Here is a 57,671-nt window from a genome sequence, read left to right on the forward strand (position 1 = left end):
GCGGCACGGACACGATCGTTGGCTGCGTTGCGCACATATTGCGACGAATTGATCAGCGCGGTCGTACCGGAGGCATGCACCTCACCAGACAGCTGCTCGAAGGCGGCGCGTGCCTCCTGCGTACTGGTTTGCCAGACGACCGCATCATAGACCGGGTTGCCGCCGCCCAGTGCCTGGATCGCCGCGGCCGCGGCCTGCTGGTTGATTGTCGTGCCGACGGTCGGAAACGCCACCGCGTTGCGGGCAATGTCCAGATAGACATTCTTCGGATCGTAGGCCAGCCCAAGGTCGATGAAGGGCATGTTCTGGGCCAGCGAGGCGAACGAGCCGATGACACCGCCATCCGCGGTCAGGATGGTGTAGCGGTGGCCGGGTTCATAATTGCCCGGCGCCTTGGTCAGGTTCACGGCCGCGCCCGCGATCGAGGCGGTTCCGCTCGCGGCTAACCGGTCGGATGCTCCCGAAGGATCGATCTCCAGCTCATAGGTCGAGCCGCCGGCGAGGGTGAGATTGCCGGTCACGGAAAGCGTGCCGATCGAGTTGCCGGGAGAGACTGAGGCCCCGTTGGCCACCACGAGATCGCCGACGGTGCCTTTGCCGGCAAGAGTGGCGTTTGCAGCGACAAAGACACTTCCCGTCAGACGCGCGTTTGCGTGGCCGTCGTCGCCGACAACCAGGCCGCCGCCATTGACCAGTGTCGGGCCGGCATAGGTGTTCTGGCCGTTCAGGATCAGGATCCCTTTACCCGTCTTGACCAGGCCGCCGGTGCCTTCGATGGTCCCAGCGAAGGAGCTGTTGCTGGCCTGATTGACGCTGAGCGAGGCGCTGCCAAGATCCAGTATGCCGCCGCGGCCGGACAATGATGACATCGACAGATTGAAATCGTTGAGATCCAGCCTGCCTGCATTGACGGTGTAGCCGGTGCCACCGACGAAGGCACCTGCGGTTCCTGCCTTGAGGACGCCGCCTTCGACAACTGTTCCGCCTGTGTAGCTGTTGGTGCTGGCGAGCACGAGCGTTCCGGCGCCCCGCTTGGTCAGGCTGCCTTGTCCCGATATTGCCTGGTCGACGGCGACGGCATTGCCGGCATCGGCAATGTCTATCCAGCCGTTCTGTTCAAGTACGACGGAACGATTGAGGTCGTTCATCGCCTGGCCGGCTATCCGCAGGCCGCCATTGGCCAGCCGAAGCCTGGCCGCCGAGCCGCCGAGGGCGGCGTCCTCATCGACGATGACGGTTCCGCCGTCGGTCACCAGCGTTTCGCCGATGAAGGAATGATCGTCGATGCAGTATTCCTTGATCGCCTGGCTGAAGCGGGCATCCTTGCTACCGCAGTCGAGCAGCGTCTTCTTCTCGGCGAGCGTCAGACCGGTAAGGATCGGATTGCCGTCGGCGTCGGCGATCTGGCCGAGATAGATGTCGTTGCGGTTGTTGTTCCGCGTTAGGTAGAATTCCTTGTTGCGCCCCTCGAAGTTGTAGGCCTCGGAGCCCCATACAAGCCGGGTCTTGGCCGTGCCGCCTTCGTCATAGCTCTGAAGTTGCGGCCCGACCCAGCGCAGTTCCTGCGCGACCGGCTCATGGTCCGAAAACGAATTGCCGTTCGGCAGTTGCGCCTTCTTGGCCAGATTGCCCGAATATTCGCCGGTGTCGGCGATCTCGGTCCATTTGGCGAAGGGACGCGACATCATCACGTGGTCGATGGTGACGCGATCCCAGCTTTCCCAGGTGTTGGTCTTGTCCTCGCCGTCGCTCGTCCAGGTCGCGCGCCCGTCTCCGACGCGGCTCGGCTGGAACTGCTCCCGGTTCCGCTCCAGCTGGAAGAGCTGATATTGCTTCTTCAGCACATTCATCGTCACCGGCAGGTTGGCGGCAACCGGATAGGTTTCATCGGCGAAGTTCAGCCCCTTCGATGCCATGTCCTTGGCGACGATTTCTTCCCACTGCCGCCAGCTCATCTGCGAGATGCTGGTGATGCCGGGGAACTCCGATCGATGACTGTTGAAGTAGCTGGTGATCACATTGCGGTACTTTGCCTGGCCGTTGCCCTCGACGGTCCGCATGTCATTGAAATAGTTGGTGAATGCCGTCTTCTGGCCTTGCGGCACATATTGCTGGGCAAGGGTTTTCCAAAGTGCGCTCGCACTGGGGTCGACCACTGTGCGCGCAAACAGCGTCGCCTGCTGTTCGGCGCGGTGCAGACCGCGCTCGGAGACGTCGCCGGCGTTGAAATCGCCGAGGATCACGGTCGGGATCGCGGTTCCGGCAGCGGCGGTGTTGAGTTCCTTTGCCTGTTTCAGGCGATTGGTGGGCTCGTCATAGTAGTTCATGTGAACGCTGTTGACGACGGTGTCGGGAAAGCCGTTGCCTGGGCTGATGCGCACGACATCGCCAGGCAGATTGGCGAAGGGGACAGTGGAGAAGATGCTGCCATTGCCTTTGCCGCCTTCGTCGGGGTTCTTTTGAGCAGGGAGGAAACCGGGCTGCTTACGCGGCACGAGGTTCATCGCGTCGATCGTGTTCTGCGAAAAGGCATCGACGAGGTTCTGGCCGTTGGCAACCTTGTTGTTGTTGTTCAGTTCGGGAAGGACGAACACGTCCGGAGCGACGGTCCGGATCAGCTCTTTCATGGCATCGGCGAAGACGAACTTGCCCGCCGCTTTCTGGATCGGATCCCACATCTTGGAGTTTTGTCCGACATTCCAGATGTTGAACGCCATGAACTTGACGGAGTGGTTGTTGGCTTGGGCCAATGCAGGCGACCACGTTGCCGCGGTGGCCAGGGTGACGACGCTGGCCGCAAGGCCGAGGCGTGATATCGCGTTTCTGTTGCCTGCACGTGTGTTGCTACGCATGGACGATCCCCTCTGTCTAAAATGTTACTTTTCCAACATTAGTCTCCGGATATGTCAGTTTGACAACATTACACATCAGTCGTGTGGGTTTGACAACATTCCGATTTTGGATGTCTTGAGTTGTCTCCAATCGAGGCTCACAACACGGGCCGGGGAGTGGGGCACGAGATTCGGATGAGCGTTGAAACCGCAGCGGGTGAGGGAAGCGGCAAGAAGGAAAGCCGGCAGGCATTCCTTCTGCGCTATATCCAGCAGAACCACTACATTTCGATCGACGAGATCACGCGGCTGTTTTCCGTGACGACACAGACCGCCCGGCGCGATGTCATGGCGCTGGAGCAGATGGGGCGAGTCAGGCGGCTGCATGGCGGCGCTGCCACCATAACGGCGATCGACCCCATAGCGCTGCGGCAAAGGCGGACTGAAAACGCCGCGCAGAAGGCCAAGGTGGCAGCGATCGTCGCCGACCTTGTTCCCGATGGGGCAGCCGTTTTCATCGATACCGGAACGACCTGCGAAGCGGTGGCGCAGGCCCTGATGTCGCGGCGCGATTTGCGGGTCGTCACCTACAGCCTGCGCGTCGCGACCATCTTGAGCGAAAATTCCAGTTTCTCCATCGCCGTGCCCGGCGGGTTCGTCCGCCCTGTCGACGGTGGCGTGTTCCAGGAGGACACGGCCGACTATGTTCGCCGCTTCAAGTTCGACCTGGCCATCATTTCGGTCAGCGGCATCGATGACGACGGCGATATCTGCGACGACGACCACGCCGAGGTAGCGGTTGTTTCCGCGGCACTGGCGCAATCCGGGCGCAAGATCCTGGCTGTCGACTCGAGCAAGTTCGGCAGGCGCGCGCTGGTCAGGCTCGGTTCGTTGCGGGATGTCGATATCCTGGTCACCGACTCCCTGCCGCAGACCCCACTGCTCGGCAAGGTGCGCGCCAGCGGGGTCGAAGTTCATACCTGAAGCTGGGCTTTGGCCAGTGCCTGTCGAGTATCGAACCTTTCGTGATGCCCCACCACGGCAGGCGTCAAACGGCATTGCCGGCGGGAAGCAGCGGCCGGCACTGGCCAAACTCATGGTTGCTGTCGTGCGCAAAAGTGCATCCGCAACACGATGTGCGCCGCGCGATTCGTATCGTCGGCTAGGCGCGCAGGGTCTCGCCGCTCCCCTGGTCAAAAAGATGCAGGCGCTCTTCCGTCGCGGTCAGGATGACTTCGTCACCGACACAGATACGCGCCGCTGACGGAACGATCGCGGTCACTTCGCCGGAGCCGAACGGCACTGAAATCAACGCCTCATTGCCATGAAACTCGGCAAGCGCGACCCTGCCGGAAAGCGCGATCGCGGCATTCTTCCCGCCGCCGAGCGAGAAATCAGCGGGGCGGATCCCAAGCACGGCCCGCATACCGTCCTGTGGCCTGAATGCATGACCCGAAATCAGGAAGCTCTGCTTTGCAGCTTCCAGTCGCCAGCCGTTGTTGCTTTTCCGTGCCGTGACATCCAGGAAGTTCATGGCCGGCGTGCCGATGAAACCGGCGACGAACTGTGTTCTCGGGCGTTCGTAGATCTCTTCCGGGCTCGCCACCTGCTCGATCTGCCCCGACCGCATCAGCACGATGCGGTCCGCCAGGGTCATGGCTTCCAGCTGGTCATGCGTCACATACACCGTGGTCGTCTTCAGGCTCTGGTGCAGCTTTGCGATTTCCACGCGCATGTGGTTGCGCAGCTTGGCATCCAGATTGGACAGCGGCTCGTCGAACAGGAACACCTTAGGGGTCTTGATCATCGCCCTGGCTATCGCCACGCGCTGCTGCTGTCCGCCCGACAGTTCGGAGGGCTTGCGATCCAGGTAGGGGTCGAGGCCCAGCGTCGCCGAGACAGATCGCACGCGCTGCTCGATCTCGTTGAAGGGCACCTTCAGTCGCCTCAGTCCGAACGCGATGTTGTCGAAGATGGTCATGTGCGGGTAGAGCGCATAATTCTGGAAGACCATGGCGATGCCGCGCTCGCGCGGCTCCACCTCGTTGACGACGCGCCCGTCGATGCAGAGCTCGCCGCCGCTGATCTGCTCCAGCCCGGCGAGTATGCGCAGCAGGGTCGATTTTCCGCAGCCCGACGGCCCGAGGAACACGACGAATTCGTGGTCGTTGATCTCCAGGTTGAAGTCCCGGATGACGGAGGTTGAGCCGTATGCCTTGGCAATGTGGGAGCAGACGATGGCCGACATCGCTAGGTCCTCTCTTCGTTCATGCGGATCTGCAGTTTGACGTCGCCGGGCAGGCCGCGGGCAGCCCGTTCGAATGCGAGGATGCTTCGCCCGAAATCGAACGTGTCGGTTATCAGCGGTTTCAGGTCGACCTTGCCGGAGGCGATGAGCTGCAAGGCTCGTTCGAAAATGTTTGCGTAGCGGAACACGGTCTCGATCCGAACTTCCTTGGAAATCGCCGCCGGCACGTCGACCGCGACGGGATCGACGGGAAGCCCCACCAGGACGATCGTGCCCCCGGGCCGCACCGGCCGGAAAATGTCGCTGAAGGCCTTGGGGTTGCCGCTTGCCTCGAAGACGATGTCGACGCCCCATCCATCCGTCTCGGCCGAAACGACGTCGGCGAGCGTTGCGTGGTTCAGGTCGACAGGAACGATACCGGGGTAGCGTCCGGCGATCTCCAGTTTCGGTGCACTGAAGTCGCTGATGTAGACCTTGCTGCAACCGCCGGCCAGGGCCGCCAGCGCCACCATGATGCCGATCGGGCCGCAACCGATCACCGCGGCTATGTCGCCGGGAACGATACGGGCCCGCGATGCCGCCTGCATGCCGATGGCGAACGGCTCGACCATGGCGCCTTCCGCGAACGAGACCCGGTCGGGCAGTCTGTAGGTGAAGGCGGCCGGATGGACGACCTGCGGTCGCAACACGCCGTGAATGGGAGGCGTTGCCCAGAACGTGACGTCGGGATCGACGTTGTAGATGCCGAGCTTGCTTGCCCGTGATGATAGATTGGGCACGCCGGGCTCCATGCAGACCCGGTCCCCGACTTTCAGGTTGGCCACTTCGGCTCCGATCTCGAGGACGACACCGGCGGCTTCATGGCCGAGCACCATGGGGCCGTGGACGACATAGTCTCCGATCCGGCCGTGGGTGTAATAGTGTACGTCCGAGCCGCAGACGCCGACGGTGTGGATTGCGATCCGCACGTCCTGCGGACCGAGTTTCTCAGGCACGTCGATCTCACGGAGTGCGAGCTGGTTCATCTTTTCCAGGACGAGGGCTTTCATGGCAGAGCTTTCAGATCAGGATTTCTTGCGGAACGCGGAGTTCAGGAACCCGCTGAGCACGCCTAGGAACAGCAGCGGGGGCAGGGAAAGCAGCACGACGGACGCATTGAGGATGCCCCAGGGCACGTTCATGCCCTGCTGGGAAAGTTCCGAGGCGACGATCGGCAAGGTCTTGGCATTGCCGCTGGAGAGCATCAGCGCGATCAGGAACTCGTTCCAGACCAGCACGAAGCTGAAGGCGATCGCGCCGACCAGCGCGCGGGAGGCCACCGGCAGCGACACGCGGAAGAACACCGCATAAGGCCCGTAGCCATCGACGAAAGCCGCCTCCTCGATCTCCGGCGGAATGCGCTGGAATGCCGGGATCGCCAGCCACATCGTGACTGAAATGGTAAGCAGCGAGTAGGTGATGGTCAGCGCAAGCAGCGTATCGTAGAGGCCGAGCTGCAGCCAGATGACCATGAGCGGGATCGCCACTGCCACCGGCGGCAGGAAGCGCAGTGACAGCACGAAGAACTGGATATCGGCCGACCATCGGTTGGGATAGCGTGCGACGGCATAGGCCGCCGGCAACCCGAGCACGAGGCCGACGACGACCGCGCTCCCGCAGACGATGATCGAGTTCGTCAGCCCGGCCAGCACGCTGTTGCGTTCCAGGATGTAGGCGACATTGTCCAGGGTTGGCGTGAACAGGAGTTTCGGCACCCTGGTGATGATGTCGACATTGTTCTTGAGCGCGTTGAGCCCGGTCCATATCAGCGGAAACACGGCCAGGAATGCCGTGAACGCCAGCACCAGCCGTGCAAGCAGGCGTGCAGGGCTCATCGTTGCACCCGCTTCCACAGCACCGTGAAGGTGACGCTTGTGACGATCATCATGATCACCGCCATCGATGAGGCGTAGGACACCTTGCCGGCCTCGATGAAGCCCTGGGAAAACGCGTACATATCCAGTGTTTCGGTTGCCACGCCGGGGCCGCCACGCGTCATCACATAGATGAGGTCGAATGAGCGCAGCGACTCGATCATCTTGACGAACATCAGGCTGATCAGCGGTGCCTTGAGCATAGGCAGCGCGACATAGGCCTGGATCTGCCACGGTCGCGCATAGTCGAGGCGGGCCGCTTCCAGCGGTTGGGGAGGCAGGGTCTCGAGCAGTTTGAGCACGATGACCGAGAAGAACAGCCCCCATTGCCAGACATCGACGGCAGCCACGGCAAACAGCGCCGTCGAAGCATCCGAGAGCGGATCGAAGATCCGGCCTGTCAGCGCGCGATAGGGATAGGTGGCGATGCCATACAGCGGGTGGAAGGCGAATTTCCAGACGAACGCCGCCGATACCCTGGGCAGCAGCACGGGAACGATGAACAGGATGCATAGCAGGTTGCGGGTGCGCGCCGATGTGTTCTCGAACATCAGCACGCCAAGCCCGATGGCCACGACCATTGTGGCCACCACGGTGACGACTTCCCACTTGAACGAGACCCACAGCGAATTCAGGAACCGCGCGTCTGAAAACAGCGCCGTGAAGTTGGCGAACCAGACGAAGCTGTGCGTCGTCGAACTGAGCTCCCGGTTCTGCAGGGAAATCAGGATGGCGTAGACGGTCGGTACCATCGCCAGGATGAGCAGTATCACCATGGTGGGTGCCAGGAATGCGGTGGGTAGCGACGATCGCTTCAGCATCACTCGACCTCAGGATAATCGGATCAGGTCACGGTGCGGCCCCCGGCGGGGGAGGTTGCCAGGGCCGCACCGCAAGCGCGAGCGAGCTATTTCTTGATCAGCTCGTCCGCATATGCCTTGAGTTCATCGAGGCTGCCCTTGACGTCGGTGCGGGTGCCGTTGACCAGTTCCTCCAGCAGGATGCCCCAGCGATCACCGAGATCCGGCCAGCGGCGATCCTGCCAGAAGTTGACGGCAGTCACCTTTCCTGTGTCAGCCATCGCCTTGCCGAGATCGGCGCCATAGATGTCGGCGAACTCCTTGCTGGAGAGGATGCTGGTGCGGTTGAGCTCGCCGAACTGATGCTCGTCGAGCCGGCGTTTCTCGTTCTCCTTGGACGTTGCCCAGGCGATGAACAGTCCGGCGCACCGCTTGGAAGCCTCGTCCGCGTTGGCCTTGGCCGCGATGGCGAGGCCGTGGCCATAACCGCCGCCGGGCAGCGGCGATGGTGGCGGCAGGAAACCGACCTTGCCGATCACCTGCGAGTATTTCGGATCGGTAGCCATGCCAGCCAGCGGGGTGGATTCGACCAGCAGCGCCACCTGGCCGGCCAGGAAGGCACCGGTGGACTCGTCCCAGCTGCCGGTCTGGGTGCCCGGAGGCGAATATTTGAACAGTTTGAGGTAGGTGTCGGTGGCCTTCAGCGCCGCCTCGGAATCGAACACCGGTTTGTCGCCGTCGAACCAGGCGCCGCCATATGCCTTGAAATACGGCATCCAGCGCCAGACATTGGCGCCCGAGCCGCGTGCCCCGCGCAAGGCGATGCCGTAGACACCCTTGTCGGGATCATTGAGTTTCTCGACCGCGGCCAGGAGTTCGTCGAGTGTCTTCGGAGGCTGCACGCCGGCTGCTTCGAGCAGGTCCTTGCGATAGACCATCAGGTCGCCGCCGCCGGTGAGGGGAGCGAACCAGATCTTGTCGGCAACGGTCGCGACCTTCTGCCGGCCGGGATCGAAATCGGCATAGTCGTAGTCCGCGGGATAGTAGTCCGTAAGGGGCACGATCCAGCCGGATGATGAGAACAGCGCCACGTTGGCTTCATCGACGTAATAGACATTGTAGTTGCCGACGGTGGATGCATCGGCGCGCGACTTTGCCCGGCGGTCGTTCTCGTTGAGATAGTCGATCTGGAACGTGGTGCCGCTGAGGTTCTTGAATTCGTCTTCGTATTTTTCAAGAAGGGTCAGACCGTCGCGTGGCTGCGCCAGTACCTTGATGGGCTTTTCGCAGGATTTCTCCTGCGCGGCGACCACAGTTGAAGTCGCTGTCAGAAAAAGACAAGCGTATGCGATGCTCGAAGCGAGCTTTCTCGAAGCCATATTTTCCTCCCAGGCAGATTGTATTTGGATGATGCCGCCCTCGATGGCATCTCCACTTGGCGTCCCCCGAATTCGGGTGTGACGCCGATATGCATGCTAGCAGTTGCTGGCCGGGGCTCTAGCGCTCCTGCTGCATGATTCCTGTACTTTCATGCAAGATGGCCGCACGTTTGCAGCGTTTTTGCGTTGCACAATGGATCAAAAGTCCGTTTGCGCCCGGTTACACGTCGCGCTTCGAAAGGCGATGCGAAGCCATCTTGCGGTACTGGGAAGGCGTCATGTGATGCTGGCGCAAGAACGTCCGATTGAAGTTCGAGATGTTCAGGTAACCGACCTCGAAGCAGATCTCGGTGACGGGCATGTCCGACTGCGCCAGCAGCTGGGTGGCTTTCCAGATGCGCAGCTTGTTGATGTGATCGGTGAAGGTGTGGCCGCTGTTTCTCTTGAAGAAGCGGGAAAAGGAGCTCTCGCTCATTCCGGCCAGCGCGGCCATGTCGGGCAGGCGGATTTCGTGGCCGATATTGGCCAGGATGTGGGAGAACACCCGCTGCAGCGTGTCGGCCGAACCGTATTCGAGGTCGGGCGAGAACGTCTGTGACGACAGGACATGGTATTCGTGCGACCGTTGCAGCACGTCGAGCAGGCCGAGGAATGCGGAAAGCTTGGCGATGCCCGACAATGGTTCCATGTCATGGATCATCCTGGTGGCGCGCTCACGGGTGCCGGAATGGAAGCTGAGACCGCGCTCCGCTCTTTTCAGGAATTCCGCGCAGTTTCCCAGTTCCGGCAGCAGGGTGGCTGCGTCGCGCAGCTTGTCCGGGTGGAACTGGATGACGATATCCCGGCCTTCGATGAGCTCGCCCGGCTGCACCTGCGTGACCCAGTCGTGTGGAAGATTGCTGCCGACGACGGTCAGTTCGCCTGGGCCGAATTCGCCGATGTGATCACCGACCAGCAGCAGGCCCGACGCGTTGGTGATCAGATGGATCTCGATCTCGGGATGGAAGTTCCAGACATTCCGCACCCAGGGATAGTCATCCTTGCGCCAGAGGAAGGTTTCGTCGGCGCTTGTGAGCACGTATTCGAAAGAGGCCTGGCCGGCCAGTCGCATCGTCAGTTCCCGGTTCTCGTGGTTGGCTGCTGCTTGTGGTTCGGTGATGCGTCCTTTGAACACGAAAAGGACTGTCGTCGTTTTGTGCGGCCCTTGTCCAGCCCGCACCCGCGATTGCCGGGAAAGGGCAGCCAGACGGGCGTCGCGCAAATTCAATCAACGCTTGCTGTTAAAATATGAGTAATGTACTCATGAATCTTCGACAATCTCATCCCTGATGCCGAAGGATGGGGGCAGGTTTGAACTTCCGCCCGAAAATGCACGCCATGGTCCACGGTTTTGCCGTGGTCGACAATCTGAAATGGCGCGCCTGGGACGACGTGGTGGCCGATGTCTGGCGCGCCCAGTGCGCGCAGGACGCACAGGGCGACTATGTCTCTCCCGATCCGCGCCTGTTCGTCATGCTTGATCTGAACCCCGGAGGCGTCTTCGTGTTCGATCATCCGGGCGCGGGAACGGCCGGTCGTCATGACGCCGCCGAAACCATGAGCTACGTGCCGGCCGGCATGCCGATGAGTGGCCGTGGCGAGCGGCTGAGGCGGATCAAGCATCTCGATCTGCATTTTTCGGAAGCCGCCGTGACGCGGCGTTTCGGCCGGACCGTCGACCAGGCGCGCCTGTCGACGCCGCGTTTCCAGTTCAGTGATCCGCGGATGGGGCCGCTGGCCCGGGCCATCGCCGACGAATGCACCAACCCGGTCGCGATGCACGGCCTGTTCGGTGCCGGCCTGATCAATGCGCTGCTGGCACTGCTTTTCGACATCCGGGGCGAGGAGGGGCAGCGCAGGTCCGGCCTGTCGCGCAGCCAGCTGCGGCTGGTCACCGAGTTCATCGAAAACAACTGCTTCAGGCCGATCCGGCTCAGCGAGCTGGCCGATCTGGTGCAACTGTCGGAAACGCATCTGAGTCACGCTTTCAAGGCCTCGACCGGGCTGCCGCCGCATCGCTGGCAGATGAAGGCGCGTATCCGCAAGGTTCAGGAAAAACTGCGTCGCGAATCGCTGACCTTGAGCGAGGTGGCGCTGGCGGCGGGTTTTTCCGACCAGGCCCATTTCACGCGCGTATTCAAGGCGGTGGTGGGTCTGACGCCAGCCGAATGGCGCCGCAATGCCGCGCACCAGTGACCGCTGTTCAGGCCGCCTGTTTTTCAGTCAGGAATCGACAATTCACCGCAAGAAGGTCCAAGCCACCGCAAGATAAGATGAGTTATTAACTCAACTTAATAGCTCAACCGAATTGAAAGCCCTTTCCAGTGCGAAAGGCGAGGTGGCGTGGGAGTCTGCATGGCACGTATTCAACTTACATTGCTCGGCGCTTCGGGTTTGGCGGTTGTCGCCTCGTTGGGGCCGGTTCTTGCCCAGCAATCCACCCAGCTGGAAAAGATCGTGCTCCAGGGCGAGGGCGGCGAACAGACAGGGGGCCGTTCGGCTGCCGTCGGCAAGGTCAAGGGCGTCGTCGCCAAGGCCACCACGACCGGATCAAAGACTGCCACCGATATCAAGGAAATCCCGCAGTCGGTATCCGTAATCGGCCGGGAGGAGATCGACGAGCAGGGCGCGCAGAAGGCCGACGAGGCGCTGCGTTACACCGCAGGCGTGTTCGCGCAGCCCTTCGGGCCGGACAGCGACACCAACTGGATGTTCATCCGCGGCTTCCAGGCCACGGCGACCGGAACCTACATGGATGGCCTGCAGCTGTTCAGCCATGCCTTCGGCGGGTTCTATGTCGATCCGTTCAGCCTCGAGCGCATTGAGGTTCTGAAGGGGCCGGCCTCCGTGCTCTACGGCGGCTCGAATCCAGGCGGCGTCATCAACTATGTCAGCAAGCGTCCCGATTTCGAGACACGGCGTTATGTCGAGACAGGCATCAACGATGCCGGCAACGCCTATCTCGGTGTCGATCTCGGCGGCATTTCAGCCAACAATGTGCTGAGCTACCGGGTGCTCGGCAAGATTGCCGGCGGCAATACCTATTCCGATCTCCAGGACGGCTGGCGCGGCTTCATCTCGCCGAGCCTGACATGGAAGCCGGACGAGCAGACCAGCCTGACCATCCTGGCCAACTACAGCCATATCGACGAGACCCACAATGGCGGCTCCTTCCTGCCCTATCAGGGTACCGTCGTCGACCGCATCGTCGGCGGGATCAATTATGGCCGCATCCCGCGCGACGCCAACTACACCGAGCCGGATGTCGATACCTACCAGCGCCGGCAGGGCGCGCTGGGCTACGAGTTCGAGCATACCTTCGACAGCGACTGGACGATCCGCTCCAACGCCCGCTTCAACGCGGCAAACGTCAAGGAGGTCAGCATCTATCCGAATGGATGGGCGGGGCCGACCACGCTCGACCGCATCAATTTCGGTCATGACTCGGATGTCACTTCATTCCTGCTCGACAACCAGGTCGAGGGCATGTTCGATACCGGCGCTATCGAACATCGGCTGCTGGCGGGCATCGACTACAAATTCTATAACATCGACCAGGTGCAATCGTCGGCGCTGTTCGGCACGACGCCGCCCATCGACGCCTTCAATCCGGTCTACGGCGTCGGGCTGACGCCAAGGGTCAGCTATCTCAATCAGGATCTAAGCCAGCAGCAGCTGGGCCTCTATGTGCAGGACCAGCTGCGCTTCGGCGGCGGCTGGATCGCCACCCTAAACGGCCGTTACGACCGCGGCTGGCTGAGTGTGCATGACCGGCCGAACTTCTATGCGCCGACGCTGGACGCCACCCAGAAACGCAGCGACGGCTCTTTCTCGGGGCGCGCCGGTCTCGCCTATAAATTCGACAACGGGCTGACGCCCTATGCCAGCGTGGCTACCTTCTTCAATCCGCTCATCGGTACCAATGCCTCGGGCAAGCTGTTCGAGCCGGAAGATGGCATCCAGTACGAAGCCGGCATCAAATACGCGCCGACCTTCGTCGACGGCCTGTTCACGCTGTCGGTGTTCGACCTGACCCGGCGCAACGTGCAGTCCAACCTGACGCCTTTCACCTATGTCCAAACCGGCGAAGTGCGCTCGCGTGGCGTCGAACTGGAAGGCAAGGTCAATGTCACCGAGGATCTTAAGGTCACCGCGGCGCTGACCGCTTACAACATCGAGGTCACCAAGGACGAGGATCCGACCATCATCGGCAAGCGGCCTTTCATCGTGCCGGAGGTGATGGCCTCGGCCAAGGCCGACTACACTTTCCGCGGCGGCTGGTATGACGGCATTTCCGTCGGCGGCGGCCTGCGTTATGTCGGCTCGTCCTGGGCCGACAGCCAGAACACGCTGAAGGTTCCGGCCGCGACCCTGGTCGATCTGAAGCTCGGCTATGAGAAGGACAATTGGGGTATAGACCTCAATGTGACCAATGTGTTCGACAAGGCCTACGTGTCGAGCTGCCAGGGCGCCCTGGTCTGCAGCTACGGCGAGGGCCGCGCCTTCAAGCTGAAGGCGCATACAAGCTGGTAGTCGCCGGAGGCGACTGCCGCCGTTATGGGGAATGACGTCATGGATGCAGCAAACAATGCCGACCTGCATCTCTACGATGTCGACGGCGTCTCCTTTGCTGCCGGCGGACGCACCATCCTGTCCCCGCTCAGCATGACGCTTCAGCCCGGGCGTTTCTACGGCCTGGTCGGACCGAACGGGTCGGGCAAGAGCACGCTGCTGAAACTTCTGGCGCGCCAGCAGGATCCGGCCGCAGGCTCGATCCGGCTTTCAGGCAGGCCGCTGGAAACCTACGGCACCCGCGATTTCGCCCGCTGCGTCGCCTACATGCCGCAGTTCACGCCGCCGGCGGAAGGCATGAATGTGCGTGAACTGGCCAGCCTCGGCCGCTTTCCATGGCATGGTGCACTGGGTCGTTTCGGCGCCGATGACGAGGACAAGGTCACCCGCGCCCTGGCGCAGACGTCGCTCACCGCCCTTGCCGAACGCATGGTCGACAGCCTGTCGGGTGGAGAGAGGCAGCGCGCCTGGCTCGCCATGATGCTGGCGCAGGACACACGCTGCCTTCTGCTCGACGAGCCGACCTCGGCGCTCGACCTCGCGCATCAGGTTGAGATCCTGGCGCTGGTGCGCGAACTCAGCCGCAGGCAGGGTCTCGCCGTGGTTGCAGTGTTGCACGACATCAACATGGCGGCATCGTTCTGCGACGAGCTGATCGCACTGCGCGAAGGCCGGATCGTCGCACGCGGCACGCCCGAGCTGATCCTGGAGCCCGCGATGCTGGACAGCATCTATGGTTTGGCGATGGGCATAACCAGGCATCCGCAAACCGGTGCGCCGATCAGCTATGTCCTCTAGACGCGATGGCCAATCGGCAGGCGTGTCAGCTTTGCCCTGTCTCGACAGGCGAGCTTTCCTGGCCCTGGCCACCTCGGCCCTGTTGCCGCAACCGGCATCCGCGGCACAGCCGCGCATCGCCGTCATCGACTGGGGGCTGCTTGAAACGGCGCTGGCGATCGGTGCCGTGCCGGCCGCCGCGACGGAGCTGAAGCAGTTTGCCCGCATCGCCGTGGAACCGGCGGTGCCGGCAGGCGTCGTCGATCTCGGCCTGAGGGGTTCACCGAACTACGAGCTGCTGCGCGCAATCGCCCCCGACCTGATCCTGATATCCGGCTTCTATGAATATCAGCGCCCCTCGCTGGAGCGCATCGCTCCGGTGCTGGCGTTGCCGATCTATGAAGCCGGCAAGCCGCCTTACCCGCTGGCGCAGTTATCGACACTGGCACTCGGCGAACGCGTCGGGCTCAGGCCCCAGGCCGAGCGCTATGTCGCCGAGACGACCACGGAACTGGAGAGGCGGCGCCTGGTCCTGCGGTCTTTCGCGTCACGTCCCGCCTTTCTGATCAGCCTCGGTGATGCCCGCCATTTCCGCGCCTTCGGTGCGGACTCCATGCCGGGCGACGTACTGGCGCGGCTGGGCATCGGCAACGCCTGGAAGGATGACACCAGTTACAGCGCGGCGGCGCCGGTCGGCATCGAGGCGCTTGCCCGCGTCCCGGAAGCCTCGATCATCGTCCTTGCGCCTCTGCCGGCGGAGGTCAGCCGCGGTCTGCCCGACAATGCGCTGTGGAACGCCCTGCCAGCTGTCCGCGAAGGGCGTGTCGCGGTGCTCGATCCGGTCAACCATTTTGGCGGCCTGCCATCGGCGCGGCGCTTCGCGCGTCTGCTGGCCGATGCCACGGCACGGGGGCCGGATCATGGCTAGCCGCGTGCCAATACCGATCCTGCTGTGGGGCGGGCTCGGGCTTTTCGCCTGCGCGCTCTTCGGCCGGAAGGTCGCGGCGCAGTGGTCCGGGCTGCACTCGGGGCAGGCTGTGGATCTCGATCGCGTCATCCTGTTCTACAGCCTGCTGCCACGGGCTGCGGTTGCTTTGCTTGCCGGCGCGGCGCTCGGGCTTTCAGGCCTGCTGCTGCAGCGCATATTGCGCAATCCGCTGGCCGAGCCTTCGACGCTGGGCATCTCGGCCGGTGCGCAACTGGCCCTGGCGCTGGCAACGCTCTACGCTCCCGCCCTGATCGAGCATTCGTCCGCCGGGGTGGCCTTTGCCGGTGGTACGCTCGCCGTAGCGCTGATCCTTGCCCTGACCTGGCGGCGCGGGCTTGAACCTGTCTCGGTCGTGCTGGCCGGCATGATGGTGGCACTGACTGCCAATGCCGCCGGTGCCGCGCTGATCCTGGCCAATGGCGACTATCTGTTTTCGCTGTTCATCTGGGGCGGCGGCTCGCTCGTCCAGCAGGGCTGGGATCCCGCCATCGCCATCGGCTGGCGGCTTGCCGTCGGCCTTGCCGCGGCCGTTCTGCTCATGCGGCCACTTGCCATTCTCGGCCTCGATGATGTCGCGGCGAGGGGCCTTGGTCTGTCGTTGAATGGCAGCCGCTTCCTGCTGATCGCGCTGGCGGTCTGGCTGGCGACAACCGTCGTGGCGGAAGTCGGCATCATCGGCTTCGTCGGTCTCGCCGCACCGGTGCTGGCCACCCTGTCCGGCGCCCGTTCGCTGAAGCAGAAGCTGATCGCCGCTCCGCTGATCGGCGCCGCGCTGCTTTGGCTGACGGACGGCCTGGTGCAACTCGCTGCCGGGGCCGGCGGCGAAAGGGTGCCGACAGGTGCCGCGACCGCCTTGCTGGGCGGGCCGCTGCTGCTCTGGTTGTTGCCACGCCTGCGCCTTTTCGAATGGCCTGCGCTCGATCGGCCCGCGCACACGGCACGCCGTGCTGTCCGCCCCTGGTTCCGCGTCGCCATGCTTGGCATGGCTGGCGTCATCGCGCTGGCCGTTGCGCTGCTGCTCGGCCAGGGACCGCACGGATGGTCGCTCGCCGGCGGTGACCTGCTGGCCGATCTGGTGGCGTGGCGACTGCCGCGCGTCGTCGTCGCAGCGGCCTGCGGCGGCATGCTCGCCGCCGCAGGCGTCGTCATCCAGCGCGTGACTTCCAACCCGCTGGCGAGCCCTGAGGTGCTGGGCATCGGCGCCGGCGCCGGTGCCGGGCTGGCGGCTGTCCTGCTGTTCATGGCAAGCGCGGGGCTCGGCTGGCAACTGGCGGGCTCAACTGCCGGGGCACTCCTGGCGCTCGCGATGATCCTGGTCATCGCCGCGCGCGGCAATCTCGGCCCCGAACGGCTCCTGTTCGCCGGCATCGCCATGAATGCGCTGTGCAGCGCCGTGCTTGCCGCCGTCATCGCTCTCGGCAACGCGCAGTCCTACAGGCTGCTCGGATGGTTGACCGGCTCCACCATCCAGGCGACCGGGGTGGAGGCGTCGATCGCCGTCTTCGGTCTTGTCCTGATCACAACCCCGCTGCTGCTCGCTGCCCGCTGGCTGGCGATCCTGCCCTTCGGGCCCAATACCGCGCTTGCTCTCGGGCTCTCGGTTCGCCTGGCGCGCAACACGCTGATCCTGCTCGCTGCCTTCGCCAGTGCCGTCGCTGCCCAGTTCGTCGGTCCGCTCAGCTTCGTCGGCCTGATCGCGCCGCACCTGGCCCGCATGATCGGCCTGGATCGACCCCGCCCGCAACTGGCCGGCGCCGTCATCCTCGGCGCGCTGTTGATGATGCTGTCGGACTGGCTGTCGCGGATGCTCTTCTTCCCCTACCAGCTCCCCGTCGGCCTGTTCGCCTCGCTGCTGGGTGGGGTGTATCTGACCGTCCTGCTGGGCAGAGGCGTCCCGCGGCGCGGCTGACCCTGGAGATTGGTGCCCGCCTGGCACTTTTGTAGGCGACATGCCACCAGGCGGGCTGCTTCCCCGTCGATGTGCACCTTGAGCGTCGAAGCACGGCGAACATACGTGCTTTGGCGGAAAGGGGTACTGGGTGTTTGGAATTTTTTTGTGTTGGTAAACAGATATAGGCTATGCTGGAGCGTCGATTATTGATCGTGTGAAGTAAATTTTGAATTTACCACGATTCCTTAAGTAAGTTGTCGAAACGATCTGTACCAAAATATTTCTGTTTGTGTATCAGTTTACGGGCAAATGGTCGCCTTTCTGATAACAAAGCGCCTTCCTTCGCAGGAAAATTTATCCAGTTCTCGTCCACATCAGGCGCAACAAATTAAAACCATCGGAGCGTGGCCTTTCGATTCGCGCGGCGATAGTCGCACCATGCGTACTATACGTGCGCAAAACACAATGCTAGCGTCGATGGATGACCGCAGTCTCTCCGCTTCAGGAACGCATCCGCAACCAGCTTCAGGCTGAGTTCTTCACCGGTATCCAGGTTGGCGAGCGCATCAACGAGGCGGAGATCGCCTCGGCGCTGGGCGTCTCGCGCACGCCCGTACGCCAGGCATTGATGCAGTTGCAGCGCGAAGGCATCGTCAGCTACGAGCCGAACCGCGGCTTCAGGCTGGTCGAGGCGGTCCAGCGCGATGCCGAGCAGGCCGGTGCGCTGTCGCTCGATGAAAAGGTGATGCGCGACATGGCGCTGGGCCTGCTGGATGGTGTGATCAGCGAGCGCGCGCTTCTCGGGCGCTACGGCGCGACGCAGGGTGCCCTGACGTCCACCTTGCGTCGCCTGATGCGGGACCAACTGGCCGAACCTTCTCCCGGGCGCGGCTGGATTTTTGCCGATGTCGGGGCGGCCGCGCTGGAAGACGGTTATCGTCTGCGCCAGATCATCGAGCCGGCCGCAATCTTGTCCGACCGCTATCAGGTCGACGAAGCCGCACTCCAGGCGCTCGACGCCGAACATGTGCGGGCCATCGAGGCCATGGAGACCATGGACAGCCGGCGCCTGTTCGAACTCGATGCCAAGTTTCACCTGATGGTTGCCCAGGGCACCGGCTCCGCCAGCCTTGTCGCGGCGATCGCCCGGCAGAACAACATCCGCCGGGTCAACGAATATCTCGGTTTCGGCCGGGCCGAACGCATCCGTCAGTCGATGGTCGAGCACCGCGGAATCATGGCGGCGTTGCGGGCCGCCGAATATCAGGTCGCTGCAGCGCTGATGCGTATGCATCTGCAGACCTCGCGCGAGGAGACCTTCGTCCATCTCGAGGAAGACCTCGAATCCGTGCGCTCCGGCCGCGTTCGCATCGGCGGCGAAGACGGTTGAAGGGGACGCTCAGCCGAACGGCGTCTCGTCGGTAAAGCGGCGGATGACATTCTCGGTGATGGCGGCGATGTGATTGTCGTAGCCGTTCCAGGCCATGGCACCGGCCCAGGCGATCGAGCCGGTGGAGAAAACGGCACCGCCATCCTGCGTCTCGAAAAACACCATGTCGGCGCGGATGAGGTCGCACTGGGTTCCCGACCATGTCGGGGTCGGATCGAGCAGGTCCTCGGGCGTCATCAGGTAGACGTCGGTGTGCAGCCGGGATGATGCCAGCACCAGCGCGTGCGGCGGCGTGCCGAGGCTGAAATCGGCACGGTCGATCTCGTTGCCGGCGGCGCCGCCACCATTCAGGCCGAAATCGCCGAGGATATCGCCCTGGATGCCGTCAAAGATGAAGGCGGCGCGTGGATCGTGGCTCGACGGATTGCGCAGATAGGGCGACGACAGATCGAACCCCTGCGCCGTCATGCCGACGCCGAACACCTGCTGCGGTGCGCGGCCGATGCGGCGCCACAGGCCGCCAAGTTCGTCGGTGAACTGATGCCAGTAGTTGCCAGTGCCCGGCTCCCAGCCGCGAATGCCGGACTCCGCACGCCGGCACTCGATCACGCCCGGCAACGTCTCGCTGTAGGCGATGCGCCAGTAGAAACCATTGCCGCCGAGATAGGCGACGCGCCCACCCTTGGCCAGGAACCCCTGATAGGCGTCCAGCATGCGGGTGCTTGTATACTCGGGATGGCTGCCGGTGAGCACGGTGCGATAGCCGTCGAAAGCCGCGACGCCCTCACGGTCGAGATCCTCGTCGGTCAGCACATCATAGGCGATGCCGCGATCCTCGAGGAAGCCGAGAATGTGTGTGTCCGCGTTGAATTGCCAGATGTTGGAGCCGGAGCCGCCGATGAAACCCTGCACCTTGGGCTGGAAGTCGAGGATGGGGCGCAGCCTCGATGAATAAAAGACGCCCGAACCGTCATTGTGCACCTCATACATCGACAGGCCGTATTCGGGATGTTCCTGCAGGTGCAGATGATGCCGGTCGAGCTGCAGCAATTGTCCGGCGCCGATCTCGGTCTCCGAGACATCGATGCCGAGACGATGGTTCGCATAGGCCATGTAGCTGGCGGTTGGCAGGACGAAGACGACATCGTTCCTGCTGTGCCTTGCCCGAACGGCAAGCACGACGAAATATTCGGCCTGCGCATCCTCGTGCGAGAACAGCCGCACGGCATAGACACCGCTCTTGAGGTCGGCCGGCAAGGTCACCGTGAAATCGGTCTGCCAGCCGGCGTCGTAGAGATCATCGTCGTGGAAGTGGGCCGCGGCATAGCTGGCGGGGTCCTCTGTCCAGCGGTGCAGGCCGCTGTCCCATCCGCAGCCCGAAACGGCCCGGTGCGGCAGGTTGAGGAAACAGCCGTGCAGCCGGTGCGGGCCGCGATCGGAGAAACGATCGCCGCGCATGCCGGCGGCGAAATCCCAGTCTGCCGCCAGCGCCGGCGTCGCCGTCCTGCCGAGTATCGCCTTTACGATGGTTTCGTGTGGATGCACCCCATCATAGATGCGTGGATTCTCGATCTTGCCATTGAAAAAACAGCCGGGAAAACCTTCTTCCGTGTCGGTCGCGCCGAAGCGAAAGGGAGCCTGCGGCGGCGCGGCATGATCGCGGGCGGGCACGCTGGACGAGCCGAGGTCGTCGATATTCGGGAAGCTCTTCACCGGCGTCTGGCTGACGGACAGCCGCCCGCTCTGCATGTCGTAGCTCGCGACGACGACATACCAGGCACGTTCCCGGCAAGGCGTGCCGGAAGCGGCGGTGGTCGCGCGGCCGTCTCCCGTCAGCGTCACCGAGGCCATGGCATCGTCGTCGAGGAAGAGGCAGCAACCATTCTGCGCCGTGCCGGCCGAAACGATCGCCTGCCTGCCTCGCCCCGGCAAAGTCGGCCATATCAGCGCTGCAAGGGTGAAGGAGCCGGACGGGCAGAGCCTGGCCGTCTTGTCGACGAGGCCATGGGAGCCGGTGCGGATTGTCTGCTCGCGTGCCGCAAACGGCCCGCCGAGATCGACCGCGATCAGCTCGTCGCGGTAGCCCGGCCCGTCGGGATTGATGTCGCCCTGGATGATCCGCCTCAGCTCTGCGTCGTATGCAGGCAGGCCGGTCGCGCTGACCTTGATGTCGACCGTTTCGCCGGGAAAGCAGCTGATCCTGTCGGCATAGGCGGTGATCTTGAGCATGAAGGGCTCCTCAGAAGGGAAGTTCTTTTCCGGTCAGCTCGTGCCAGCGGCGGCGAAACACGTCGCGCTCGGCGTCGAGCTGACTGGTGTATTCGACGCCGGAGACGACGCTGACAGGAACGCCGCGGCGTCCCGGCAGTCGCGCCAGCGCCCAGCGGCGACAGGGCTCGATCGTGACCAGCACATATTTGCCGTCGAGCGCGCCGCCGCGCATCAGGTTGAGAACACGCTGAAGACCCGGGCTGTGATAGCCGATCGGACTTTCCATGAATTCGGCGGCATGCGGCAGGTCATCGTCTCCGAGGGTGTATCGCGCCATCTTAAGTGCCTTATACGACATAAAAGTTCATTTTAGACTCGAGCCTTGTGCTGCGTGGATGCAGGATTTTGCCCGTTTTGTGGGCGCCATCGGCCGATATGCATGTCCTGGATGTCACAATGGCCGGATCTCAAAATTGCATTATTTATTGACAAAGCACATTTTGGCTGTTTTGGTCAATCATCGGATTTCGGAGGAGACGAAAAGATGACCGCAGCAAGCCAGTCGTGGGAGCGGCGCGAGAGCGAAAGCTTCTTTCACACATTCAGTGACCTGCCTTCGCTGAGCGAGGACGGGCCTGTGGTGGTGGAGAGGGGGGAGGGCGCCTACATCGTCGATACCGGCGGCCGCCGCTACTTCGAGGGCAATTCGGGCCTGTGGAACATGACGCTGGGTTTTTCCGAGCGGCGCCTGGCCGACGTTGCGTCCCGCCAGTATGCCGAATTGCCGGGCTATCACACCTTCTTCGGCCGCAACTCCAAGCCGTCGATCGCGCTTGCCGAACGGATGCTGGCGCTGGCGCCGGTGCCGATGAGCCGGGCGTTCTTCACCAATTCAGGCTCGGAAGCCAATGAATCGGTGGTCAAGCTGTTGTGGATGATGTGGGCGTTCGAGGCGCAGCCGCGACGCCGCAAGTTCCTGACCCGCAAGAATGCCTATCACGGTGCGACAGTGATGGCCGCGTCGCTGACGGCCAAGGACTACAACAGGGCGTTCGGCTTGCCGCTGCCCGAGATCGTGGTGCTCGATTGCCCGCACGCCTACCGCTATGCCGCGCCCGGCGAGAGCGACGACGAGTTCTGCGCGCGGCTTGCGGCCAACCTCGAAGCCACGATCCAGGCGGAAGATCCGGAAACCATTGCCGGCATGTTTGCCGAGCCGGTGATGGGGGCCGGGGGCGTCATCGTACCGCCGAAGAACTATTTCCGGCACATCCAGCCGGTCCTGCGGCGGCACGGCATTCCGCTGGTTGCAGACGAGGTCATCTGCGGATTCGGCCGCACCGGCAATCTTTGGGGAACCGAGACCGTGGCGATGCAGCCGGACATCATGGTGGCCTCCAAGAGCATGTCGGCCGGATATTTCCCGATGGGTGCCGTCATGCTGTCCGAGGACATAGACCGGCGCGCGAAAGCCGCGGCCGAGGCGCACGAGGAATTTCCGCACGGGTTCACCACCGGTGGGCACCCGGTCGGCTGTGCCGTTTCGCTGGAGGCCATCCGCATCATCACCGAGGAAGGCGTCGTCGATAACATTCGCGATGTCGGCGCGGTGCTCCAGAGCGGTCTGGAGCAGCTCGCCGAACATCCCATGGTCGGCGAGGCGAGGGGTGTGGGGCTGATGGGCGCTCTCGAAATGGTTGCCGACAAGCGAAGCAAGACCCCCTTCGCCGGCCATTTGCGTATCGGCGAACGGATTGCAAAGGCGGCGCGCGAGCGCGGTTTCATCATTCGACCGCTCGGCTCTTCCGTCGTGCTGGCGCCGCCCTTCATTTCGACCGCCGCCGAGATCGTGTCGCTCGTGGCGGCGATGGGAGAAATCCTCGATCTGGTCCACGCCTCGGCCCGCAGGGAGGCGGCCTGACCTCTCGCGTCCAGACCCCAAGCCAGTCTGGACGTGGCCCAGCGGCGCGCCGCTCCGATCCCTTACGGGACGGCGCGCCGCTGGAACATCAGCACAACAGGCGCAGGGAACGCGCCCAAACACCAAGACCAAGCCCGGCAAACGGGCGGGAACAGGCCGAAAACGGCTGAAAACAATGGGAACAAGCCAATGACAGACACAAAACCGACGCTGGAGCGGCGCCTCAGCGCGACATCGGCCGCGATGTTCGGTCTTTCCTACATGTCACCCATGGTGGTGATCGCCACATTGGGGGCGATCGCGGTCAAGACCGGCGGCGCCGTGGCGCTGGCTTATGTGATCGCCACCGCCGCCATGCTGCTCACGGCCGCCAGCTACGGTTACATGGCGGCACGCAATCCAAAGGCTGGATCGGCGTATACCTATGCGTCCGGCGTGTTCGGTCCGATGGCGGGCTTTGCCGTCGGCTGGGTGCTGCTGCTCGACTATTTCTTCATCCCGATGGTGATCTGCCTGCTGACGGCCACCGGCCTCTCGACCCTGGCACCTGGCGTGCCGTTCTGGATCTGGGTCGTCGCGGTAGCGGCGCTGTCGACCCTCGTCAACACGCTGGGCATCAGGCTGACCGACCGCATCAACCTGGCGATCATGGCCGTGCAGCTGCTGATGGTTCTGGCCCTGATCTATCTCTGCATCCGCTTCGCCCTCGGCACGCCGCAGATCGGCACGCTCGTCTCGACGCGGCCGTTCTTCAACGAGGCCACCACCTTGCCCCTGGTGATGGCGGGTGCGGCGGTGGCCTGCTATTCCTTCCTTGGTTTCGACGCGATCTCCACGCTTTCGGAAGAAACCGTCGATCCGCGACGCAACATCCCGCGCGCCATCATGCTGGCCACGTTGCTCGGCGGGGCGATCTTCCTGGCCGCCGCCTACCTCATGATGCTGGTGCATCCCTCGCTCGACTATGCGAGCATCGATACCGCGGCGTATGAGATCGTCGGGCAGATCGGCGGCGAGACGTTCAAGACCGTGTTCACCGTCGTTGTCACCATCGCCTTCTTCGCCGCCGGCCTGTGCGCCCATGCCAGCGCCTCGCGGCTGCTGTATGTGATGGGGCGCGACGCGATCCTGCCGCCCATCGGTTTCGGTTACATCCATCCGTCCTTCAAGACGCCGGTGGTCAACATCGCGGTGGTTGGCGTGGTCATGCTGGGCGCCGCCAGGTTCGATATCGCGACATCGACCTCGTTCATCAACTTCGGCGCCTTCACCGCGTTCTTCGCCGTCAATCTCTGCGTCGTGGCCAGCGTGATGCGCTCGGGCGACGAACCCCGCAACGTCCTCGCCATGCTCCTTGGCCTGGCTGGAGCCATGTTCTGCGGCTGGCTGTTCTTCAGCCTCGACGGATTGGCTGTCGAACTCGGTCTCGGCTGGCTGGCAGTCGGCTGCCTCTATCTGCTGTTCCGGACACGGGTGCTCACCCGCCCGTTGCCACGCATGGTCGTCGACGTCTGAGGGCCGGTTTCACCTTCACCATCCAGAGCGCCCGTCCGCCGAGGGCTGGCACGCCTCGATCCATCCAGGGAGTCTTCGATGACAGACCATACGGAAAGTGCATCGCCAGGCCTTCAATCCGGCGCGATCCGCATCTGGGAGAGTGTCCTTATCTCCATCGCCTCCTCGGCGCCGGGGCAGGCAACCGCGGTGTCGCTCGGCTTGCTCATTCCGGCCACCGCCTATGCGGGCGGCCTCTCCATCATCGCCACCACCACGGCCATGCTGGCCATCGCCTGGTCCTATCACCGGCTCAACATGTGGCAGCAGAACGCCGGCGGCGCCTATGTCTGGGTCGGCCGCGCCGTCAGTCCTTATCTCGGCTATCTTGTCGGTTGCCTGATGCTGGCCGGATACCTGCTCGGCACGGTCAGCGACATCCTGCCTATCGGCCCGGCGATCCTGACGCTGCTCGGCTTTGCAGACGTCTCCAATGCCTGGGGTGAAGTGATTTCGGCGACGCTGCTTGGCGGCATCACGGTGATCTACGCCATCGTCGGCATTCACATGACGGCGCGCTTCCAGACATTCATCTCGCTGGTCGAGCATCTGATCCTGATCAGCTTCTGCGTCATCGGCGTCTACGTCGTCTTCATCATGAAACGCGCGGGCACGGTGACGCCGACATGGGAATGGCTGTCGCCGAAGGGGGTCGGCGGCGGCGGCAGCCTGATCGCCGGCATGATCGTCGCCGTCTATCTCTTCACCGGCTGGGATACGTCGATCTACCTCAACGAAGAGACCGAAAGGCCGGAGGTCAATCCCGGCAAGGCGGCCCTGTGGTCGGTGGCGATCCTCGGTGTCTATTACACGGTGCTGGTGGTGACGCTGCAAGGGGCGGCTTCGCTTGCAGACATCAGCGCCCACCAGGATTCGGCGCTGATCTTCATCGCGCACCAACTTGTCGGCTCGCCGTGGGACAAGGCGATGGCGCTCGCCATCGTGCTGTCGATCCTCGGCACCACCCAGGCCTTCCTGGTCGGCGCCGCCCGGATTTCATTCGCCATGGCCCGCGACAGATTGCTGCCCCAGGTTCTCGGCGAGATCAGCCCGAAATACCGCACGCCGGCCAAGGCAACGATCATCTTCGGCATTTCGATGATCGTGGTGACCTGGCTCTACGTCTTCCTGTCTTCGGTAGCCGGTGCCTTCGACACCGTCGTCAGCGTGGTCGGCATCATGTTCGCGCTGTTCTACGCGGTGACCGGTTTCACTGTGACCTGGGCGTTCCGCGCCACCGTGACGTCCAGCCCGCGCAACCTGATCAGCCTCGGCCTGATCCCGGTGCTTGGCGGCGGAGTGCTGCTGGCCATCGCGCTGGTCTCCATTCGCCAGCTCGAGCCGCCGGCATTCTGGTCGCTGATCGCGATCGCCCTTGTCAGCTGCGTGATGATGACGGTCGCCAGGTTCGGCAGAGGCGCGGCGTTCTTCCGGACCCGCGCCGCCGAAGTTGGCCCGCAGGCGATCTGACACATCAATTCATCCGCTTTGGAGCATCGCATATGAACTACGATCCTGCGCCGCGTCTCGATCCATCGTCATTTTCCGAGCGCCCTCGGCCTGAAGGGCATTCGCACGCACCGATCGCCGGGCGGCTGACGCTGAAGCAACTCGGCCAGGCGATCAGCGACGGCGCGATCGACACGGTGATCGTCGCGATGACCGACATGCAGGGCAGGCTGATCGGCAAGCGCCTGACCGGCAGGTTCTTTCTGGAGACCGGCGCTGGTCGGCAGCTGTTCTGCGACTACTTCCTGGCCACCGACATGGAGATGACGCTGGTGCCTGGGTATGACAGCGCCTCCTGGGAGAAGGGTTATGGCGATTTCGCGCTGGTGCCCGACCTGTCCACGACGCGCGCCATTCCGTGGCTGGAAAAGACGGCGATCGTCCTGGCCGATGTCACAAGCCGCGACGGCGTCACGCTGCACCATTCGCCGCGCCAGATGTTGCGTCGCCAGTTGCAGCGACTGGCCGATATCGGGCTTGCCGCCGATATGGCTGCCGAACTCGAATTCTATCTGTTCAACCAGACCTTCGACGAGGCGCGGGCGGGAAAATACCAGGATCTCAAATTCTCCAGCTGGTATCCGGAGGATGGCCATATCTTCCAGACCAGCAAGGACGAACCCTATATCCGCGCGATCCGCATCCTGATGGAGCAGGCGGATATTCCGGTCGAGGGCTCCAAGGCCGAATGCAGTCCCGGCCAGCAGGAAATCAACCTGCAATATGCCGGGGCGCTGGAAACATGCGACCGCCTCGTCCTCTACAAGAATGGCTGCAAGGAGATCGCCCACCGGATGGGCAAGGCCGTCAGCTTCATGCCGAAGCTGGACGAGAAGCTGTCCGGCAGCTCATGCCATGTCCATATCTCGCTCAGCGACGTCGCCAGCGGCGCCTCGGCCTTTCATGATCCGTCCGCAGCCAATGGCATGTCGGCCACGTTCCGGCATTTCCTCGCCGGCGCGATCGCCCATGCGCCGGCCGCGACCTTCTTCTATGCGCCCAACATCAATTCCTACAAACGCTTCACCGAGGGCACGTTTGCGCCGACACGACTGGCCTGGTCGGTCGACAACCGTACGACGGCTTTCCGCGTGCTCGGGCATGGCGCGTCGCTGCGCTTCGAATGCCGGATTCCGGGCGCCGACGCCAATCCCTATCTTGCCTTCGCGGCGCTGATCGCCGGCGGGCTGGCGGGCATCGAGAACAGGCTGGAACTGGACGCCGAACATGTCGGCGATGCCTATGGCGCGACCGCGGTGCCACGTGTTCCGAGGACCATGGCCGACGCGTTGCGGCATCTGGAAACGTCGCAAACCATGCGGGCCGCGCTGGGCGACGGTGTCGTCGACCACTACCTGCATTGTGGCCGCTGGGAACTCGGCGCATTCGAGACAGCCGTTACCGATTGGGAACGGATCCGTCTCTTCGAGAGGTGCTGATTGCGGCAGGCGAATTGGACACGGCGACGCGTCGATGCCGATTGACGCCTCATCCCTGGTTCGTCATGAAGGTATTGGTTCGGGAACGCAGTTTCCAAAGACCAAAATATCTGCGCTAGCGTGGGTCAAATGCAGGCCCAAAAATCGATGTCCAGAAATGAATTGAAGGATCATCTGTCGACGCTCGACGCGTCTGACCTGATGGAAAAGGCAAACCACGAAGAGGGTGATGACGGCGTAAGCTACGAAGCGACCTGGGTTCTCATCGGCAGGTGGCGGGAAGGGGAAGACCTGCAGTTTCTCGTCGATCTCCTGGAGTCCGGACAATCCCGAGATCGAAGTTCCGGAGCATATTATCTCGGCGAAGTTGGCCCGATGGACGGGCTGAAGGCAGCCGTTACAAAGCTCGCGGATGACCCGCTATCTGCCTGCCGGCGCGCCTTCGTCGAGTACGTGACGTATTCCGATGACTACGATGAAGCGATTGCTTCTGGGTTGGTCAGCTGTCTGTGTGATCTGCACCTTGGCGTAAGGTTGGAAGCCATAAGGTGGGCTGCTCGGACCTCCGACGAACGGTTCGAGGATTTTTCGAAGAGAGTTCGATCTGGAGCGGGGTCGTACGTGCCCAGATTTCCCAATCCGTCCAGTGCCGATTTTTGGAATGAAGCGATTGCGAGACGTTCCGTCAGGGCCATAGAGATTATCTGCTGCATTCGGTCTGGCATGCCAGCTGCGGAGATAACCGCAAATTTCCCCCAGGAAGACAGCTTGATTTTTGAAAGTCTCGTTTTCCGTGAGAAGAGAACGGAAAGATTTGCTGTGTCTAAGACGTCGGCCGAATGAACAGCATCGATTGATTTACCTGAAGTCGTGGACGTTCAGTCCTTGCCGTCATTGGCTATTCTTTTCTCCACCGAGCGCGCGATCGCTTGCAGATCCTGCTTGCGGCCGGCGACCCGTTCGATGGCGGCGACGACGAGATCGCCAGCGACGTAGTCCGGCTTGTGGCCCAGATTGTGGACGACGATCAGTTGCGAGCCGCGTATGTCGCGGGCGAGGTGACGCGAGTGGATTTCGGGCGAGACGATCTTGTCGGCATCGCCCGTTATGATGACTGTCGGCGCCTTGATGTCGGGATAGTCGCGGCTGGCGACCTTGGCCCAGTCGCTGAGCGCGGCGATCTCCTGCGCGTTGTGTCGGAAACGGCCCGGGCTGATCGCCTGCAATGCATGGGTTTTCCTGACATAGTCATCGGGACGGCGGTTGGGCGCGAACACGGCGTCCGCTGCACCTTCGATCGCCGCGAAACCGAGCGGCGGGACCACCAGTGCGCTGAAGATATGACCGATGACCGGGGTCCGGGCGATGTCGTAATACCAGTCGATGCCGGTCGACCAAGGATAGACGGCTGGTGAAAGGAAAACGAGGCCGATCACCTTTTCAGGGTGGCGAACGGCGAAAGCGGCGGCAATCGCCCCGCCGAACGAATGCCCGACGATGACGGCCCTGTCGATGCCGCGCCTTTCCATCAGCACCGAGATCGCATCGGCCTGGCCATCGGGGAGGATGTTCCGTGCGCCACCTGTGTCGGATGCGCCATGGCCCGGGCGGTCCGCGAACAGCAGGGCGGCTCTTCCCTCCAGCCTGTCGCGGAAGCACAGCAGCTGATCATACAGGCTGCTGCTGGCGCCATGGATGAACACGATCGGCGGCAGGTCCGCCCGCGCGCCGGGCTGAAGCAGGACGCTGTTCAGCCTGTAGCCGCCGACATCGATCCGCACCGCCTCGACCTCGCTGGCGACGCCACGATGTGCGGGCATGGCCAGCGCGGTAGTCAGTCCCATCAGCAGCAGCGGTTGCATGAAAGAACGAAAATCCATTCGCGAGATCCGATGGGGGCGTCATCAACAGGATATGGTCGGCGACACAGAGGACATCTGGCGACTATACGCCGGAAATGCCCGATCGGATCAAAGCTGGAGCGGGTAGCGGGAATCGAACCCGCGCGTTCAGCTTGGGAAGCTGACAGGCTACCATTACATCATACCCGCGCGCCGCCTCGTTAGCATGGCCTCAGGCTGTCCGGCAATGACAAAGCCGCAACTTGAAGCAGACGCCGCGAGCGCGTATCTCAGCGGAGGAACTTCGAAGGAGAAGAGCCTTTGTCCGCATTGACCCGCTTCCTCGGCGATTCGCCGTTCAAGGTGTTTCTGAAGCTGCTGGTGGTGTCGTTCCTGGTCGGCATCGTCATGAGCGCGTTCGGCTGGTCGCCATTCGACGTGCTCTACGGCATCCGCGACTTCTTCGTCGATCTGTGGAATCTCGGCTTCCGCGCCGTCGACCGTTTCGTCGGCTACATCCTGCTCGGCGCGGCCATCGTCATCCCGGCCTTCATCCTGCTCAGGCTGGCGAGTTATCGCAAATAGCGCGCCACTCGGCGGTCAGGCTACGGCTGCCGCCTCCTCGAACAGGATGGCGTGGCGTCCAACAAGCGTCGGCACGTCGGTGGAATAGCCGCCGCCGATAACCCCGCACAGCGGCATGCCGTGCGATCGGACGGTTTCGATGACCAGCCGGTCGCGGGCGCGGATACCGGCATCGCTCAGCGACAGCCGGCCGAGCCGGTCCTCGGCATGCACGTCAACGCCGGCATTGTAGAAGACGAGGTCCCAGCGCCGCAGGCCGCACAATCTCGGCAATTCATCGGCCAGCCGTTTCAGATAGGCTTGATCCTCCATGCCGTCCGGCAGGCCGATGTCGAGGTCGGAGGCGATCTTGCGCACCGGATAGTTGCGCTCGCCGTGCATGGAGAAGGTGAAGACGCGCTGCTCGTCGCGCAGGATGTCGGCGGTGCCGTCCCCCTGGTGCACGTCGAGATCGACCACCAGCACATTGCCGACATGGCCTTCCTCGATCAGCGCCAGCGCGGCGACGGCAACGTCGTTGAAGGTGCAGAAGCCCGCGCCCTGCGTTCGCCTGGCATGATGGCTGCCGCCGGCGGCGTTGCAGGCGATGCCGTATTCAAGCGCCAGCCTGGCCGCCAGCACCGTTCCGGCTGCCGCGAGCTGCGCGCGCAGCGACACCCGCGGACCGACCGGAAAGCCGATCTCGCGCTCGATCCTGGCTGGCACGGCGCAGTCGATGACCTGGTCGACATAGGCCGTGTCATGCGCAAGCTTCAGCCATTGCGGCGCTGCCGGTTCCGGCTGATGCAGCGCCTCCGCCAGTCCGCGCGCGATCAACGCCTGCATCAGAAGCGGATACTTGCGCATCGGGAACCGGTGGTTGACGGCGAAACCGGCGTCATAGTCGGGATGGTGGGCGATCTGCAGGGGCAAGCGGGTACTCGGGACCTGATGGCGCCAGGGCGGCAATTCGATTGCCCGGGCTGATTGTCAGTTGCATGGCAGGGTGAAATTGGGCCACATCGATGCCACGTTCAAGACATCTCCGGGAGAGCAAGCTGGATCAGGCGTCGTCAGCGGTCGCGGGCCGGCCGTTCTCCGTCACCAACCGCTCGGTGCTTGCCATCGCGGTGCCGATGACGCTTGCCTATCTCACCACGCCGCTGCTCGGCCTGGTCGATACCGCTGTCGTCGGCCAGTTTGGGGATGCGGCGCTGCTCGGCGGGCTTGCCGCCGGCGCGCTGGCGTTCGATGTCGTCTTCACCACGTTCAATTTCCTGCGTTCCGGCACCACCGGGCTGGTCGCCCAGGCCTTCGGGTGTGGCGATAGCGCCGAGGAACAGGCGGTGTTCTGGCGCGCGGTGCTGGTCGCCATCGTCGCCGGCGTCATCCTGGCGGCGCTGGCCCCGATGGTGTCGCTGCTCGGCCAGAAGTTCATGGGCGCCGAGGCGCGTGTCAGCGAGGCAATGGACACCTATGTCCGCATCCGCCTGCTGGCGGCCCCCTTTTCGCTCGTCAACTATGCCATCCTCGGCTACGTGCTCGGGCGCGGCGAGGGCAATCTCGGCCTGTTCCTGCAGATCGTGCTCAACGGCATCAACATCGCCTTGTGCATCGTGCTCGGCCTCGAGCTGAACTGGGGCGTATCAGGCGTCGCCTGGGCAACGGTGATCGGCGAATTCTGTGCCATGCTGCTCGGGCTGGCGATCGTCATGAGGCGCTTTGCACGCAGCGAGCGCGTGCCTCTGGCCCGCATCCTCGACTGGACTGCTTACAAGCACATGATGTCGCTCAATCGCGACATCATGATCCGTTCCTTTTCGCTGCTGGCCGCGTTTGCCCTGTTCACCCGCCAGGGCGCACAGTTCGGCACGGTCACGCTGGCCGCCAATGCCGTCCTGATGAACTTCTTCCTGATCGCGGGCTATTTCCTCGACGGTTTCGCCACCGCGGCGGAGCAGCTCGCCGGCCGCGCCATCGGCGCCCGTGCCGAAAGCTCGTTCCGCCGCGCCGTGCGCCTGACGCTGTGGTGGGGCTACGGGCTGGCCGGTACGGCAACCCTGGTGCTTCTGTTCGGTGGCGCGGCGCTTGTCGGCGTCGTCACCACCTCGGATGCGGTGCGCGACGTTGCCGACACCTATCTGCCCTGGGCGGCGTTCACGGCAATCAGCGGCGTGCTTGCCTTCCAGATGGATGGCGTCTTCATCGGCGCAACATGGTCGCGCGACATGCGCAACATGATGCTGGTGTCGTTCTTCGTCTTCCTCGCTGCATTGCTGACACTGGCGCCGGCCTTCGGCAATCACGGCCTGTGGGCCTCGCTGCACGTCTTCCTGCTGGTGCGCGGCTTCAGCCTGTTCTCGATCATGCAGCGGCGGGTGCGGGAGGCGTTTTAGGGCAGTAGGGCAGTAGGGCAGTAGGGCAGTAGGGCAGTAGGGCAGTAGGGCAGTAGGGCAGTAGGGCAGTAGGGCAGTAGGGCAGTAGGGCAGTAGGGCTATGCCTCTCCTGCCGTCGTCTCGCGCCACTGCCTTAATGCCCTATTCTCCCAATCCCTTTGCGAGCCACTCGGCGAGCCTTGTGTCACGCAGGTCGCGGATGGATTTGAGACCATCCTTCTCCACCACTCGCAGCATGCCGGTGACGATGCGTCCCGGCAGGGACGGGCCGGCATAGATCATGCCGGTATAGAGCTGGACGAGGTCGGCGCCGGCGCGGATCTTTTCCAGCGCGGTTTCCGTGGAATCGATGCCGCCGACGCCTATTATGGCGCGGTCCGGACCGAGCAGCCTGCGCATCCTGGCCAGCACCGCTGTCGAGCGTTCGAACAGCGGCTTGCCGGAAAGCCCGCCGGTTTCGCCGGCATGGGCGGCACTTTTCAGTGGTGGACGCGAAATCGTCGTGTTGGAGACGATGACGCCGTCCACCGCCTTTTCGGTGATTTCGGCGGCGATGTCCTCGAGCTCCGCCTCGACCAGGTCGGGTGCGATCTTCAGGAACACCGGCGGTTGCTTCGCCGCCTTGGCCCGTGCCGCCATGACGCGCGACAGCAGTTCACCCAGTTGCTCGCGCGCCTGCATGTTGCGCAGGCCCGGCGTGTTGGGCGAGGAGATGTTGACTGTCAGATAGGATGCCAGCGGCGCGAAACGCGCGACGCCTTTTTCATAGTCGCCGCTGCGGTCTGAGCTGTCCTTGTTGGCGCCGATGTTGACGCCGACAATGCCGCTCCGGCCCTTGCGCGCCAGCAGGCGTTTCTCGGCGGCGTCATGGCCTTCATTGTTGAAGCCCAGCCGGTTGATCACCGCCTCGTCGCGGGTGAGGCGGAAGATGCGCGGTTTCGGATTGCCTGCCTGCGGCAGTGGCGTCACCGTGCCGACCTCGGCAAAGCCGAAGCCGAGACCGAGCAGCCCGTCCGGCACCTCGGCATTCTTGTCGTAGCCTGCCGCCATGCCGAGCGGGTTCGGGAAATCGAGGCCGCACAGGCTGACCTCGAGACGGGAATCACGTGGAGCGCGCGAAGCTACGGGCATGCCGCAACGCAGGGCGGTGATGGACAGTCCGTGTGCTGTCTCGGGATCGAAGCTGAACAGGACCTGCTGGCCGATGCGGTCGATCAGGCTCATTCTGCCTCCAGCGGCGGGAAGACATGGTTGCCGTCGGCGCCGAGCGGCAGCGGCCTGATCCAGGCGACCGCGTCGAGCGTGAATTCGGCATAGAGATGCGGGAACAGGTCGCCACCGCGCGAAACCTCGTATTTCAGCGCCGGCCCGAGCTTGGCTTCATCGAGCGCCACCAGCACGAGGTCGTCCAGGCCGGCGAAATAGCGGGCCGCGGTTTCCCTGACCTGGGCGCCGGTCGAGAAGTGGATATAGCCGTCGGTCAGGTCGATCGGGGCTCCAGTGAAACGGCCTAGGGCTTCGGCTTCCTGCCACAGCGACTGCGGCGCGATCTTGTAGACAAATCGTGACATGGCAGCGCTATAGTCCGATTGTGGCGACCGGGAAAGTGCGAACCGCACGCTTCCGCAATTCTGGCGCAAAGCGCGACCACACTGCGCAAAACGGCTGAAGGAGAACACCATGCGTTTCGAAAGGCTGATCGTTCCCGCCGCATTGGCCGGACTGCTGGCGGCTCCTGCGCTCGCCGAGGATGCCAGCCGCTATAAGCTGGAAAAAACCAATGACGGTTATGTGCGCATGGACACGCAGACCGGCGCTATGTCGATCTGCAACGAGCGCGACGGCCAGCTGGTTTGCCGTGTCGCCGCCGACGAACGCACCGCTTTCCAGGACGACATCGACCGGCTTCAGGGTACGGTCAAGGCGCTGGAGGAGCGTGTGACCAAGCTCGAGAATTCGCTGACGGCGCGGCTGGAATCCAAGCTGCCGTCCGAAGAGGAATTCAACAAGACGATGGGTTACATGGAGCGTTTCGTGCGCGGCTTCATGGGCATCGTCAAGGACATGGACAAGGAAACCGATCCGGCCAAGCCGAACCTGCAGAAGACCTGATCTAATCGGTCAGGGCACGTTCGTAGAGGTGCACGTCCGGGTCGCCGCCATGGTCGCGCTCGCGAAGGCGGAAGCCGAGTTTCTGCAGCAGGCGAATCGATTTCGCATTGGCGCGGTCGACCGTTGCCAGGACGGTTGCGATGCCGCGCCCGTCGGCGACGCCGAGCAGCGCCTTGACGATCTCGTTGCCGAGGCCTTGTCCCCAGTTCGCGACAGTCAGCCCGTAGATGATCTGCTCGGGCCCGTCCCTGGGTCGAGCAAATCCGGCCCAGCCGATCAGTTGCCCGCTCGAGCGGGCGATCACCGCACCTGTTCCGTAGCCGTGGCGCTTCAGGTTCTCGCCGGACCTGGTCACCCACAGTCTCGCAGCCTCAAGTGACAGCGGTTCGCCGTCCCCGACATGGCGCGCGACGTCCGGGTCGGAGAAGACAGCCACCAGGATGGCCGCGTCCGAGAGGACGAACGGGCGGATCGTCAGCCGCGGGGTTTCAACCATTCCGTCCAGGATCATTCTGTTCCCCGGCGCTCAGTCCTGTCCAGCCAGGACCTGTGGCGGCGAGTGGACTATTACGCCATTTGCGACAGCCATGCCTGTTGGAAAACTGCCACCGTGGTCTTTGCCGCTTGAAAACGCCGGCCGTGACCGCATAATCCGGTCCGCTTGATCCTGCGGGAAGAGGACCGGAGCATGATCCCGAGACGCTGCAGACGTGTCGGGATCATGCTCCGAAGCAAGGAGACAGGGCGGAATTCATCTCGATCACGTTCCGCTCTGGGATCGGGGAGGACCATTTGCCGGCAGGCTACAGCTTCGTCATCGCTGACGATCACCCACTGTTTCGCGGTGCCCTCAAGGCAGCGCTTGCCGGCGTCGGCGACGTTGGCGCCATTCACGAGGCCGGCGACTTCGACAGCGTCAAGGCGCTGGTCACCGCCAATGAGGATATCGATCTCCTGCTGCTCGATCTGTCGATGCCGGGTGCCAGCGGTCTTTCGGGACTGGTGGCCTTGCGCGGCATCCATCCGTCGGTGCCGATGGTCGTGGTCTCGGCGCATGACGACCCGGTCACAATCCGCCGGGCACTGGAGCTCGGCGCTTCCGGTTTCATCTCCAAGTCAGCCAGCATGGAGGAGATCCGCGAAGCGGTGAAAGCCGTGCTTGCCGGTGATATCTCCGCCCCTGCCGGCATCGACCTCGGCGTCGAGCGCGACCCTGAAATCTCAGATCTCATCAAACGCCTGCAGACGCTGACCCCGCAGCAGACGCGGGTGCTCGGCATGCTGGGCGCGGGCCTTCTCAACAAGCAGATCGCCTATGAGCTCGGTGTCTCCGAAGCCACGATCAAGGCGCATGTCTCGGCGATCCTGCAGAAGCTCGACGTCGACAGCCGCACGCAGGCAGTGATCCAGCTGTCGAAGATCGGCACCGATCCACTGCAGGGGAGTGGCTGACCGATCGATTATTCCGCTGCCGGTGCCAGCGGCTTCACGCGCGCCATCATGGTGCGCAGCGCCGCCGGCTTCACCGGCTTGTTGATGACCGGAACATCGAGTTCGGCCGCCGCCGTGCGCACTTCGCCCGACCTGTCCGCCGTCACCAGCACCGCCGGTATGGCGTCGCGGTAGTGACGGCGCAACCGGATGATGACCTCCAGCCCGGTTTCTCCATCGAGATGGTAGTCGGCGAGGATGAGGTCGGGCTGCGGTGCGCTTTCCGCTCGCGCCTGGAAATCGGCGGAGCCGGAGAAGGTCGCAACGGTACAGCCCCAGCCTTCAATCAACAGCCGCATGCCTTCCAGGATGCGGGCGTCATTGTCGACGCAGGCGACCGTCAGGCCGGAGAGCGTTGAGCCGGCACGGGCGATCGTGCGTGGTTTGATCTCCGGCGCCGCCGCGGCAGTTTCCGCCACCGGCAGCACGATCGAGAAACGGGTGCCCTTGCCCTGGTTCGAGAACAGCCTGATCTCGAGCCGCAGCACGCGGGCGATGCGGTCGACGATGGAAAGGCCGAGGCCGAGGCCTTGCGCCTCGCGTGCGCCTTCGTCCAGCCGGGTGAACTCGCGGAACACCGTGTTCAGCTTGTCGCCGGCGATGCCGATGCCGGTGTCGATCACCTGCACTTCGGCCAGTTCCCCGCGCCGCCGTACGCCGACGAGAATCTGGCCCTTGCGGGTATATTTGATGGCGTTGGAGACCAGGTTCTGGATCAGCCGGCGCAACAGGTTGCGGTCGGTGGTCACCGACAGCGATGACGGCACGATGGTCAGCTTCAGCTGCTTTTCGGCGGCGAGCGGCTTGAAGTCGGTGCCGATCTGGCGAAGCAGGCCGTCTAGCCGGAATGTCGTCTCTTCCGGTTTCATCGCACCCGCATCGAGCCGCGAGATGTCGAGCACGGCGCCGAGGATGGTTTCGACCGATTCCAGCGAGGATTCGATGTTGATCGCCGCTTGCCCGGCGACACCCTTGCCGGCTTTTTCGATCAGCGATGCACAGTAGAGCCGGGCTGCGTTGAGCGGTTGCAGGATGTCGTGGCCGGCGGCAGCCAGGAAGCGTGTCTTGCCGAGATTGGCTTCCTCGGCCAGCATCTGCGCCTGCGCCAGCTCCTCATTGACGCGGGTGAGCTCGGCGGTGCGGCTTTTGACCCGCTGCTCCAGCGATTCATTGGCGCGCTTCAGCGCAAGGTCGGATTCCACACGCGCCGAGATGTCTGCATAGGTGGCGACAAGTCCTCCATCCGGCATCGGATTGGAGCGCAGTTCCACGATACGGCCGCTATTCTTCAATTCGAGTTGCCATGGGCCGGCGAAACCGGCCAGCCGGTCGAGCACGGTTAGCCGCGTATCCGGCGAGATGTCGCCGCGATCGGCGAGATGGCGCAGGATCTGGTCGAGCGACACGCCGACCTGACCCATGTCGTCCGGCAGGTCGAACAAGGCGCGGTATTGCCGGTTCCAGCAGATCAGCCGGAAGTCGCGGTCGAACACCGTGATGCCTTGCTCCATCTGGTCGAGTGCGATCTGCAGCAGGTCTCTGTTGTGCTGCAGCGCTTCGGTGGCGTCATCGAGCAGTCGGAACGCATCCCTGGATTCGCGGTCGTTGCGACGGAACAGAAGCGATAGCACCAGCCGTGCCGAGGATGAACCGACGGCGCTCGCCAGCAACTGCTCGGAAAAGCGGATCACCTCCATGCTGGCCTGCTCGTTGCCGTGGAGCGGGATGCCATTGTCGCGCTCGAAGCTCTGGAACGACCGTTCGGTACGCTCGACGCCGAGATAGCGACCGATCGTGTCCTTGAGATCGTTGACAGTCGTGGCGGTACGGAAGCGGCGCAGGCTGGGCATCGGGCTGGCGTCGCGCGGCACGAAGATCGCAGCCTGGATTCGCTCCAGCGGTACCGAGACGCGCGACAGCGACCCCAGCATGAAGAACAGCGCGTTGATCGACAGGCTCCACATGACGCCGTGGTTGAGCGGTTCGGCAACCGTGCCGAACAGCGCCTGCGGCCTGAGCGCCTCGATGCCGAGCAGGCCGTTGACGACGATGAAATTGTCGGGCGCGGCGAGCGAGGGAAACAGCAGCGTGTAAGCCCAGATCGCGATGCCGGCCACCATGCCGAGCGCGGCACCCCGCCCATTGGCGCGGCGCCAGATCAGCCCGCCGATCAGCGCCGGCGCAAACTGTGCGATCGCCGCGAACGACATCAGGCCGATCGAGGAGAGGCGGGCGCTGTCGGTCGAGGCGCGGTAGTAGAGGAAGGCGATGAACAGCACGATGAAGATCGAGCCGCGCCGTACGTTGAGGATCAGTGTCGACCAGTCCTCGTTTTCCGACGCGCTGTTCTTCAGGACACGGCGCACGAACAGTGGGATGACGAGGTCGTTGGAGATCATGATGGCGAGCGCCACGCTCTCGACGATGACCATCGCCGTGGCCGCCGAAAGCCCGCCGATGAAGGCGGCCATCGCCAGGGCGTCATGGCCGCCGAGTAGCGGCAGCGACAGGACATAGAGATCGCTCGAGGTGCGGTCGCCGACGACGGTCAATCCGGCCAGCGCGATCGGCAGCACGAACAGGTTGATGGCGATGAGGTAGAGCGGAAACACCCAGGTCGCGGTGCGCAGTTCGCGCAGGCTGCGGTTCTCCACGATCATCACGTAGAACTGGCGCGGCAGCATCACGATGGCGAAGGCGCTCAGACCCGTCAGCACCAGCCAGGTGGCAAGCGACGTCCGGTAGTTCATCGCCTGCTGCACCTGGGCATTGGCACCGAGCTTGTCGAACATGTCGCCGGGGCCGCCGAAGACCAGGAAGGTGACGAGCAGGCCGATGGCCACGAAAGCCGCGAGTTTCACCACCGATTCCACCGCTACCGCCAGCACCAGCCCGTCCTGGTGTTCGGTGGCATCGGCGTGGCGCGTGCCGAACAGCACGGCGAAGACCGCCAGCAGCATCGCCACGATCAGCGAGATGTCGGAAACGAAAGGGTCGAAGGAGGGCGGCGAACCGGAATAGTGCTCGACCATGAGGCTGACCGAGCCGGAGATCGCCTTCAACTGCAGCGCGATATAAGGCACCGCGCCGATGGTGGCGATCAGCGTGGCGATCGCCGCCACGGTGAAGCTCTTGCCGTAGCGGGCGCCGAGGAAATCGGCCACCGAGGTGATCTTCTCGGCCTTGGCCAGCCGCACGATGCGCGACAGCAGCGGATAGCCGAACATGAACAGGAGCACCGGGCCGATATAGATGCCGAGGAACTCCCAGCCGCGCTCGGACGACAGTCCGACCGAACCGAAGAAGGTCCAGGAGGTGCAGTAGATGGCAAGGCTGAGGGCAAAGATCAGCGGCCGCGGCCGACCGGGGCCGCTCACGGCGGCGCGCCGATCGCCGATGCTGGCTACCGCGAACAGCAGCGTCACATAGGCAAGCGCTATGATGACGATGAACCAGCCCTGCACGCCGGATGCTCCTCCCTGCCTGATTGCCCTTTTCGAGGCAATCACAGCTTCGTTGATGTGTCCATTACGACCTTGGGTGCGATCCGCCATATGGGCATCGCAACCCTGCGTTTCGTTTTTGCTCGTGCTGTGATGTGTTTTTGTTATTGTTCCTGCGAATCGGCATTGAGGCCGGTTGCCGAGGGTCGTGGCGCGGCGCCACGAAAAAGGAGGACAAAATGCTGAAAGAATTTCAGGAGTTCATCTCCAAAGGCAATGTCATGGATCTGGCGGTCGGTGTCATCATCGGCGCCGCCTTCAGCAAGATCGTCGACTCGCTGGTCAACGACATCATCATGCCGATCGTCGGCGCGATTTTCGGGGGCCTGGATTTCAACAATTACTTCTTCGGTTTGTCCTCGACCGTAACTGCCACGACGCTGGCCGAAGCCAAGAAGCAGGGCGCCGTCTTCGCCTATGGTTCTTTCATCACAGTGGTGCTCAACTTCCTGATCCTGGCTTGGATCATCTTCCTGATGGTCAAGGCGGTGAACAACATGCGCCGGCGTCTTGAGAAGGAAAAGCCAGCTGCCGCTCCGGCCGCGCCGCCCGCCGATGTCGCGCTGCTCACCGAAATCCGCGACCTGCTCGCCAAGAAGTAGCTTTTCTGTCCTCTGGACCAAGAACCCGGTCGCTCGCGGCCGGGTTTTGCTGTTTTCGGGCCTTGGGAAACGCGCTAGCACTCCGGGCTGAAAAGGATGGATTTTCGTATGGATCTGGTCGAAACCCTGCGCGCCGAAGCACGTGCTGCGCCTGAAAGCGGCATTGTTGCCGTCATGAACCACGGCCGCGGCCGCGATGGCATGATCCCGCTATGGGCCGGCGAGGGCGACCAGCCGACGCCTGATTTCATCGCGAATGCCGCCAGCCATGCGCTTGTCGGCGGCGAGACCTTCTACACCTGGCAGAAGGGTATCCCGGAAGTGCGGCAGGCGCTTGCCCGCTACTACGAGCGTCATTTCGGCAGGAGCTTCGCATCCGAGGAGTTCATCCTCACCGGCTCGGGCATGCATGCCATCCAGCTCGCGATCGATGCCGTTGCCGGCAAGGGTGACGAGGTGATCTACCTGTCGCCGGCATGGCCGAATTTTGCCGCGGCCGCCGGTATCAGCGGCGCCATCCCAGTGCCGGTCGTGCTTGACCTTACCGACAACGGCTGGTCCTGCGATGTCGAAAAGATCGCGGCGGCAATCACGCCGCGCACGCGGGCGATCTTCGTCAACACGCCATCGAATCCGACCGGCTGGACGGCGGACCGCGAGACCTTGCAGTCGATCCTGGAGCTGGCGCGTGCCAGGGGCCTCTGGGTCATCGCCGACGAGATCTATGCGCTGTTCCACTATGACGGCGGCCGTGCGCCATCCTTCATCGATGTCATGCGCGATGACGACCGGATACTGTTCGTCAACAGCTTCTCAAAGAACTGGTCGATGACCGGCTGGCGCGTCGGCTGGATCAAGACGCATCCTTCGCTGCAGCAGGTGTTCGAGAACCTGATCCAGTATTCGACCTCGGGCGTGGCGCAGTTCATGCAGCGCGGCGCGGTAGCCGCTCTTGACGAAGGTGACGCCTTCGTCGCCCGGCAGGTTGCCCATGCACGCCAGGCGCGGGACCTTGTCTGCGGCATCCTCGCGCAGACCGGCAAGGTGCGTTTCGCGGTGCCGGCCGGCGCCTTCTACCTGTTTTTCTCCGTCGATGGCCTGAGCGATTCCCGCGCTGCCGCCTTCGACATCGTCGACCATGCCAATGTCGGCTTGGCGCCGGGAACCGCCTTCGGGGCGGGGGGCGAGAAGTTCCTCAGATTGTGCTTCCTGCGCCGCCTGGATCAGCTTGAAGAAGCCGCAACCCGCATCGCGGACTGGACGCGGCGCTTGTAATTTCGCGCAAGATTGTTACGAGCAATATTATTACGTGCCTCTGTGAAGGCGATATTTGCCGCTCCCGACGGACGGCTTGAGGAAAGTACGCCAGATGACCGCCCAGACGACTGCAAAGCCGCGCATTGAACTGATCCCGCATGCCTCGCCGACGTCGCCGGAGGCGCGCGCCGCGCTGATGGCAAATCCCGGCTTCGGCAAGGTGTTCTCCGACCACATGGTCACGATCACCTGGAGCGTCGATCGCGGCTGGCACGATGCACAGGTTCGCGCCCGCGCTCCCTTTTCCATCGACCCGGCTGCAGCAGTGCTGCACTACGCCCAGGAAATCTTCGAAGGCATGAAGGCCTACCGCACCCCGGACGGGCTGGCACTCTTCCGCCCGGAAGAGAATGCGCGCCGCCTCAACCTTTCGGCCGAACGCATGGCGATGCCCTCGATCCCGGAAGACCTGTTCATTGAAGCTGTCGAGACGCTGGTGCGCACCGACGCCGCCTGGGTGCCGGAAGGTGATGGCAGCCTGTATCTGCGCCCCTTCATGTTCGCCAGCGAAGCCTTCCTCGGCGTGCGCCCGGCCACCGAATACATCTTCTGCGTCATCGCATCACCGGTCGGCGCCTATTTCAAGGGCGGCTACAAGGCAGTGAGCGTCTGGGTGTCGGATGACTACACCCGCGCGGCCCCCGGCGGTACCGGCGCGGCCAAATGTGGTGGCAACTATGCCGGCAGCCTGGTCGCCCAGGCCGAAGCCGCCCGCAACGGCTGTGACCAGGTCGTCTTCCTCGACGCAGCCGAGCGCCGCTGGATCGAGGAACTCGGCGGCATGAACGTCTTCTTCGTCATGGACGACAAGCGCATCGTCACCCCGCCGCTCGGCACCATCCTGCCCGGCATCACCCGGGCATCAATCATGAAGCTCGCGGCGGAAGCCGGCTACACTGTCGAGGAGCGCCTCTACGGCTTCGACGAGTGGCAGGCCGATGCCAAGAGCGGCAAGCTGCGCGAGGCTTTCGCCTGCGGCACCGCCGCCGTCATCGCCGGCATCGGTACGGTGAAGTTCCGCGAAGGCTCGTTCTCGATCGGCAACAGCGGCGACGGCGAGGTCACCTCGCAGCTGCGCGCCAAACTGGTCGGCGTGCAGCGCGGCACCGTCAAGGACGACCACGGCTGGATGCGCAGCATCTGATCGAAGACGGACAAGTCAAGGCGACAGGCGCACGACAATCTTTGCGTCTGGCGCCGACAGCTGCTCGGCGAGGCTCTTGGCTGTCGCTGCATCGAAGCCGTTGATCGTGATCATGCCCTGAAGGATGGGTTCGCGAACGATCGGCTCAAGGATCACTTTCTCCCCGACCAGAAGCTGTGTCTTTTGACCGATTGCGGCGCGTGTGAAATCGCCGAAGACCTTGGCGCTTTCCGGGGTTAGCACGACGCTCACGACGGTTTCGCCATAGAGCGGGTCCCTGGTGGTTTCGGCCTTTGCGATTTTGAGTGAGATCGGGGCAATGGCTTTCAGTGGCTCTGTCGCTGCTTGTTGCTTTGCCGGTGCGTGGGACTTGGCCTCGCCACTGAATTCCTTCAGGTCGGAAGGCGGCGTTGTGGTCTGTCCCAGCGGACTGACGCTCTGCGCCGAGACTGTCTTCGCTTTCCACGCCGGCGGCTCGGGCAGGGCAGGCAGTTGGTCGTCCCGCCAGATATGCGTGACGATTGTGAGCTTCGTGCCGGCGGTGTCCACCATCACGCTGTCAAGCGCTTCTACGGTCGAACCGTCCTGCAGCGAGACGACGAGCGTCAGGTCCCGGGATTTCTGGGAGCTTCGTACCCTTGCCATCTGTTCGTCGGTCAGCTGGCTGGCGCGCTCGCCGAACCCCGCGATCATCTTTTCGACCCGCGCATTTACGGCCGACTGCAGGGCCGCCGCATCGAAACTCTGCTTCATGCTGAAGGTCGCGGTGCGCCGGGCGCTGTCGGCGGATTCGAATTTCCAGTCCGATGTCGTGGGAACGATCGCGTTGCCAACGCTTTCGTCGCCCTTCACGGTCCACGCGCTGCCGATCTCGGTGATGCCCTCCTGCGAGGCTTGTCCCAGGCTGAGAGTGATGACCTCGGGGATCAAGACGTCGACGACCCTTAGCGGATTGTCCTTGACGGCCTGAAGCATCTGGCTGGCTACGCTATCGGTCGGCACAGTGGCACCACCAGCTCCCGAAGTTGCGACGAGGCTCGCCATATGGGCGATGATCTGGTCGGATCCGACCAGAGCGGTGGGATAGCCCGTGAGATCCGTCTCCAGCTCCAGCTGTTGTACGCCATAGGCTGCAAGTGAATTCGCATATTGGGGATTCATCGCGAAGGAATCCGCCCCGCTGAGCGATGCCGGAGGAAGTGCGGCCGAGAGCATCCAGCGCACCTGCATCCCCTTGTCGTCGCGCGACAGCACCGCCGTCTGCTGGCGGAAGTCGCCGCGCATGACCACCGCGGCTGCTTCAGGCTTGTCGAACCACAGCGACATGTCGCTCTCGGTCGTCTTCTGGACGCGATAGGTATGGACGGTGCCGATCTCAGGCTGGTAACGGGGAACGGTGACGCTTTCTCCCGCCTGTGCCGCACCGATCAGGGTGAGGTGACTGCCCAGCGCCACAGCAAGTGGGATCAGCAGCCGCAGGCGCCTGTACCGGTCGTCGTTGATGTGAGCTGGCATTCCGCATTCCGTTCAAGGGGCCTGACGGCAACCTAGGATATCGATCCCGGGCAAGGAAGGGCCGATGTGGACCGAACCTCCGGCAACGGCATCATTCCCGTTCCTGCGCGCCGACCCTTTCGCTGATGCGCACCTTGCCGATACGGCGCTTGTCGAGCGAAATGACCTCGAAGCGCAAGCCGTCCGCGTCGAGCGCCTCACCTTCCTTCGGCAGGTAGCCGAGTTCGGTCAGGATATAGCCGGCGAGCGTGGCGTAGCGGTTCGCGTCGTCGACCAGGTCATGCTCGATGGTGCTGCTGAGCTGGCGAACATCGATGAAGCCGTCGGCCAGCCACGAGCCGTCCTCCTGGCGTTCCAGCGCGGCAGCTTCTTCGTCCATGTCGGGAAACTCGCCGGCGATGGCTTCCAGTATGTCAGTCGGGGTCGCTATGCCTTCGAGCGATCCGTGCTCGTCGACGACCATGGCCATCTGCACCGGCGAACGGCGCAACTGCTCCATCACGGTGAGCACGTCGGTGGTTTCGTGCACGATGAGCGGCTGTCGGGTCATGCGGGCCCAGTCGATCATTTCGCCATCCAGCAAAGCGTTGGAAAGATCCCTGGCGACAGCCACGCCGACAAAATCCTCGACGCTGTCGCGGGCGAGGATGACGCGGCCGTGCGTGAGCCTGCGAATGGCCGCTCGCAAGGTCTCGGCGTCTTCGTTCAGGTTCAGCCATTCCAGCTCGTTGCGGGGCGATATGATCGAGGAGACAGGGCGTTCGCCAAGGCCGAGCACGCCGCGGATCATCTCCGTCTCTTCGGGTTTGAACAGGTCGCCCTGCCTGCTCTGCTCGGCTATGACGTCGACGATCGCGCCCAGCGGCTGTTCGCCGACACGACCGCCAAGCAGCCGGAGAACGGCCTCGGAGGTCCGTTCGCGCAGGTCGCCGGTGCTGATGATCTTTTCGCGGTTGCGGCGGCCGAGCTGGTTGGCCGCCTCGATCAGCACCGAGAAGCCGATCGCGGCATAGAGATAGCCCTTCGGGATGTGGAAGCCGAAACCTTCGACCACGAGGCTGAAGCCGATCATCAAAAGGAAGCCGAGACAGAGGATGACCACGGTCGGGTGCCGCGAGACGAACGCCATCAGCGGTCTGGAGGCGGCGATCATGACGGCCATGGCCACGCAGACGGCCGCGATCATTACCCACAGTTCGTCGACCATGCCGACGGCGGTGATGACGCTGTCCAGCGAGAACACGGCGTCAAGCACGACGATCTGGACAATGACCTGCCAGAAGACGGCCTGGACGATCCGGCCCTGTTTCGGCTTGTGGCCGCCCTCCAGGCGTTCGTGCAGTTCCAGCGTGCCTTTGGCGATGAGGAACACGCCGCCGAGGATGAGGATGATGTCACGACCCGAGAAGGAGAAGGTCGCGATCGAGACCAGCGGCTGCGTCAGCGTGACGATCCAGGAGATCGAGAACAGCAAGGCGATGCGCATCAGCAACGCCAGCGTAAGGCCGATCACGCGCGCCCTGTTGCGCTGATGCGATGGCAGCTTGTCGGCCAGGATCGCGATGAAGACGAGGTTGTCGATGCCGAGGACGATTTCGAGGACGATAAGGGTGATGAGGCCGGTCCAGATGGCTGGATCCGCGAGGAGTTCCATTGTTGGTCCTAGAGGTTGTTGCGTGAACGCAGAAAGCCCCCGGTGGGGTCACCGGAGGTCGAAACAAAGCGAAGTGGATGATGGGGTGGACAGAGGCAGCTGGCTCCGCACCGCGGAACCAGCTGCCTTCGGTGTCGACTGTCGCTTGTACTGTCGCCGTCGTCAGGCAAGAGTGTGTAACTTCCCGTTACGAATTGATTTCTGCGACGCTATCCTAACAGCAACGAAGCGGCTTCGAAAGCCCGGTCACCCGAAAGTGCTGCCGCCCGGGAAGCGTGGCGCCTGACAGAAATCCCAGAAAGAGAACGCATCGCAATGAGCGACACCTCTACCGCTTCACCGAAGTCCGGTTTCACGATGGCGGATTTTCTGAGCACCTATCGTTGTTGGGCACTTTTCTTCGCTTCGCTTTTTGTGGCCTTTGGCGGGGAAGGGCTGAGCACGTTCTTTCCCATGGCCTTGCAGCGAGCCGGAATCGACCCTCAGGGCGTGGGAATATTCTTCATAGGATCCACCCTCGGCTTGATTGTCGGTGCCCTGGTGGCGCTTATCGCGGCGATGAGCCGGGGCAGGACGGCCCTGATCTTGTCCATCCTCGTCTGCGGCCTTGCCACGGCCGGATTTCTGGTGATGCCTGTCGCCTGGGGATCGCCCGCGTTGCTGTTTCTGTTTGGATTGGTGGTGGGAACGGTTCGGGCGGCTCTCCCTCTCGCGGTCGCGATCATTCTGGTAAGTGGGCGGCCGGGAAAACTCGATTTCGCCTGCGTTTTCATCCTGATGTCGGCGACCATACTGGTGTCGCGCTTTGCCCCAATGGCCACGGGACTGTTGTATGCGTTCGATCGAGACGGTTTGTTGATCGTCTGGCTCCTGCTGGGCTGCATGATCCTGGCAGCACTGGTTCTGCTGCCGGCTCGGCCTCTCGACTTCGGTGAAACGCCACGCCATCGTCACGAGCCGCTGCCGCCGCGCCGGCGATCGCCCGTCATGGTCGCCGCCATCCTGCTGGCACCGCCGATCCTGTTTCTGCTGATGGGACTTGCCGCCCGTTTCTTGCAGGTGCCGACATTCGGCAATGCCGGCCTGCTCGCCCTGATCCTTTCGTTTCTGCTGCTCTGTACCGCGGTAGGTGCTGTGATCTACCTCGCCTACTGGGTTTACCACATCCATGGCGAGCTGGCGGGCGCACAGGCTTCGCAACGGCTGCTCACACCGCGTGCTGCCACGCTGGTTGCGATCCTTGCGCCGTTCGGGCTGCCAATTCTGCTGGTGACGCTTGGCGATCTTCTCAACGATCGTGCACGCGACAAGGGGGAGGCGACCTTGGTGTCGTTGCCCTGGCTAGCGGTGGCTGGCTTCCTTCTGCCGCCGCTTGCCATCGCCCTCATACAGAATGCGGCGAACAGGAGTTACGCTGGCGGCAACTGAAGCAGTTCATCCGGACCGCCAGAACCGTTCATCGCTCCGGCGGCAGATCGCTGCACGCGTTTTCCTGGAATTGCCCCGGCGGCTCAGCCGCCGGACTTCGGCACCAGCAGCGGGATGATGCGCTCGCTTTCGGTGACGGCCGGACGGCCGGTGGAGCCGTAGGGAATGCCGAGCGCATCCCAGGTTTCGACCAGCGCGTCGCGCAGGCCGTCGATCAGGGCGTCGTCATGGAACGGCGTCGGTGTGATGCGCAGCCGCTCGGTACCGCGCGGCACGGTCGGATAGTTGATAGGCTGGATGTAGATGCCGTGCACGCCGAGCAGGCGGTCGCTCGCCATCTTGCAGAGCTCGGGCTCGCCGACGAGCACCGGCACGATATGCGTGGCGGAATTCATCACCGGCAGGCCTGCGTCGGCCAGCACCCGCTTGGTGCGGTCGGCCTGGCGCTTCTGGCCGTCGCGCTCGACCTGCGAGGCTTTGAGATGGCGGATCGAGGTCGTGGTCGCGGCAGCAATTGCCGGCGGCAGTGCCGTGGTGAAGATGAAGCCGGGTGCGTAGGAGCGCACCGCGTCGATGACGGCGCGTGGGCCGGTGATGTAGCCGCCCAGCGTGCCGAACGCCTTGGCGAGCGTGCCTTCGATGATGTCGATGCGGTCGACCAGGCCTTCCTGCTCGGTGATGCCGCCACCATGCGGGCCATACATGCCGACAGCATGGACCTCGTCGATATAGGTCATGGCGTTGTACTTGTCGGCGAGGTCGGCGATCGCCTTGATCGGCGCGATGTCACCGTCCATGGAGTAGACGCTCTCGAACACGATCAGCTTGGCTCGTTCACGCCCGGCACTCTGCAGCAGGCTTTCCAGGTGTGCCACGTCGTTGTGGCGGAAGATCTTCTTCTCGGCACCCGAGCGGCGGATGCCTTCGATCATCGAGGCATGGTTGAGTTCGTCGGACAGGATCAGGCAGTTCGGCAGCAGTCGCGCGATGGTCGAGATGCCAGCCTCATTGGAAACAAAGCCCGAGGTGAAGACCAGCCCAGCCTCCTTGCCGTGCAGTTCGGCGAGTTCGAGCTCAAGCTCGACCAGCGGATGGTTGGTACCGGAAATGTTGCGCGTGCCGCCTGCACCCGTGCCCATGCCGCCGGCTGCGGCCTGCATTGCGGCGATGACATCGGGATGCTGCCCCATGCCGAGATAGTCGTTCGAGCACCAGACGGTGATTTCCTGGGCGCGGCCATTGGCGCGCCAGATCGCACGCGGAAACTTGCCCGCGATGCGTTCCAGGTCGGCGAATACCCGGTAGCGGCGCTCCGCATGGAGCTGGTCGATCGCTTCCTCGAAGAACCGCTGATAGTTCATCTGTGCTTCCCAATTTGCGCGCGGATCATAGTCATAGGCCCGTTCGGCGTCCATGGACCAGCTTTGGTCAAAATGCCACGCCTTAAACCAAATCTAACGAACACGGTCTGTGAACTATTCCCTTGATGTGGATCAAAGGCCGTTTCGCAAAAATGGCAATACCGTCACATTGCTTCTTAAGGCTTTCCCGCTAGCGTCTGCAACAATCCAGCAGATGAGACAGTTTGCGGATTTTCGAGGGGAGTGGGCCGTATGGCCGTGTTGGTGACGGGGGGTGCTGGTTACATCGGCAGCCATATGGTCTGGGAACTGCTCGATGCCGGCAAGGAGGACGTCGTCGTCCTTGACCGGCTGTCAACCGGCTTTGACTGGGCGGTAGCACCTGAAGCCACGCTTGTGGTCGGGGATGTCGCCGACAAGGACCTCGTCGCCAGGATCATCCGCGAGCACGGGATCGATTCCATCATTCATTTCGCGGGTTCCATCATCGTTCCGGAATCAGTGGCCGATCCGTTGGCCTATTATGAGAACAATACCTCCAAGACCCGCTCGCTGGTCGAGGCGGCGGTTCGCGGCGGCGTACAGAACTTCATTTTCTCCTCGACTGCGGCGGTCTATGGCGGCAGCCGGCTGGAGCCGGTGACGGAAGACGCCGCCACCATGCCGGAATCGCCCTACGGCCTGTCCAAGCTGATGAGCGAATGGATGTTGCGCGACGCCGCCGCCGCCTACGGTCTGCGTTATTCGGCGTTGCGCTATTTCAACGTCGCCGGCGCCGATGCCAAAGGCCGCACCGGACAGGCTTCGCCGCGTGCGACGCATCTGATCAAGGTTGCTTCCGAGGTGGTGATCGGCAAGCGACCGTCGCTGGAGGTTTTCGGCAACGACTATCCGACCCCGGATGGAACCTGCCTGCGCGACTACGTCCATGTCAGCGATCTTGTCACTGCGCACCGGCTGGCCCTGCAGCGGCTGCGCGCGGGGGCGGGCAATCTCGTCGCCAATTGTGGCTATGGCCATGGCTACTCGGTGCTCGAGGTGATCGAGGCCGTGCGTCGCGTCAGCGGCATGGATTTTGCGGTTACCATGGGAGCGCGCCGTCCCGGCGATGCTGCGTCCGTCATCGCCAACGCCGATCTTGCCCGGGCTGAACTGGGCTGGACGCCGCGCCGCGACGATCTCGAGCTCATCGTGCGCGATGCGCTCGCGTGGGAGCGCATCCTGGCGACCAAGAACTCCACCCGCGGCTGAATTTCGCAAACATCTGGACCATCAGGTCGAGGCTCGAAATGCCGGCCGATTGCCGTTAAGACGACCGCCGGCAGGTGGGTGCCTCAGACATGAACCCGAAAGTTGCAGACTTTTCGGTCGTTGGTCGGTTTTTGGGGAGACGATTTTGAAGATTGTGGTTCTGGGCGCCGGCGTTGTCGGCACGGCGGCGGCTTATTACCTGGCCAGGGATGGCCACGAGGTTACCGTCGTGGAGCGCCACGAGACGGCGGCGCGGGGCACCAGCTATTCCAATGCTGGCCTTGTCTCGCCTGGCGATGCGACGGCCTGGGCTTCGCCGGCTGCGCTGAAGACTTTCCTGCGGGCGCTCTATAATCATGATCTCGGCATCAAGGTGCGGTTGCGCTTCGATCCCTATTTTTTCGCCTGGAGCCTGCGGTTCCTGCGGCAATGTACGCAGGAACGCTTGCGCGCCAACAGCGAGGTCAAGCTGCGGCTGGCGCTCTATTCCCGTGACTGCATCAACGCGCTGCAGCAATTCACGGGTGTCAGCTATGATGAGCGCCGCCGCGGCATCCTCTATTTCTTCCGCACCCAGAAAAGCCTTGAGCACGGAACGTCCAACTACGAGTTCCTGGCCAAGCACGGCCTGCCGATCGAGATCGTCGACCGTAACAGGCTGGTCGAACTCGAACCCGGCCTTACCGGCGCCAAGGACAAGATCGCCGGCGGCGTCTATTCGCCGATCGACCAGACCGGCGATTCCAGGCAGTTCGTCGAGAACCTCGCCGCTTTCGCCGTCGAAAGGCTCGGCGTGAAGTTCCTCTATGGTGCGAATGTCGAAGGGCTCGACATCGAAGGCGATACGGTCCGCAATGTGATGACCTCCAAGGGGCCGGTCTCCGGCGACGCCGTGGTGATTTCGATGGGACCGGAAAGCGGCCTGCTCGGCCGCCGCTACGGCATCGACCTGCCAGTCTATCCGGTCAAGGGCTACACCGCGACGGTGCCGCTGGAAGACGAGAGCAAGGGGCCGACCATGGGCGGCGCCGACGAAGACCAGCTGATCGCCTATTCGAGGCTCGGCAACCGTCTGCGCATCGCCTCGACGGCCGAGTTCACCGGTTTCGACCGCTCTTACCGGCCGCGTGATTTCGCGGCCATGTTCAGGACGGCGAAGGATCTGTTCCCGGGCGCCTTCGACGAGAACAAGGCCGAGCTGTGGTCGGGTCTGAGGCCAATGATGCCGAATTCGGTTCCAGTCATCGGCCGCGCTAAATACAAGAACCTCTATCTGGACACCGGGCACGGCCATGTCGGCTGGACGATGGCCTGTGGTTCGGGTGCCTTCCTGGCCGATGTCGTCGCCGGCCGCAAGCCGGAGATCGACCCGCAGGGGCTGCTGTACAAGGGCTAGGCTGGAACAGAACAGGCTACGGCCATGGCGGGCAGGGGCGTCGAAGCGCTTTACGAAACCGGTTGAGAACCGCTCAGTCGCCCGACCTTCACCTCGACTTCCCGGTTTTGCCGGGAAATGATCGCCGCCTGGGCAACGCTTGGCAAAGTGTACAGCGAGCTTGTAGCGGCGGGGGGGTGATGCGGCGTTTCTGGAAGTCTGTTCTCGTGGTGCTGGTGCTGCTGCTCGCCGCCGGGCTCGGCTTTTTCTTCTTCGTGCTGCCGGGACGTGTCGAGCAGGCAATGAACGGCGTGATCAATCCGCCGCCCTACGTCGCGTCCGACCGAGCCAAGGCGCTGCATGAGACACTGACCGTCGCCGATCTGCACGCCGATCCACTGCTCTGGGGCCGCGATCTGCTGCTGCGTGGCACCCGTGGCCAGGTCGACATTCCGCGCCTGGACGAGGGCAATGTCGCCCTCCAGGTCTTTGCCGTGGTCAGCAAGTCGCCGCGTGGCCTGAACATCGAACACAATGACGGTTCGACCGACAATGTCACGCTGCTTGCCATCGGCCAGCGCTGGCCGATTTCCGCGATCTTCAGCCTCAAGCAGCGGGCGCTCTACCAGGCCGCCAGGCTCAACGACATGGCGGCGCGCTCCGACGGCCATTTCGTCGTCATCCGGTCGAAGCGTGACCTGCGCCGTTTCCTCGATCGTCGCAAGGTGGAGTCCGGCCTTGTCGCCGGCCTGCTCGCCGTCGAGGGCGCACAGGTGCTGGAAGGCGATCCAGCCAATGTCGACGCGCTGTTCGACGCCGGCTTCCGCATGATGTCGCCGGCGCATTTCTTCGACAGCGAGATGGGCGGATCCGCACACGGCGTCGACAAGGGCGGCCTGACCGACAAGGGCCGCGAGATGATCCGCCGCATGGAGGAAAAGGGCATGATCCTCGATCTCGCACATGCCTCGTCGGCCACGATCGATGACGCGCTCGCCGTCTCGACGCGCCCCGTTGTCGTCTCGCACACCGGTGTGAAAGGCACCTGCGACAACAACCGCAACCTGTCCGACGAGCAACTGAAGGCGCTGGCGGCCAAGGGTGGGCTGATCGGCATCGGCTATTGGGAAACCGCCGTCTGCGGCAAGGATGCGACCGCCGTCGCAAGGGCGATCAAGCATACCGTCGATGTGGCCGGCATCGATCATGTCGCGCTCGGCTCGGATTTCGACGGTGCCGTCACGATGCCGTTCGACACCACCGGGCTCGTGCAGATCACCGACGCGCTGCTGGCCGCCGGTTTCAGCGACGAGGACACAGGCAAGGCGATGGGCGGCAACGAAATCCGTTTCCTCCTCGAAAACCTGCCGAATTGATGGCGCGGTCTTGACCGTGATTGCCGCGCCCGTTGTACCGATTATTTCCTGCACATGGCGCCTTGCGTCGAAGCGGTTTTGAGGTGAGTCATTGGTCCCGTCGTGAATCACTGCTCTGGGGCGGGGGTATCTCTGGAGAATGGTCATGCAACCAATCCGCCATGTGCTGATATCCGTCAGCCTTGCTGTTTCGCTTGCCTTCGCACCCTTGGCGTCCGCCATCGCTGCTTCACCGGCACCGGCCAAGGGTGAAAACGGCATGGTCGTCACTGCCCAGCGCCTCGGTACCGAGGCCGGTGTCGAGGTGCTGAAGAAGGGCGGCAATGCCGTCGATGCGGCCGTCGCCGTCGGCTATGCGCTCGCCGTCACCTATCCGTACGCCGGCAATATCGGCGGCGGCGGCTTCATGACCATCCGCTTCAAGGACGGCAAGACCACCTTTCTCGATTTCCGCGAGCGTGCGCCGCTGGCCGCCACCAAGACCATGTATCTCGACAAGGACGGCAACCCGATCAAGGGCGCCAGCCTGGACGGCTATCTGGCTGTCGGCGTGCCGGGCACGGTCGCTGGTCTCGAAATGGCGCGCGAGAAATATGGCACCTTGCCGCGCTCCGACCTGATGGCAGCGGCGATCCGGCTGGCCGGGGACGGCTTCACGATGGAGCAGGGCGATGCGACAATTCTCGCCTCAGGCGCCGAAAGGCTAGGCAAGGACCCGGCTGCTGCCGCGATCTTCCTGAAACCGGACGGGAAGCCGTTCGGCCTCGGCGAGAAACTCGTTCAGCCGAACCTGGCGGCGACGCTTTCCACCATTTCGGACAAGGGCGTCGATGCCTTCTACAAGGGCGGCATCGCCGATGCCATCGTCGCGGCCAGCAGCGCCAAGGGCGGCATCCTCGCCAAGGCTGATTTTGAACAGTACAAGGTTCGCGAACTCGCCCCCATCACCTGCAACTATCGCGGCTACGAGATCATCTCGTCGCCGCCGCCAAGCTCTGGTGGCGTCATCATCTGTGAAATCCTCAATGTGCTCGAAGGTTATCCGCTCGACTATCTCGGCGCGGGGTCTGCCGACACGGTGCATCTGATGGCCGAGGCGATGCGTTATGCCTATGTCGATCGCAACTCGGCGCTGGGCGATCCGGACTTCGTGCAGAACCCGGTCGATAAGCTGCTCGACAAGGGTTATGCGGCGGGCATCCGCGCCAAGATCGATCTGTTCCGTGCCGGTGTCTCCAAGGATCTGATGCCGGAAGGTTTCGGCGAGAGCAAGGAAACGACGCATTATTCGATCATCGACAAGGACGGCAATGCCGTTGCCGTCACCTACACTTTGAATGGCGCTTTCGGCGCCGGCGTCGTGGCCGACGGCACCGGCATCCTGCTCAACAACGAGATGGACGACTTCACCCAGAAGCCAGGCGTGCCCAATCTCTACGGGCTGGTGCAGGGCGAGGCGAACGCGATCGCGCCGAAGAAGACGCCGCTGTCCTCGATGAGCCCGACCGTTGTCGCCAAGGACGGCAAGCCGTTCATGGTCATCGGCAGCCCTGGCGGCTCGCGCATCATCACCATCACACTGCAGGCGATCCTCAACGTCATCGACCACGGCATGAACATCCAGGAAGCGATCGACGCGCCGCGCATCCATCATCAATGGCTGCCGGACACGCTTTATGTCGAACACAGCGGCCTGTCGCCGGACACTCAGAAGCTGCTCGCCGGCATGGGCTACAAGCTCGACATTGCCGAAGAGGGCAAGACCTGGGGCCAGGCGGCCGGCATCCTGATCGGTGGTCGCAGTCTCGGCGAGATCCGTAAGGGCGGTGGCGCCCGCTACAATGGCGCCATCGACAGCCGCGCGCTTGCAGGGGAAGCGCAGGGGTACTGACTACCCCCGGCATTGCGAGCGTGGATGGACGCTGATGTTTTATCACATCCTGACCTACAGCGCGGATCATGACCGTCGCGTTGCGCCGTTTCTGCGGGGGCGTCTCGCCCCTGTGCAGCTTCGTCGCTATACCGATCTCGATGGCGAGCCCCGCGATAACCATTGGAGCGAGGCTGAGTTTCGCTACGTCTTTGACGGCCCGCTGTGGTACACGTCACGCGAGAGGCGGATCGATCTCGATTTCTATCCGATCTATGATGGCTTCCTCGCCTCAAACAGATTGATCGGGCTTCTTGAGCATCATATTCCGAGCGGGCTTCGCGTTCATCCCGTCGAGATGGTGCATGAAGACGGGCAGTCGAATTCGACGCGAAAAATGAGTTTCTGTCAGATCCGCGACCGGCGACCGGCCTGTGACCTGTCCTGCATGGATATCGGCGGAGCGATCCACCCGGAATTGGCAGGTCCGAATCGGATCCAGACGCTACGGGGCCGGACAGTAGTCGCCTGTGCGCAGAGCATTGTCCTCCAGTCGAATCTGCCACGCTGGTTCGAGGCAACAGACGTTATCCCGTTTGGCTTCCTAGTCGATGACGGGGTGCGGACCGAATGTGAAAAGGCCGATCTTGTCGGTCTCCGCTTCGTTGATCTGCGGGAGGTCGTTATCGTTGACTTCATGCCGAGTGCTTCGAGCGGATATTCGCTGCAGGGCCCGCAATGGCGGCTGCGTGATGATCTGAATAAGTGGCGAGAGATCAACGGTCCGCCGATCCGCGATCAGTTCTTTGATCCATCAAAGCCAGATCCCGAGATCGCGGCTCTGATTGCCAATGCGAAAACAGCCTACGGCAAGCTATGATCCCCTGGTTATCGCGGCTCTTCGCTTCCTTTGGATAGAGTGCGCAAACCAAAAAGGGGCGCAGGGGTGGCGATTACCCCCCGCGCGCCCGGCCAAACCCAAGCTGGGGCTTAGGGGTTCGGCATCTCTGCCTGCTTTGCCGCAAGCAGTTCTCCAGCGGCGCGATCGGCGTCGGTGACGGAAGTCAGCGGCCGCAGCCTGCGCGCCAGCCAGCCGTTCAGGTCGTCCATGACGGTGAACATCACCGGTACGAACACCAGCGACAGCAGCGTCGATGTGATGAGGCCGCCGATCACCGCAATCGCCATCGGCGCGCGGAAGCCGGCATCGGCGCCAACACCGATAGCTGCCGGGATCATGCCAGCCACCATGGCGATCGTCGTCATGATGATCGGCCGCGCGCGGGTGGTGCCGGCCTTCATCAGCGCGGTGCGCCGGTCGAACCCCTCGCGCCTGGCTTCGATCGCGTAGTCGACCAGCAGGATCGAGTTCTTGCCGACGATGCCCATCAGCATCAGGATGCCGATGACCGACGACAGGTCGAGCGCCGAACCCGCGACGATCAGCGCCAGAGCGGCGCCGCCCAGCGACAGCGGCAGCGCGATCAGGATCGTCACCGGCTGCAGGAAGTCCTTGAACAACAGAACCAGCACCGCGGTCACCATCAGCACGCCCGCCAGCACCGCCAGCGCGAAGTTGCGGAACATCTCGGTCATGGCTTCGGTGTCGCCATATTCCTTGAGGCTGACGCCGGCCGGCAACTGCTTGTAGGCCGGCAACTGCTTGATCGCCTCCATTGCGGTGCCGAGCGTGGCCTTGTTGTCGAGGTTGGCTTCGATGGCCACCTGGCGCCTGCGGTCGAGCCGCTCGATCTGGCCTTCCTCGGCGCCGAAGGAGATGTCCGCCACTGACGTGAGCGGAACCATCTTGCCGCCGGAGGTGCCGACGCGCAGCTTGCGCAGCGCTTCCAGGTCGGCTCGTGCGGAACTGTCCAGCAGCACGCGGATCGGCACCTGGCGGGTGCCGAGGTTGAACTGCGCGGAGGCGGAATCGATCTCGCCCAGTGTGGCGATGCGGGCGACGGTGCCGAGCGTCATCGATGACACGCCAAGGCGCGCCGCCTCGTCCGGCCGCGGTTTCACCAGCAGTTCGGGTGCCAGCGGCGGCTCGCTCGACAGCACGTTGGCCAGTTCGGGCAGGCCGCGCATCTCAGTTTCGAGCTTGCGTGCCGCATCCGACAGCACCTGCGCGTCCTCGCCGACCAGGTTGATCGTGACCTCCTTGCCGCCGCCATCCGAGAGGAAGGTGAACTGGATGTCCGGGGTCAATGCAAAGATCGGCCGCACCGCTGCCTCGAAGCCCTTGCGGTCTTCGTTGCGTTCGCTGCGCGGTGTCAACCGGATCAGGAAGTTGGCCTGGTTGACGTTTTCGGAGGTGACCAGCACCGTCTCCACTTCCGGCCGGGCCAGAAGCTGCTTGACGATGCCGTCGGTCACACCTTCGGTCTCGGTGAGCCGGGTGCCGGGCGGCAGCGTCACCTTGACCTGCGACAGGTTGCCGTCGCTGGTCGGCAGGAAGCCGGTCGGCAGCATGGTGAGCAGTCCGATCGAACCTGCGAAGATCACCGCTACGATCGCCAGCGCGGTCTTGCGGTGGTCGAGCGTCCAGGCGAGCAGCGCAGTGTAGGCGGTCGAAATCCTTGACGGTTCCGCGTCATGGTCGACCTGTTTCGCCGGCTGCATCAGATAGGCGGCCATCAGTGGCGTCAGCAGGCGGGCGACCAGCAGCGAGAACAGCACGGCAATGGCGACAGTCAGGCCGAACTGCTTGAAATACTGTCCGACGGCGCCACCGATGAAGCTCACCGGAGCGAAGATTGCAACGATGGTCAATGTCGTCGCAACCACCGCCAGGCCAATGGCGTCGGCCGCCTCGATCGAAGCGAGATAGGGTCGCTTGCCCATATGGATGTGGCGCTCGATGTTCTCGATCTCGACGATGGCGTCGTCGACGAGGATGCCGATCACCAGCGTCAGCGCCAGCAGACTGATCGAGTTCAGTGTGAAGCCGAGCAGGTCCATCGCCGCGAAGGTGGGCAGGATGGACAGCGGCATCGCCAGCGCCGAGATCATGGTGGCGCGCCAGTTGCGCAGGAACAGGAACACCACGATGACCGTCAGCACCGCGCCTTCAACCAGCGCGGTCGAGGCGGCGTCGTAGCTTTCCATCGTATATTGCACGGTCGAGATCAGTTCCTTGATCTCGATATCCGGCGAGCGGGCCTGGATTTCGGCGATACGCGCACGGGCCGCGTCGGCAACGGTGGTGTCGCTGTAGCCCTTGCCGCGCGAGACCGAGAAGCCGACGGTGGATTCGCCGTCCTGTCGTGCGAAGAAGCGGGGCTCTGCCGCGCCGTCGGTGACGGTCGCGATGTCTGCCAGTTTCACCCAGCGCCTGTCTGGCAGCGGCAGGGAGAGCTGCGCCAGCTCTTCCACCGTCTTGACGCTGCCGAGCGCCCGGATGGATTGC

Annotated in this window: 44 protein-coding genes and 1 tRNA gene (1 of these 45 running past the window's edge); 25 read left to right on the forward strand and 20 right to left on the reverse strand. The window is 63.3% G+C overall.

The annotated features are described in order from the left end of the window. Positions 1-2,852: autotransporter-associated beta strand repeat-containing protein (locus ACFWYE_RS00005; RefSeq protein ID WP_379108832.1), on the reverse strand; the 2,852-nt coding region annotated here is incomplete at its 3' end. A 174-nt stretch (positions 2,853-3,026) separates the two neighbouring features. Between ACFWYE_RS00005 and ACFWYE_RS00010 the strand changes: the two genes are divergently transcribed. Beyond that, complete coding sequence (locus tag ACFWYE_RS00010) at positions 3,027-3,815, forward strand: DeoR/GlpR family DNA-binding transcription regulator (RefSeq protein WP_379108834.1); 789 nt, start codon at positions 3,027-3,029, stop codon at positions 3,813-3,815. 178 nt (positions 3,816-3,993) lie between these two features. Here ACFWYE_RS00010 and ACFWYE_RS00015 read toward each other — a convergent pair whose 3' ends face one another. The 6 genes from ACFWYE_RS00015 to ACFWYE_RS00040 all read right to left on the reverse strand — a co-directional run bounded on the left by ACFWYE_RS00015 (position 3,994) and on the right by ACFWYE_RS00040 (position 10,345). Beyond that, the gene (locus tag ACFWYE_RS00015) at positions 3,994-5,079 is read right to left on the reverse strand and encodes an ABC transporter ATP-binding protein (RefSeq protein ID WP_379108835.1); all 1,086 of its coding nucleotides are present in this window, start codon (positions 5,077-5,079) and stop codon (positions 3,994-3,996) included. A gap of 2 nt (positions 5,080-5,081) precedes the next feature. Then, positions 5,082-6,128, reverse strand: a complete 1,047-nt coding sequence (locus ACFWYE_RS00020) for an NAD(P)-dependent alcohol dehydrogenase (RefSeq protein WP_379108836.1) — start codon at positions 6,126-6,128, stop codon at positions 5,082-5,084. Positions 6,129-6,143: 15 nt separating this feature from the next. Then, a complete protein-coding gene (locus ACFWYE_RS00025; RefSeq protein WP_379069111.1) occupies positions 6,144-6,953 on the reverse strand; it encodes a carbohydrate ABC transporter permease in 810 nt (269 codons plus the stop codon). Next, positions 6,950-7,813 (reverse strand): carbohydrate ABC transporter permease, encoded by an 864-nt coding sequence (locus ACFWYE_RS00030; RefSeq protein WP_379069114.1) that lies wholly within the window; start codon positions 7,811-7,813, stop codon positions 6,950-6,952. The genes ACFWYE_RS00025 and ACFWYE_RS00030 overlap by 4 nt, the downstream gene beginning before the upstream one ends. Before the next feature lie 86 nt (positions 7,814-7,899). Then, the gene (locus ACFWYE_RS00035; protein WP_379108838.1) at positions 7,900-9,171 is read right to left on the reverse strand and encodes an ABC transporter substrate-binding protein; all 1,272 of its coding nucleotides are present in this window, start codon (positions 9,169-9,171) and stop codon (positions 7,900-7,902) included. A 220-nt stretch (positions 9,172-9,391) separates the two neighbouring features. Beyond that, on the reverse strand, positions 9,392-10,345 hold the full coding sequence (locus tag ACFWYE_RS00040; protein ID WP_379069117.1) for a helix-turn-helix domain-containing protein: 954 nt from the start codon (positions 10,343-10,345) through the stop codon (positions 9,392-9,394). A gap of 203 nt (positions 10,346-10,548) precedes the next feature. Here ACFWYE_RS00040 and ACFWYE_RS00045 point away from each other — a divergent pair, with 203 nt between their 5' ends. The 6 genes from ACFWYE_RS00045 to ACFWYE_RS00070 all read left to right on the forward strand — a co-directional run bounded on the left by ACFWYE_RS00045 (position 10,549) and on the right by ACFWYE_RS00070 (position 18,828). Continuing rightward, positions 10,549-11,406 (forward strand): helix-turn-helix domain-containing protein, encoded by an 858-nt coding sequence (locus ACFWYE_RS00045; RefSeq protein WP_379108839.1) that lies wholly within the window; start codon positions 10,549-10,551, stop codon positions 11,404-11,406. Between the two features lie 159 nt (positions 11,407-11,565). Next, entirely contained in the window at positions 11,566-13,743 is a 2,178-nt protein-coding gene (locus tag ACFWYE_RS00050; protein WP_379108841.1) for a TonB-dependent siderophore receptor, read from the forward strand. Positions 13,744-13,782: 39 nt separating this feature from the next. Continuing rightward, positions 13,783-14,580, forward strand: a complete 798-nt coding sequence (locus ACFWYE_RS00055) for an ATP-binding cassette domain-containing protein (protein WP_379108842.1) — start codon at positions 13,783-13,785, stop codon at positions 14,578-14,580. Then, positions 14,570-15,487 carry an ABC transporter substrate-binding protein gene (locus ACFWYE_RS00060; RefSeq protein ID WP_379108844.1) on the forward strand — a complete coding sequence of 306 codons (918 nt, stop codon included), beginning with the start codon at positions 14,570-14,572 and terminating at the stop codon, positions 15,485-15,487. Before ACFWYE_RS00055 ends, ACFWYE_RS00060 begins: the two co-directional genes overlap by 11 nt. Further along, positions 15,480-17,456 (forward strand): Fe(3+)-hydroxamate ABC transporter permease FhuB, encoded by a 1,977-nt coding sequence (fhuB, locus tag ACFWYE_RS00065; protein ID WP_379108845.1) that lies wholly within the window; start codon positions 15,480-15,482, stop codon positions 17,454-17,456. The genes ACFWYE_RS00060 and fhuB overlap by 8 nt, the downstream gene beginning before the upstream one ends. 463 nt (positions 17,457-17,919) lie before the next feature. Beyond that, positions 17,920-18,828: a GntR family transcriptional regulator gene (locus ACFWYE_RS00070; protein ID WP_379069134.1), complete on the forward strand. Its 909-nt coding sequence runs from the start codon at positions 17,920-17,922 to the stop codon at positions 18,826-18,828. A 9-nt stretch (positions 18,829-18,837) separates the two neighbouring features. Here ACFWYE_RS00070 and ACFWYE_RS00075 read toward each other — a convergent pair whose 3' ends face one another. Both ACFWYE_RS00075 and ACFWYE_RS00080 read right to left on the reverse strand, forming a co-directional pair. Further along, positions 18,838-21,057, reverse strand: a complete 2,220-nt coding sequence (locus ACFWYE_RS00075; RefSeq protein ID WP_379108846.1) for a N,N-dimethylformamidase beta subunit family domain-containing protein — start codon at positions 21,055-21,057, stop codon at positions 18,838-18,840. Positions 21,058-21,067: 10 nt separating this feature from the next. Next, entirely contained in the window at positions 21,068-21,376 is a 309-nt protein-coding gene (locus tag ACFWYE_RS00080; RefSeq protein ID WP_379069139.1) for a hypothetical protein, read from the reverse strand. 207 nt (positions 21,377-21,583) lie between these two features. On the opposite strand from ACFWYE_RS00080, the gene ACFWYE_RS00085 reads away from it, so the two are divergent. The 5 genes from ACFWYE_RS00085 to ACFWYE_RS00105 all read left to right on the forward strand — a co-directional run bounded on the left by ACFWYE_RS00085 (position 21,584) and on the right by ACFWYE_RS00105 (position 28,305). Then, positions 21,584-22,960, forward strand: coding sequence for an aminotransferase (locus ACFWYE_RS00085; RefSeq protein ID WP_379108848.1), 1,377 nt, complete (start codon positions 21,584-21,586; stop codon positions 22,958-22,960). A 189-nt stretch (positions 22,961-23,149) separates the two neighbouring features. Continuing rightward, positions 23,150-24,475, forward strand: coding sequence for an APC family permease (locus ACFWYE_RS00090; RefSeq protein ID WP_379108849.1), 1,326 nt, complete (start codon positions 23,150-23,152; stop codon positions 24,473-24,475). Between the two features lie 78 nt (positions 24,476-24,553). Further along, complete coding sequence (locus ACFWYE_RS00095; protein WP_379108850.1) at positions 24,554-25,984, forward strand: APC family permease; 1,431 nt, start codon at positions 24,554-24,556, stop codon at positions 25,982-25,984. Between the two features lie 113 nt (positions 25,985-26,097). Then, on the forward strand, positions 26,098-27,462 hold the full coding sequence (locus ACFWYE_RS00100) for a glutamine synthetase family protein (RefSeq protein WP_379109724.1): 1,365 nt from the start codon (positions 26,098-26,100) through the stop codon (positions 27,460-27,462). A gap of 129 nt (positions 27,463-27,591) precedes the next feature. Next, a complete protein-coding gene (locus tag ACFWYE_RS00105) occupies positions 27,592-28,305 on the forward strand; it encodes a hypothetical protein (protein WP_379108851.1) in 714 nt (237 codons plus the stop codon). A gap of 35 nt (positions 28,306-28,340) precedes the next feature. Here ACFWYE_RS00105 and ACFWYE_RS00110 read toward each other — a convergent pair whose 3' ends face one another. Both ACFWYE_RS00110 and ACFWYE_RS00115 read right to left on the reverse strand, forming a co-directional pair. Further along, positions 28,341-29,342, reverse strand: coding sequence for an alpha/beta fold hydrolase (locus ACFWYE_RS00110; RefSeq protein WP_379108852.1), 1,002 nt, complete (start codon positions 29,340-29,342; stop codon positions 28,341-28,343). 97 nt (positions 29,343-29,439) lie between these two features. Beyond that, positions 29,440-29,513, reverse strand: a tRNA-Gly gene (locus ACFWYE_RS00115). 111 nt (positions 29,514-29,624) lie between these two features. On the opposite strand from ACFWYE_RS00115, the gene ACFWYE_RS00120 reads away from it, so the two are divergent. Continuing rightward, on the forward strand, positions 29,625-29,888 hold the full coding sequence (locus tag ACFWYE_RS00120) for a DUF6460 domain-containing protein (RefSeq protein ID WP_379069424.1): 264 nt from the start codon (positions 29,625-29,627) through the stop codon (positions 29,886-29,888). Between the two features lie 15 nt (positions 29,889-29,903). Here ACFWYE_RS00120 and ACFWYE_RS00125 read toward each other — a convergent pair whose 3' ends face one another. After that, positions 29,904-30,800: a histone deacetylase gene (locus tag ACFWYE_RS00125; protein ID WP_379069427.1), complete on the reverse strand. Its 897-nt coding sequence runs from the start codon at positions 30,798-30,800 to the stop codon at positions 29,904-29,906. A 92-nt stretch (positions 30,801-30,892) separates the two neighbouring features. On the opposite strand from ACFWYE_RS00125, the gene ACFWYE_RS00130 reads away from it, so the two are divergent. Beyond that, complete coding sequence (locus ACFWYE_RS00130; protein WP_379108853.1) at positions 30,893-32,263, forward strand: MATE family efflux transporter; 1,371 nt, start codon at positions 30,893-30,895, stop codon at positions 32,261-32,263. Between the two features lie 141 nt (positions 32,264-32,404). Here ACFWYE_RS00130 and ACFWYE_RS00135 read toward each other — a convergent pair whose 3' ends face one another. Together ACFWYE_RS00135 and ACFWYE_RS00140 are read right to left on the reverse strand one after the other, a co-directional pair. Continuing rightward, on the reverse strand, positions 32,405-33,487 hold the full coding sequence (locus tag ACFWYE_RS00135) for a quinone-dependent dihydroorotate dehydrogenase (RefSeq protein WP_379108854.1): 1,083 nt from the start codon (positions 33,485-33,487) through the stop codon (positions 32,405-32,407). Then, entirely contained in the window at positions 33,484-33,834 is a 351-nt protein-coding gene (locus ACFWYE_RS00140; RefSeq protein ID WP_379108855.1) for a DUF952 domain-containing protein, read from the reverse strand. The genes ACFWYE_RS00135 and ACFWYE_RS00140 overlap by 4 nt, the downstream gene beginning before the upstream one ends. Positions 33,835-33,943: 109 nt before the next feature. Between ACFWYE_RS00140 and ACFWYE_RS00145 the strand changes: the two genes are divergently transcribed. Next, positions 33,944-34,375, forward strand: coding sequence for a hypothetical protein (locus ACFWYE_RS00145; RefSeq protein WP_379069438.1), 432 nt, complete (start codon positions 33,944-33,946; stop codon positions 34,373-34,375). A gap of 1 nt (position 34,376) precedes the next feature. On the opposite strand, the gene ACFWYE_RS00150 is transcribed toward ACFWYE_RS00145, so the two are convergent. Next, a complete protein-coding gene (locus ACFWYE_RS00150; RefSeq protein WP_379108856.1) occupies positions 34,377-34,886 on the reverse strand; it encodes a GNAT family N-acetyltransferase in 510 nt (169 codons plus the stop codon). A gap of 281 nt (positions 34,887-35,167) precedes the next feature. Between ACFWYE_RS00150 and ACFWYE_RS00155 the strand changes: the two genes are divergently transcribed. Continuing rightward, positions 35,168-35,827, forward strand: a complete 660-nt coding sequence (locus tag ACFWYE_RS00155; RefSeq protein WP_379069442.1) for a response regulator transcription factor — start codon at positions 35,168-35,170, stop codon at positions 35,825-35,827. Positions 35,828-35,835: 8 nt separating this feature from the next. On the opposite strand, the gene ACFWYE_RS00160 is transcribed toward ACFWYE_RS00155, so the two are convergent. Further along, entirely contained in the window at positions 35,836-39,330 is a 3,495-nt protein-coding gene (locus ACFWYE_RS00160; RefSeq protein ID WP_379109726.1) for a NahK/ErcS family hybrid sensor histidine kinase/response regulator, read from the reverse strand. Positions 39,331-39,548: 218 nt separating this feature from the next. Here ACFWYE_RS00160 and mscL point away from each other — a divergent pair, with 218 nt between their 5' ends. The 3 genes from mscL to ACFWYE_RS00175 all read left to right on the forward strand — a co-directional run bounded on the left by mscL (position 39,549) and on the right by ACFWYE_RS00175 (position 42,432). Beyond that, on the forward strand, positions 39,549-39,971 hold the full coding sequence (gene mscL / locus ACFWYE_RS00165) for a large conductance mechanosensitive channel protein MscL (RefSeq protein ID WP_379069445.1): 423 nt from the start codon (positions 39,549-39,551) through the stop codon (positions 39,969-39,971). A 108-nt stretch (positions 39,972-40,079) separates the two neighbouring features. Next, positions 40,080-41,246: a pyridoxal phosphate-dependent aminotransferase gene (locus ACFWYE_RS00170; RefSeq protein ID WP_379069448.1), complete on the forward strand. Its 1,167-nt coding sequence runs from the start codon at positions 40,080-40,082 to the stop codon at positions 41,244-41,246. Positions 41,247-41,340: 94 nt separating this feature from the next. Then, positions 41,341-42,432: a branched-chain amino acid aminotransferase gene (locus ACFWYE_RS00175; protein WP_379069450.1), complete on the forward strand. Its 1,092-nt coding sequence runs from the start codon at positions 41,341-41,343 to the stop codon at positions 42,430-42,432. Between the two features lie 15 nt (positions 42,433-42,447). On the opposite strand, the gene ACFWYE_RS00180 is transcribed toward ACFWYE_RS00175, so the two are convergent. After that, a complete protein-coding gene (locus ACFWYE_RS00180) occupies positions 42,448-43,947 on the reverse strand; it encodes a hypothetical protein (protein ID WP_379108857.1) in 1,500 nt (499 codons plus the stop codon). A gap of 91 nt (positions 43,948-44,038) precedes the next feature. After that, positions 44,039-45,601: a transporter associated domain-containing protein gene (locus ACFWYE_RS00185; protein WP_379108859.1), complete on the reverse strand. Its 1,563-nt coding sequence runs from the start codon at positions 45,599-45,601 to the stop codon at positions 44,039-44,041. A 357-nt stretch (positions 45,602-45,958) separates the two neighbouring features. On the opposite strand from ACFWYE_RS00185, the gene ACFWYE_RS00190 reads away from it, so the two are divergent. Continuing rightward, entirely contained in the window at positions 45,959-47,029 is a 1,071-nt protein-coding gene (locus tag ACFWYE_RS00190) for a hypothetical protein (protein ID WP_379108860.1), read from the forward strand. A gap of 83 nt (positions 47,030-47,112) precedes the next feature. Here ACFWYE_RS00190 and hemA read toward each other — a convergent pair whose 3' ends face one another. Next, positions 47,113-48,390 (reverse strand): 5-aminolevulinate synthase, encoded by a 1,278-nt coding sequence (gene hemA, locus ACFWYE_RS00195; protein ID WP_379108861.1) that lies wholly within the window; start codon positions 48,388-48,390, stop codon positions 47,113-47,115. Between the two features lie 252 nt (positions 48,391-48,642). On the opposite strand from hemA, the gene galE reads away from it, so the two are divergent. The 5 genes from galE to ACFWYE_RS00220 all read left to right on the forward strand — a co-directional run bounded on the left by galE (position 48,643) and on the right by ACFWYE_RS00220 (position 55,142). Beyond that, complete coding sequence (gene galE / locus ACFWYE_RS00200; RefSeq protein WP_379108863.1) at positions 48,643-49,641, forward strand: UDP-glucose 4-epimerase GalE; 999 nt, start codon at positions 48,643-48,645, stop codon at positions 49,639-49,641. A gap of 145 nt (positions 49,642-49,786) precedes the next feature. Continuing rightward, the gene (locus ACFWYE_RS00205; RefSeq protein ID WP_379108865.1) at positions 49,787-51,037 is read left to right on the forward strand and encodes a D-amino acid dehydrogenase; all 1,251 of its coding nucleotides are present in this window, start codon (positions 49,787-49,789) and stop codon (positions 51,035-51,037) included. A 179-nt stretch (positions 51,038-51,216) separates the two neighbouring features. Next, on the forward strand, positions 51,217-52,392 hold the full coding sequence (locus tag ACFWYE_RS00210) for a dipeptidase (RefSeq protein WP_379108867.1): 1,176 nt from the start codon (positions 51,217-51,219) through the stop codon (positions 52,390-52,392). Between the two features lie 145 nt (positions 52,393-52,537). Then, positions 52,538-54,283 (forward strand): gamma-glutamyltransferase, encoded by a 1,746-nt coding sequence (gene ggt, locus ACFWYE_RS00215; protein ID WP_379108868.1) that lies wholly within the window; start codon positions 52,538-52,540, stop codon positions 54,281-54,283. A 34-nt stretch (positions 54,284-54,317) separates the two neighbouring features. Further along, positions 54,318-55,142, forward strand: a complete 825-nt coding sequence (locus tag ACFWYE_RS00220; RefSeq protein WP_379108870.1) for a hypothetical protein — start codon at positions 54,318-54,320, stop codon at positions 55,140-55,142. 110 nt (positions 55,143-55,252) lie between these two features. Here the strand turns inward: ACFWYE_RS00220 and ACFWYE_RS00225 are convergent, their stop codons facing one another. Further along, positions 55,253-57,671 carry the 3' portion of an efflux RND transporter permease subunit gene (locus ACFWYE_RS00225; RefSeq protein WP_379108872.1) on the reverse strand. 683 nt of this gene lie beyond the right edge of the window, so only the last 2,419 of its 3,102 coding nucleotides appear in the window; its start codon lies off the right edge, out of view; it ends in the stop codon at positions 55,253-55,255.

It is taken from the genome of Mesorhizobium sp. NPDC059025 (genome assembly GCF_042739655.1).
Classification (GTDB): Bacteria; Pseudomonadota; Alphaproteobacteria; order Rhizobiales; family Rhizobiaceae; genus Mesorhizobium.

Coding starts and splice junctions, on each gene's coding strand:
- ACFWYE_RS00010 (WP_379108834.1), top strand. CDS start 3,027: ATGAGCGTTGAAACCGCAGCGGGTGAGGGAAGCGGCAAGAAGGAAAGC.
- ACFWYE_RS00015 (WP_379108835.1), bottom strand. CDS start 5,079: ATGTCGGCCATCGTCTGCTCCCACATTGCCAAGGCATACGGCTCAACC.
- ACFWYE_RS00020 (WP_379108836.1), bottom strand. CDS start 6,128: ATGAAAGCCCTCGTCCTGGAAAAGATGAACCAGCTCGCACTCCGTGAG.
- ACFWYE_RS00025 (WP_379069111.1), bottom strand. CDS start 6,953: ATGAGCCCTGCACGCCTGCTTGCACGGCTGGTGCTGGCGTTCACGGCA.
- ACFWYE_RS00030 (WP_379069114.1), bottom strand. CDS start 7,813: ATGCTGAAGCGATCGTCGCTACCCACCGCATTCCTGGCACCCACCATG.
- ACFWYE_RS00035 (WP_379108838.1), bottom strand. CDS start 9,171: ATGGCTTCGAGAAAGCTCGCTTCGAGCATCGCATACGCTTGTCTTTTT.
- ACFWYE_RS00045 (WP_379108839.1), top strand. CDS start 10,549: ATGGTCCACGGTTTTGCCGTGGTCGACAATCTGAAATGGCGCGCCTGG.
- ACFWYE_RS00050 (WP_379108841.1), top strand. CDS start 11,566: ATGGCACGTATTCAACTTACATTGCTCGGCGCTTCGGGTTTGGCGGTT.
- ACFWYE_RS00055 (WP_379108842.1), top strand. CDS start 13,783: ATGGATGCAGCAAACAATGCCGACCTGCATCTCTACGATGTCGACGGC.
- ACFWYE_RS00060 (WP_379108844.1), top strand. CDS start 14,570: ATGTCCTCTAGACGCGATGGCCAATCGGCAGGCGTGTCAGCTTTGCCC.
- fhuB (WP_379108845.1), top strand. CDS start 15,480: ATGGCTAGCCGCGTGCCAATACCGATCCTGCTGTGGGGCGGGCTCGGG.
- ACFWYE_RS00070 (WP_379069134.1), top strand. CDS start 17,920: ATGACCGCAGTCTCTCCGCTTCAGGAACGCATCCGCAACCAGCTTCAG.
- ACFWYE_RS00075 (WP_379108846.1), bottom strand. CDS start 21,057: ATGCTCAAGATCACCGCCTATGCCGACAGGATCAGCTGCTTTCCCGGC.
- ACFWYE_RS00080 (WP_379069139.1), bottom strand. CDS start 21,376: ATGGCGCGATACACCCTCGGAGACGATGACCTGCCGCATGCCGCCGAA.
- ACFWYE_RS00085 (WP_379108848.1), top strand. CDS start 21,584: ATGACCGCAGCAAGCCAGTCGTGGGAGCGGCGCGAGAGCGAAAGCTTC.
- ACFWYE_RS00090 (WP_379108849.1), top strand. CDS start 23,150: ATGACAGACACAAAACCGACGCTGGAGCGGCGCCTCAGCGCGACATCG.
- ACFWYE_RS00095 (WP_379108850.1), top strand. CDS start 24,554: ATGACAGACCATACGGAAAGTGCATCGCCAGGCCTTCAATCCGGCGCG.
- ACFWYE_RS00105 (WP_379108851.1), top strand. CDS start 27,592: ATGCAGGCCCAAAAATCGATGTCCAGAAATGAATTGAAGGATCATCTG.
- ACFWYE_RS00110 (WP_379108852.1), bottom strand. CDS start 29,342: ATGGATTTTCGTTCTTTCATGCAACCGCTGCTGCTGATGGGACTGACT.
- ACFWYE_RS00130 (WP_379108853.1), top strand. CDS start 30,893: ATGCCACGTTCAAGACATCTCCGGGAGAGCAAGCTGGATCAGGCGTCG.
- ACFWYE_RS00135 (WP_379108854.1), bottom strand. CDS start 33,487: ATGAGCCTGATCGACCGCATCGGCCAGCAGGTCCTGTTCAGCTTCGAT.
- ACFWYE_RS00140 (WP_379108855.1), bottom strand. CDS start 33,834: ATGTCACGATTTGTCTACAAGATCGCGCCGCAGTCGCTGTGGCAGGAA.
- ACFWYE_RS00145 (WP_379069438.1), top strand. CDS start 33,944: ATGCGTTTCGAAAGGCTGATCGTTCCCGCCGCATTGGCCGGACTGCTG.
- ACFWYE_RS00150 (WP_379108856.1), bottom strand. CDS start 34,886: ATGATCCTGGACGGAATGGTTGAAACCCCGCGGCTGACGATCCGCCCG.
- mscL (WP_379069445.1), top strand. CDS start 39,549: ATGCTGAAAGAATTTCAGGAGTTCATCTCCAAAGGCAATGTCATGGAT.
- ACFWYE_RS00170 (WP_379069448.1), top strand. CDS start 40,080: ATGGATCTGGTCGAAACCCTGCGCGCCGAAGCACGTGCTGCGCCTGAA.
- ACFWYE_RS00175 (WP_379069450.1), top strand. CDS start 41,341: ATGACCGCCCAGACGACTGCAAAGCCGCGCATTGAACTGATCCCGCAT.
- ACFWYE_RS00180 (WP_379108857.1), bottom strand. CDS start 43,947: ATGCCAGCTCACATCAACGACGACCGGTACAGGCGCCTGCGGCTGCTG.
- ACFWYE_RS00185 (WP_379108859.1), bottom strand. CDS start 45,601: ATGGAACTCCTCGCGGATCCAGCCATCTGGACCGGCCTCATCACCCTT.
- ACFWYE_RS00190 (WP_379108860.1), top strand. CDS start 45,959: ATGGCGGATTTTCTGAGCACCTATCGTTGTTGGGCACTTTTCTTCGCT.
- hemA (WP_379108861.1), bottom strand. CDS start 48,390: ATGAACTATCAGCGGTTCTTCGAGGAAGCGATCGACCAGCTCCATGCG.
- galE (WP_379108863.1), top strand. CDS start 48,643: ATGGCCGTGTTGGTGACGGGGGGTGCTGGTTACATCGGCAGCCATATG.
- ACFWYE_RS00210 (WP_379108867.1), top strand. CDS start 51,217: ATGCGGCGTTTCTGGAAGTCTGTTCTCGTGGTGCTGGTGCTGCTGCTC.
- ggt (WP_379108868.1), top strand. CDS start 52,538: ATGCAACCAATCCGCCATGTGCTGATATCCGTCAGCCTTGCTGTTTCG.
- ACFWYE_RS00220 (WP_379108870.1), top strand. CDS start 54,318: ATGTTTTATCACATCCTGACCTACAGCGCGGATCATGACCGTCGCGTT.